This window comes from Hydrogenophaga soli (genome assembly GCF_054777695.1).
In genome coordinates this window covers 169,745-227,415 of sequence record NZ_BAAHAK010000006.1, presented here as the reverse complement: position 1 = coordinate 227,415, position 57,671 = coordinate 169,745, and the positions used below count along the sequence as shown (strand labels likewise).

General features: G+C 63.5%; 46 protein-coding genes and 1 pseudogene (2 of these 47 running past the window's edge). 14 read left to right on the top strand and 33 right to left on the bottom strand.

Features of this window, described 5'->3' with window-relative positions:
- The 3 genes from ACYVB7_RS12890 to ACYVB7_RS12880 form a co-directional block, all read left to right on the top strand.
- Positions 1-1,370, top strand: partial view of a bifunctional diguanylate cyclase/phosphodiesterase gene (locus ACYVB7_RS12890; RefSeq protein WP_460508235.1) — the 3' portion only. The gene continues 1,282 nt to the left of window position 1, outside the view; only the last 1,370 of its 2,652 coding nucleotides appear in the window; its start codon lies beyond the left edge, outside the window; the stop codon is at positions 1,368-1,370.
- A gap of 113 nt (positions 1,371-1,483) precedes the next feature.
- Positions 1,484-3,382 (top strand): YopJ family acetyltransferase, encoded by a 1,899-nt coding sequence (locus tag ACYVB7_RS12885; RefSeq protein ID WP_460508232.1) that lies wholly within the window; start codon positions 1,484-1,486, stop codon positions 3,380-3,382.
- A gap of 235 nt (positions 3,383-3,617) precedes the next feature.
- Positions 3,618-5,636 carry an autotransporter outer membrane beta-barrel domain-containing protein gene (locus tag ACYVB7_RS12880; protein WP_460508230.1) on the top strand — a complete coding sequence of 673 codons (2,019 nt, stop codon included), beginning with the start codon at positions 3,618-3,620 and terminating at the stop codon, positions 5,634-5,636.
- A 54-nt stretch (positions 5,637-5,690) separates the two neighbouring features.
- Here ACYVB7_RS12880 and ACYVB7_RS12875 read toward each other — a convergent pair whose 3' ends face one another.
- On the bottom strand, positions 5,691-5,834 hold the full coding sequence (locus tag ACYVB7_RS12875; protein WP_460508228.1) for a hypothetical protein: 144 nt from the start codon (positions 5,832-5,834) through the stop codon (positions 5,691-5,693).
- Positions 5,835-5,947: 113 nt separating this feature from the next.
- Here ACYVB7_RS12875 and ACYVB7_RS12870 point away from each other — a divergent pair, with 113 nt between their 5' ends.
- Together ACYVB7_RS12870 and ACYVB7_RS12865 are read left to right on the top strand one after the other, a co-directional pair.
- The gene (locus ACYVB7_RS12870; RefSeq protein ID WP_460508226.1) at positions 5,948-7,603 is read left to right on the top strand and encodes a hypothetical protein; all 1,656 of its coding nucleotides are present in this window, start codon (positions 5,948-5,950) and stop codon (positions 7,601-7,603) included.
- Positions 7,604-7,689: 86 nt separating this feature from the next.
- On the top strand, positions 7,690-8,484 hold the full coding sequence (locus tag ACYVB7_RS12865) for a tRNA-uridine aminocarboxypropyltransferase (protein WP_460508223.1): 795 nt from the start codon (positions 7,690-7,692) through the stop codon (positions 8,482-8,484).
- On the opposite strand, the gene ACYVB7_RS12860 is transcribed toward ACYVB7_RS12865, so the two are convergent.
- The 6 genes from ACYVB7_RS12860 to ACYVB7_RS12835 all read right to left on the bottom strand — a co-directional run bounded on the left by ACYVB7_RS12860 (position 8,456) and on the right by ACYVB7_RS12835 (position 14,098).
- Positions 8,456-9,505: a DctP family TRAP transporter solute-binding subunit gene (locus ACYVB7_RS12860; protein ID WP_460508220.1), complete on the bottom strand. Its 1,050-nt coding sequence runs from the start codon at positions 9,503-9,505 to the stop codon at positions 8,456-8,458. The genes ACYVB7_RS12865 and ACYVB7_RS12860 overlap by 29 nt on opposite strands.
- Positions 9,506-9,617: 112 nt before the next feature.
- On the bottom strand, positions 9,618-9,725 hold the full coding sequence (locus ACYVB7_RS12855) for an EAL domain-containing protein (RefSeq protein WP_460508218.1): 108 nt from the start codon (positions 9,723-9,725) through the stop codon (positions 9,618-9,620).
- Positions 9,726-9,739: 14 nt separating this feature from the next.
- The gene (locus ACYVB7_RS12850) at positions 9,740-9,928 is read right to left on the bottom strand and encodes a hypothetical protein (RefSeq protein ID WP_460508372.1); all 189 of its coding nucleotides are present in this window, start codon (positions 9,926-9,928) and stop codon (positions 9,740-9,742) included.
- A 523-nt stretch (positions 9,929-10,451) separates the two neighbouring features.
- Positions 10,452-11,828: a hypothetical protein gene (locus ACYVB7_RS12845; protein WP_460508216.1), complete on the bottom strand. Its 1,377-nt coding sequence runs from the start codon at positions 11,826-11,828 to the stop codon at positions 10,452-10,454.
- A gap of 86 nt (positions 11,829-11,914) precedes the next feature.
- Complete coding sequence (locus ACYVB7_RS12840) at positions 11,915-13,132, bottom strand: ComEC/Rec2 family competence protein (RefSeq protein ID WP_460508214.1); 1,218 nt, start codon at positions 13,130-13,132, stop codon at positions 11,915-11,917.
- 288 nt (positions 13,133-13,420) lie between these two features.
- Positions 13,421-14,098, bottom strand: a complete 678-nt coding sequence (locus tag ACYVB7_RS12835) for a hypothetical protein (RefSeq protein WP_460508212.1) — start codon at positions 14,096-14,098, stop codon at positions 13,421-13,423.
- Between the two features lie 272 nt (positions 14,099-14,370).
- Here ACYVB7_RS12835 and ACYVB7_RS12830 point away from each other — a divergent pair.
- Together ACYVB7_RS12830 and ACYVB7_RS12825 are read left to right on the top strand one after the other, a co-directional pair.
- A pseudogene (locus tag ACYVB7_RS12830) lies at positions 14,371-14,544 on the top strand (AAA family ATPase); the annotation flags it as partial.
- A 101-nt stretch (positions 14,545-14,645) separates the two neighbouring features.
- Complete coding sequence (locus ACYVB7_RS12825) at positions 14,646-15,383, top strand: ATP-binding protein (RefSeq protein ID WP_460508210.1); 738 nt, start codon at positions 14,646-14,648, stop codon at positions 15,381-15,383.
- Positions 15,384-15,503: 120 nt separating this feature from the next.
- Here the strand turns inward: ACYVB7_RS12825 and ACYVB7_RS12820 are convergent, their stop codons facing one another.
- Together ACYVB7_RS12820 and ACYVB7_RS12815 are read right to left on the bottom strand one after the other, a co-directional pair.
- The gene (locus tag ACYVB7_RS12820) at positions 15,504-16,700 is read right to left on the bottom strand and encodes an alpha/beta hydrolase family protein (RefSeq protein ID WP_460508208.1); all 1,197 of its coding nucleotides are present in this window, start codon (positions 16,698-16,700) and stop codon (positions 15,504-15,506) included.
- Positions 16,701-17,024: 324 nt separating this feature from the next.
- Positions 17,025-17,387, bottom strand: a complete 363-nt coding sequence (locus tag ACYVB7_RS12815) for an FAD-dependent oxidoreductase (RefSeq protein WP_460508360.1) — start codon at positions 17,385-17,387, stop codon at positions 17,025-17,027.
- 94 nt (positions 17,388-17,481) lie between these two features.
- Between ACYVB7_RS12815 and ACYVB7_RS12810 the strand changes: the two genes are divergently transcribed.
- Both ACYVB7_RS12810 and ACYVB7_RS12805 read left to right on the top strand, forming a co-directional pair.
- Positions 17,482-18,831 (top strand): hypothetical protein, encoded by a 1,350-nt coding sequence (locus ACYVB7_RS12810; RefSeq protein WP_460508206.1) that lies wholly within the window; start codon positions 17,482-17,484, stop codon positions 18,829-18,831.
- Positions 18,832-18,890: 59 nt separating this feature from the next.
- A complete protein-coding gene (locus ACYVB7_RS12805; RefSeq protein WP_460508204.1) occupies positions 18,891-20,606 on the top strand; it encodes a tetratricopeptide repeat protein in 1,716 nt (571 codons plus the stop codon).
- 234 nt (positions 20,607-20,840) lie between these two features.
- On the opposite strand, the gene lpdA is transcribed toward ACYVB7_RS12805, so the two are convergent.
- The 3 genes from lpdA to aceE are packed head-to-tail and all read right to left on the bottom strand — an operon-like array spanning position 20,841 to position 27,132.
- Positions 20,841-22,703: a dihydrolipoyl dehydrogenase family protein gene (gene lpdA, locus ACYVB7_RS12800; RefSeq protein ID WP_460508202.1), complete on the bottom strand. Its 1,863-nt coding sequence runs from the start codon at positions 22,701-22,703 to the stop codon at positions 20,841-20,843.
- A 17-nt stretch (positions 22,704-22,720) separates the two neighbouring features.
- Positions 22,721-24,400, bottom strand: a complete 1,680-nt coding sequence (gene aceF / locus ACYVB7_RS12795; RefSeq protein ID WP_460508200.1) for a dihydrolipoyllysine-residue acetyltransferase — start codon at positions 24,398-24,400, stop codon at positions 22,721-22,723.
- A 20-nt stretch (positions 24,401-24,420) separates the two neighbouring features.
- On the bottom strand, positions 24,421-27,132 hold the full coding sequence (gene aceE, locus ACYVB7_RS12790; RefSeq protein WP_460508197.1) for a pyruvate dehydrogenase (acetyl-transferring), homodimeric type: 2,712 nt from the start codon (positions 27,130-27,132) through the stop codon (positions 24,421-24,423).
- A 219-nt stretch (positions 27,133-27,351) separates the two neighbouring features.
- Between aceE and ACYVB7_RS12785 the strand changes: the two genes are divergently transcribed.
- From ACYVB7_RS12785 to folD, 3 genes are all read left to right on the top strand, one after another.
- On the top strand, positions 27,352-29,835 hold the full coding sequence (locus ACYVB7_RS12785; RefSeq protein ID WP_460508195.1) for a PAS domain-containing sensor histidine kinase: 2,484 nt from the start codon (positions 27,352-27,354) through the stop codon (positions 29,833-29,835).
- A 50-nt stretch (positions 29,836-29,885) separates the two neighbouring features.
- On the top strand, positions 29,886-30,515 hold the full coding sequence (locus ACYVB7_RS12780) for a response regulator transcription factor (protein ID WP_460508193.1): 630 nt from the start codon (positions 29,886-29,888) through the stop codon (positions 30,513-30,515).
- Between the two features lie 63 nt (positions 30,516-30,578).
- On the top strand, positions 30,579-31,439 hold the full coding sequence (folD, locus tag ACYVB7_RS12775; RefSeq protein ID WP_460508191.1) for a bifunctional methylenetetrahydrofolate dehydrogenase/methenyltetrahydrofolate cyclohydrolase: 861 nt from the start codon (positions 30,579-30,581) through the stop codon (positions 31,437-31,439).
- Here folD and ACYVB7_RS12770 read toward each other — a convergent pair.
- The 7 genes from ACYVB7_RS12770 to ACYVB7_RS12740 all read right to left on the bottom strand — a co-directional run bounded on the left by ACYVB7_RS12770 (position 31,423) and on the right by ACYVB7_RS12740 (position 41,838).
- Complete coding sequence (locus tag ACYVB7_RS12770; protein WP_460508188.1) at positions 31,423-34,245, bottom strand: sensor domain-containing protein; 2,823 nt, start codon at positions 34,243-34,245, stop codon at positions 31,423-31,425. The two genes, folD and ACYVB7_RS12770, sit on opposite strands and share 17 nt — an antisense overlap.
- A 181-nt stretch (positions 34,246-34,426) precedes the next feature.
- The gene (greA, locus tag ACYVB7_RS12765) at positions 34,427-34,903 is read right to left on the bottom strand and encodes a transcription elongation factor GreA (RefSeq protein WP_460508185.1); all 477 of its coding nucleotides are present in this window, start codon (positions 34,901-34,903) and stop codon (positions 34,427-34,429) included.
- Between the two features lie 150 nt (positions 34,904-35,053).
- Positions 35,054-38,323 (bottom strand): carbamoyl phosphate synthase large subunit, encoded by a 3,270-nt coding sequence (carB, locus tag ACYVB7_RS12760; RefSeq protein WP_460508183.1) that lies wholly within the window; start codon positions 38,321-38,323, stop codon positions 35,054-35,056.
- Positions 38,324-38,374: 51 nt separating this feature from the next.
- The gene (gene leuE / locus ACYVB7_RS12755) at positions 38,375-39,022 is read right to left on the bottom strand and encodes a leucine efflux protein (protein ID WP_460508181.1); all 648 of its coding nucleotides are present in this window, start codon (positions 39,020-39,022) and stop codon (positions 38,375-38,377) included.
- A gap of 19 nt (positions 39,023-39,041) precedes the next feature.
- Complete coding sequence (gene carA, locus ACYVB7_RS12750) at positions 39,042-40,196, bottom strand: carbamoyl-phosphate synthase small subunit (RefSeq protein ID WP_460508179.1); 1,155 nt, start codon at positions 40,194-40,196, stop codon at positions 39,042-39,044.
- A 182-nt stretch (positions 40,197-40,378) separates the two neighbouring features.
- Complete coding sequence (locus ACYVB7_RS12745) at positions 40,379-41,062, bottom strand: Lcl C-terminal domain-containing protein (protein ID WP_460508176.1); 684 nt, start codon at positions 41,060-41,062, stop codon at positions 40,379-40,381.
- The gene (locus ACYVB7_RS12740) at positions 41,059-41,838 is read right to left on the bottom strand and encodes a TrmH family RNA methyltransferase (RefSeq protein WP_460508175.1); all 780 of its coding nucleotides are present in this window, start codon (positions 41,836-41,838) and stop codon (positions 41,059-41,061) included. The genes ACYVB7_RS12745 and ACYVB7_RS12740 overlap by 4 nt, the downstream gene beginning before the upstream one ends.
- A gap of 248 nt (positions 41,839-42,086) precedes the next feature.
- On the opposite strand from ACYVB7_RS12740, the gene ACYVB7_RS12735 reads away from it, so the two are divergent.
- Both ACYVB7_RS12735 and ACYVB7_RS12730 read left to right on the top strand, forming a co-directional pair.
- Entirely contained in the window at positions 42,087-43,022 is a 936-nt protein-coding gene (locus tag ACYVB7_RS12735; protein ID WP_460508172.1) for a cytochrome-c peroxidase, read from the top strand.
- A gap of 2 nt (positions 43,023-43,024) precedes the next feature.
- Complete coding sequence (locus tag ACYVB7_RS12730) at positions 43,025-44,587, top strand: methyl-accepting chemotaxis protein (protein WP_460508170.1); 1,563 nt, start codon at positions 43,025-43,027, stop codon at positions 44,585-44,587.
- A gap of 22 nt (positions 44,588-44,609) precedes the next feature.
- Here the strand turns inward: ACYVB7_RS12730 and rnhB are convergent, their stop codons facing one another.
- From rnhB to tsf, 14 genes are all read right to left on the bottom strand, one after another.
- A complete protein-coding gene (gene rnhB, locus ACYVB7_RS12725) occupies positions 44,610-45,200 on the bottom strand; it encodes a ribonuclease HII (protein WP_460508358.1) in 591 nt (196 codons plus the stop codon).
- 101 nt (positions 45,201-45,301) lie between these two features.
- Positions 45,302-46,525 (bottom strand): lipid-A-disaccharide synthase, encoded by a 1,224-nt coding sequence (gene lpxB, locus ACYVB7_RS12720; RefSeq protein ID WP_460508168.1) that lies wholly within the window; start codon positions 46,523-46,525, stop codon positions 45,302-45,304.
- Positions 46,526-46,591: 66 nt separating this feature from the next.
- Positions 46,592-47,386 (bottom strand): acyl-ACP--UDP-N-acetylglucosamine O-acyltransferase, encoded by a 795-nt coding sequence (gene lpxA, locus ACYVB7_RS12715; RefSeq protein ID WP_460508166.1) that lies wholly within the window; start codon positions 47,384-47,386, stop codon positions 46,592-46,594.
- A gap of 2 nt (positions 47,387-47,388) precedes the next feature.
- Positions 47,389-47,829 (bottom strand): 3-hydroxyacyl-ACP dehydratase FabZ, encoded by a 441-nt coding sequence (gene fabZ / locus ACYVB7_RS12710; protein ID WP_460508164.1) that lies wholly within the window; start codon positions 47,827-47,829, stop codon positions 47,389-47,391.
- Positions 47,826-48,854, bottom strand: a complete 1,029-nt coding sequence (lpxD, locus tag ACYVB7_RS12705) for a UDP-3-O-(3-hydroxymyristoyl)glucosamine N-acyltransferase (protein ID WP_460508356.1) — start codon at positions 48,852-48,854, stop codon at positions 47,826-47,828. Before lpxD ends, fabZ begins: the two co-directional genes overlap by 4 nt.
- Before the next feature lie 16 nt (positions 48,855-48,870).
- Positions 48,871-49,377: an OmpH/Skp family outer membrane protein gene (locus ACYVB7_RS12700; RefSeq protein WP_460508162.1), complete on the bottom strand. Its 507-nt coding sequence runs from the start codon at positions 49,375-49,377 to the stop codon at positions 48,871-48,873.
- Positions 49,377-51,668 (bottom strand): outer membrane protein assembly factor BamA, encoded by a 2,292-nt coding sequence (bamA, locus tag ACYVB7_RS12695; RefSeq protein WP_460508159.1) that lies wholly within the window; start codon positions 51,666-51,668, stop codon positions 49,377-49,379. Before bamA ends, ACYVB7_RS12700 begins: the two co-directional genes overlap by 1 nt.
- A gap of 13 nt (positions 51,669-51,681) precedes the next feature.
- A complete protein-coding gene (rseP, locus tag ACYVB7_RS12690; RefSeq protein WP_460508354.1) occupies positions 51,682-53,046 on the bottom strand; it encodes an RIP metalloprotease RseP in 1,365 nt (454 codons plus the stop codon).
- A gap of 15 nt (positions 53,047-53,061) precedes the next feature.
- Entirely contained in the window at positions 53,062-54,243 is a 1,182-nt protein-coding gene (gene ispC, locus ACYVB7_RS12685; protein WP_460508157.1) for a 1-deoxy-D-xylulose-5-phosphate reductoisomerase, read from the bottom strand.
- Positions 54,244-54,247: 4 nt separating this feature from the next.
- Entirely contained in the window at positions 54,248-55,075 is an 828-nt protein-coding gene (locus tag ACYVB7_RS12680; RefSeq protein WP_460508155.1) for a phosphatidate cytidylyltransferase, read from the bottom strand.
- A complete protein-coding gene (gene uppS / locus ACYVB7_RS12675; RefSeq protein ID WP_460508153.1) occupies positions 55,069-55,812 on the bottom strand; it encodes an undecaprenyl diphosphate synthase family protein in 744 nt (247 codons plus the stop codon). The genes ACYVB7_RS12680 and uppS overlap by 7 nt, the downstream gene beginning before the upstream one ends.
- Positions 55,813-55,829: 17 nt before the next feature.
- Positions 55,830-56,390, bottom strand: coding sequence for a ribosome-recycling factor (frr, locus tag ACYVB7_RS12670; protein WP_460508151.1), 561 nt, complete (start codon positions 56,388-56,390; stop codon positions 55,830-55,832).
- 32 nt (positions 56,391-56,422) lie between these two features.
- Positions 56,423-57,133: a uridine monophosphate kinase gene (gene pyrH / locus ACYVB7_RS12665; protein WP_460508149.1), complete on the bottom strand. Its 711-nt coding sequence runs from the start codon at positions 57,131-57,133 to the stop codon at positions 56,423-56,425.
- Between the two features lie 86 nt (positions 57,134-57,219).
- Positions 57,220-57,671: the 3' portion of a translation elongation factor Ts gene (gene tsf, locus ACYVB7_RS12660; RefSeq protein WP_460508147.1), read on the bottom strand. The gene runs 445 nt beyond the window's last position; only the last 452 of its 897 coding nucleotides appear in the window; its start codon lies off the right edge, out of view; it ends in the stop codon at positions 57,220-57,222.

Below are 57,671 nucleotides of genomic sequence, written 5' to 3'. Positions count from 1 at the left end.
CGGGGGGCCAGTTGGTGGGCGTGGCCGGTGTGGCGCGCGACATCACCCAAATCCGGGAGGACGAAGAACGCATACGCCACTTGGCCGCCCACGACGCCCTCACCGACCTCCCCAACCGCACCCAGCTGCACGAAAGCATGGCCATGGCACTGGCGGAAGCCGTGGGCGAACAGGCGGGCATTGCCCTGATGTTCCTGGACCTGGACCATTTCAAGAACATCAACGACACCCTGGGGCATGACGTCGGCGACCAACTGCTGCAACAAGTCGCCCATCGCCTCCAAAACAACCTGGACGCGCGCGACACGGTCAGCCGCCAAGGCGGGGACGAGTTCACCGTGCTGCTGAAACAAGCCGCCAACCCCGCCCGGGTGGCCATGATCGCGCAGCGCCTGATTGACGTGGTGTCCCAGCCCTTCACGGTGGGCGAACACGAGTTGCAGGTGGGCGTGAGCATCGGCATCAGCACCTACCCCCACGACGGGGCCGACATCGGCACGCTGCTGAAAAACGCCGACACGGCCATGTACCAGGCCAAGGCCGCGGGTGGCGGGGCCTACCAGTTCTTCACCCCGGAAATGAACGCCCACATCCTGGAGCGGGTGGCCATGGAGAACAGCCTGCGCCAGGCCATCCGCAACCACGAGTTCCACCTGCACTACCAACCGCAGGTGGATGGCCGCACCGGCAAGCTGCTGGGCCTGGAAGCCCTCATCCGCTGGCAACACCCGCAGCAGGGCAACATCCCCCCTGCCCGCTTCATCCCCATTGCGGAAGAAAGCAACCTCATCAACGCCATTGGCGAATGGGTGCTGCGCGAAACCTGCCGCCAAAGCCGCGCCTGGGTGGACCAGGGCCTGCCGCCCGTGGTGGTGGCCGTCAACCTGTCGGCGGTCCAGTTCCGGCAACGCAACCTGGTGGACCAAGTCTCCAGCGCCCTGGCGGCCACGGGGCTGGACCCGTGCTGGCTGGAGCTGGAGATCACCGAGAGTGCCTTCATCCACGACACCGATCGCATTGTTGAACTGCTGACCGAGCTGCGCCAACTGGGCGTGAAGTTGTCGGTGGACGACTTTGGCACCGGTTACTCCAGCCTGGGCTACCTGAAGCGCCTGCCGTTTGACAAGATCAAGATCGACCAGTCCTTTGTGCGCGACCTGCCGGGCAGCGAGGACGATGCCGCCATCACCCGCGCCATCATCGGCATTGCCGAAAGCCTGAACAAGGAAGTGATTGCCGAAGGCGTGGAAACCGCCCGCCAACGCGCCCACCTGCTGCAGCAAGGCTGCGTGCAAATGCAGGGTTACCACTTCAGCCGCCCGGTGCCCGCCGACCAAATCGAACCCATGCTGCGCAACGGCTTGGCCTGACGGCCCGCCCTTTCACTCCATCCTTTCGCCCCCGCCGCCGCCTGTTCGCATCCGCCCCCGCGCACCTGCGCCCGTGTCGCCAGCATGTGAAGTGCTCTACAGGGAAGTCCTTCATGCTCAACACACGCACCACCACACTGCCTTCTTCCACGCTGCCGCCGCTGCAACCGTCCGCAACGCCGCCCGAGGCCGGGCCAAGCCGCCTTGCCGCCGCACTGCCCTCCGGACTGGTCGGAGGCCCGCAGGCACGGCAGTCTTCGGCCGCGGGTGCGGGTTCGGCACCCCGTGTGGCCTTGCCCAGTGCTGCGAAACCCGGGCCATCGGCGGCCCCCACCGCCAGTGCCGACAACCTGTGGACGCGCCTGGACGCCATGAAAAGCGACCTGACCACGCTGCGCACCCTGCAAGCCAACGGGCGAGAGCCGTCCCCAACCGCTTTTGACGGCAAGCACCTGGACCTGCTGGTGGCCGCGGAAAACGCCCGCAACCCGTCGCTGCACCTCAGCCACCAGTCCATCGACATCGCTGCCGTGCGCAGCAGCCCGGCAGAAGCCCGCAACGCCGTGGCCGGGCTGGGCGACGCCCTGGTCAAGGGCATGCAGAGCGGCCAAGACTGGCGCGCTGTGCTCAAGATTGATGACCACCACGTGGCCGTGGAAGGCCGACACCACCCCAAGCACCCCTCCCGCGTGTCGCTGGCCGTGGTGGACAGCCTGGGCTCGGACATCAAGAACACCGAATGGCTGCAGATCGCCCAGGCCCTGTGTGACCACGCCAACCGGGCACGGCTGGCCGCGGGCCAGGCCCCCAACACCCAGGTGTGGATCAACACCGTGAACACCGCCATGCTGCGCACGGCCTCTGCGTCGGGCAGCGACATCTTCGCGCTGGCTGCTGCCCGCAAGATGCCCGCCGACGGCAGCCTGGTGGCCCTGCACAAACGCGTGCTGGATGCGCAGGCCAACAAGCCCGCACCCACGGCGGTGCGGGAGACCCACAACCACAGCGTGGGCGACGCACGCCTCTTCAAACTCACCACCAGCCCGCTGGTGATGGACGACCTGCTGGCCGCCAGACCCGCACTGCAACACGCCCCGGTCAACCAAAAGGGGCAGACGCTGGCCGATTACCAGGCCGCCCACGTGGGCACGCGCACGCCGGGCTTTGGCATGAACCAGACCTACAACACCGCCTACGAGGACAAGCGGCTGCGCATGTACGAGCGCACCATCGCCCACATCGAGTCCAAGCTGGCGCCGCAGCTCGACGCCATGAAGGCCCACCTCCAGGACCTGCAGCGCACGGCCATCGGTGAAGCCACCCGACCGGCTGCGCGCGACGGCCAGTTCATCGGCATGTTGATGGACGCCGAAAACGCCCAGAACCCCGCGCTGCGCCTCAGCACACACCGCCTGGACGCCAGCCACCTCCAGGCGGGCAACCCCGCGGCCACGGAAAGCCTGTGGCGCACCCTGACGGAGGGCATGCGCACCGGCCAGGACTGGCACGCAACGCTGGACGTCCAAGGCCACCACCTTGCACTGGCAGCACGCCACGATGCCGACAACCCGGCGCATGTGTCGCTGGTGGCGATGGCCGACGGGGGCTCACCCCTCAAGCCCGAGGACTGGAAGCAGCTGGTCGGCCAGTTGAGCCAGCGCATGCAAGCCCAAGCCACCAACGGGGCCGATGCGGGCAAGGTGTGGATGACGGTGCTGAACCTCTCGCCTCGCCAGCCTGACCACGACAGCGCCTTGTTTGCGCTGATGGGCGCCCGGGGCATGGCGGACGACCCGGAGGTGGCCAAAGTCCACACCGAAGCGCTGGCCCAGGCCCGCAGCGTGGGCGCCCCAGCCGCCCTGCGTGGCCGCTCCGGCGACCACCTGCTGGACCCCGAGCACGCCGCCCACCAGGGCAACCTGCTGGCCACGCCCGACCTCTTGGCCCTGCAAATCGAGATGTACGAACAGGCCGTGGGACACCACGCGCTCATCTTGGCGGAACACGCCTGACCCTTGCCCCGCGCACGCCAGCCGAGGCTTGCGGCCCGCAGGGGTTTCTCCAAAAGGTCCGAACCATCGCCCGTTCGGACTTCTTCATTTTTGATAGCTGCTTGCGCTTGATGTGAAAGCGCTAGAGGCCATTTTTGCTTTGAATGGATGTCGGCGCTGTCAATCCACACGGGTGCGTATATTTTTCTTTCATCTTGGTACAGTGCACTTTTGCACTCATCGACCAGGAGCCCCCTTGACCTCTACCGCATTCCACGCCAGTCGGCGTCATTTCTTGGTGGCGGGTTGCGCCGTCCTCACCACCGCTTGTGGCGGCGGCTCTGAGGACCCGGTGACGGAGAGCGCCAACGCCATCGGCAAAGACATCACGGCAGACCTGCTGGCCAACCGAGACGTGACGCTGGTGGGGGACTCGTTTGCCAACCTTCCCGCCGGTACCACCACCTACACGGGGGTCATCAGCGGCATGGGCACGTTGCGCCTGCAAGCCACAGGCACGGCCAGCACGCTGGCGATCACCCGCACCTGGACGTTCACGCTGCCCGTGGAGCGTCAAGTGGCGGTGGTGAGCAAAACCGTGTTCCCGGGCGCTGGATATGCCTTGACGCTCAACGGCACCAATCCACCCGTGCTGACCATCGACCCTGCCGTGACGTTCCAGATCGGCACCAACACCAGCGCAGACAACAACCCCAACCTGATGGCCACGGCAGACAGCAAAAACGCCGCAAGCCTTCTCAACGGTGAGATCAACCTCAACAACATCCAGAACAACGGCACGCTGGTGATCAACAGCAGGCAGTTTGTGCTGCTGGGGCAAGTGAGTGGCAGCGGCCACATCGTGCAGGCCCCGGGGGCCTGGGGCGGGATGTCGTCGGGCGGTGTCAGCGGCCTCCAGGGCGTGCTTTCGCTGACCACGGGCATGGACTTTGGCAGCAACCACCGGTCCATGTCGCTGTCCAACGCCAAAGCAATCCTGAATGAGGGCTCGCTGCTGATGTGGAGCGCGCCGGGCACCGTGGTGAACGTCCCGCAGACCATTTATGAGGCCGCGTATGGCAACGACATCAACTTCCACGCCATCGGGCCTTCCACCATCGTGATGTCGGGCATCTACAGCCACACGGACAACAGCCCGCACAACCAACCCAACCTCGTCAACCCCGGCCTCAGCGACCCCAGCCTGAACCGCGCCAAGGTCATCTACCGGGGCGGCGCCAACGACGTCAACGGCAACGACGGCAGCTACCGCGGCATCAACATCGAGCGCGGCGCGGGCACCGTGCAGTGGGGTGACGGCACCCACGCCAACTTCTTCCTGCCTGCGGCACCGTCACCCGCCGAACCCTACCCGCCTCTGGGCAAGAAGAACGCCTACATCAACCTGCGCGGTGGCAACCTGGCCTTCAATTACAACGGCCCGGTGACGCTGCATGTGGGCATCACCGGCGGTGGCGGCGGCCCGCACCGCGACGGCTCGGTGGGCAACGGCAACGTGACCCTCGTGGGCACGCCGGGCAATGACGTGACCTTTGCCCAGCCGCAAAACTACAACGGCACCACCACCATCGGGGCCAACGCCATCCTGCGCCTGGGCACGGGCACACCGGTGCCGCTGAACTACATCACCGTCCGGCCCACTGGAAAGTCCACCTTCCTGCAGGCCACCTACAGCGGTGATGCCAGCCTGCTGACCGCCGAGTCGCCCAACGGTGCGGCAAGCAATGCCATTGTGAACAACGGCCAGCTGGTGGTTCAGAACACCACCACCGCGATCACGCTGTCCAACATCAGCGGCAGTGGCAGCCTCACGCATGCGGGTCTGGCGGCGCTCACGCTGCAAAACAACCGCCACAGCGGCAACACCCTGCTCAACAACGGCAGCACCGTGGCGGGCAGCGCCAACGCTTTCGGGACGGGCAGTGTGGTCAACCAGGCCACCTTGTCATTGGCCAATGGCCAACGCGAACTGGCCGTTGGTGGCAACTTCACTCAAGGCGCCAATGGTCGGCTGATGCTGTCCATTGCGGGCACCACGCCGGGTGTGAACCACGATCACCTCAGCGTGGCGGGGGCCGCTGTGCTGGGCGGACGCCTGGAACTGAGCCTTGGCGCAGGCCTGGTCAGCGGCCAGAAAGTGGTGCTGATCCAAGCCGCAGGTGGCGTCACGGGGGCGTTCAGCGCCATCAGCAGCGTGGGGGCCAGCGTGGTTCCCGGGCAAGACGCCACAAGCTTTTTCGTCACCGTGCAGTAACGCGGTCAGCACGCCCCACGGGTGGGGGTGGGCTGCGTGGAGCCCACCTCGGTCTCAACGGGCCAGGTCGGCGATGCGGGTGGCAGACCGCGCACCGCTGTAGATGCGGTTGTTCCACGTGCCCGAAGCGGGCGCATCGGTGTAGGCGCATGGCCTGGAACCGGCTGACCTGAGGGGCACGAAGACCCTGTGGTGCATGTCTTTCAACTCAAGCAGGAAGGCGTCCTGCCGATACTCAGATGGCAATGCCTGTGATTTCCCTCAACACCGTTCCGCTTCCTGCCAACTGGATCAACCAGAGGCCCCCCAACGTGTTGGCCACCCCCGCGGAAGTCTCGGATGTCAGCGCATTGACATTGCCTGTGCCTGAGTCTGAGCGGGAGACCTCCATCCATCTGCCCGCACAGGTTTCGCTGGAGGGTGAACTTTTCCTGCAAGTGACCCAGCTGCCCAGCACGCTGCTCGCCCCGGAAAAGACCTATGGACCCAATGGCCGCATTCATGTGAAGGCGGGGCAAATGCAAGTCTGGGAGCAGGCGTCAGACAACCCCCTCGGTCAACTGATGGGACGCAATGCCGCCAAGGGCTCGATGCAAAACCGCCTGAAAGGACTGGGGGAAGCGCTGCTGGACCAAGTGAGCAACCGCCCGGTGGCCTACCGGCAATCCGTCGTCAATGTGAAGGCACCCGATGCCGCCTCCAAGATTCAGAGCGTGGCCATCCATTCACTTCAAGAGTTCCAGAGTTCACCCAGCTCACGGGTGGAACTGAGTGTTCAGACCCGATCGGGCGCACACGTGCGCCTGACCCTTGTCGACAAAAACCCCGATGAGAACGATCCCCGTGGTTCAGGGCTTTCGGTCGAGATTGAGGTAGACGGCGAACTCACCCAGGCCGACAAGGCTGCACTGAAATCATTGGCCAGCGGTTTTGAAAAAGCCATTCAGGGACTTGCAGATGACACCACGCAAATCGACCTGCAAGGGCTGACCAACTTTGACCACCAGGTGATTTCGACGCTTGAGCTGAAAACCCAGGTCCATGGTCGGGATGCTCGTGGCATTCGTTACGAAAAACTGGCAGCTGATTTCAAGGTCGATGCGAACTCACGGGAGATTCAGCTCAAACGTCCTGACGGCACCGTCAAAATGAAAACCGACCTGCGTCAACCCGTGTTGTGGGGCAACCAAGAGCAAAAGGCTTACTCGCTCAATCAATACCTGCGGCGCATGGACCAGGCGGCACAACGGGGCCATGCCAATCGTGAGTTGGTCGACTTGTTCAAATCCACGTTCATGGCCGTGAATGCCAGCTACGGGTCACCAGCGGCAGCACCGCTGGTCAATCCAAGCAAGGCCGACAGCGCCGCCAACCTCGCCAGCGATGCCGCAGCCTGGCGCGAGGAGGACACCAGTGTGCTGACTGGGCTGGCCGACTTCGACGCCTCCGTGACGGCCACGCCGAAAGCCTCCAATCCAAGAAATGTCCTGGAAAAAGACAAGTTTCAGTATTCGATCAACCAGTCCACGGTGATTTCGGGCCCATCCAAAAGCAATCGCGCCATCACCCAAACCCAAGACGCGCAACTGAGCGCCTCTTACCACCAGTCGCTGTTTTCGTCGCGGCCGCCCCTGCTGGATGACAAGAAAACGTCCCAAAACTACTTTTTCCACCAAATTGAGGACCACAGCAGCACCCTGGTGCATCTTGCCTACGACAAGGACGAGCTGCGGCGCGCCACGTTGACGCAGTCCTCATCGCAATCGCATCGGGTGCAGAAATACGAAGACGCCAAGCTGACGCAAGACATTCGCACGCCGCCACGCCTTCAGGTCAAGCACACAGACCTGCTGCCGTTGTTCAAGCAACTCCATGACCCCTCGCAGCCCCGCCAGATCAACGAGGAAAGGAAGAAGCAACTCCTGGACGGCTTGCATGCGCAGGTGTTTGACACTGGGGCCGAGTGACTCGGCGGGTGTTCCGCCGATTTCATGCCTCCGGGCATGAAATACATTGTCGGTCCCCACGTTCTTCGAGCCTGCGTTCCGCCCCCATGACCCCAACGAACCCCGTGCCTCCCCCCGCCCATGCGGTGGCGCGTTTGCGTGCCGAACGTTTGGCCCGCAGCACCAAACCGTTTTTGGCACGCGGCGGCATGAAGGCCGAGCGCTGCCCGGTGTGCCGCGTGGCCCCCACGCATTGCCTGTGCGCGCTGCGCCCTGCCCTTCACACCCAAGTCGGCGTTTGCCTGCTGATGGCCGACATTGAGCCGCTCAAACCCACCAACACCGGCTGGCTGATTGCCGACGTGGTGGCCGACACCTTTGCCTTTGGCTGGAGCCGGACCGAGGTGGCCCCGGACTTGCTGACCCTGCTGGCCGATCCGCAGTGGTTGCCCCTGGTGGTGTTTCCCGGTGAATTTGTGGCCCCGGAACGGGTGGTGCATGACGTGCCGCCACACCCACCCCACCAAAAGCCCTTGTTCGTGATGCTGGACGCCACCTGGCCCGAGGCCCGCAAGATGTTCCGCAAAAGCCCGTACCTGGCGCATCTGCCGGTGCTGAGTCTGCAACCGGACCAGGTGTCACGCTACCAGCTGCGCCGATCCCGCCGCAACGACCACTTCTGCACCAGCGAAGTGGCCGCCATGTGCCTGGAGCTGGCGGGCGAGCCCCATGCCGGCGAGGTGTTGAGCACCTACCTGGACGTGTTTTCGCACCACTACCTGCAGGCCAAGCAACAGCGCCCCGCGGACTGGAGCAGCGCCGATCACCAGCGTTTGCAGGCCTTGTGCCCGCCGTCAGTCACCGGCCCTCAGCCTACTTTTTGGCAGCACGAATCTGGCTAAGCTCATCGGCCAAGCGAATCCAGAGCGTCATTCCCGCCTGTTGAACGATGGGCGCAATCACCCGTTCAAGTCGGCGTTCAATCTGCGACCGTTCTCCCACCTCCAGCTCGGCGACTTTCATGCCAGCGTCCTTCATCACCTTGAGGGCTTCGTCGGTCGCCCGCTGCGATTCAGCCCGTTGGAACACACGGGCGTCTGCCAGCGCTTTGCTGACAAGGGTTTTGTCCGCCTCGCTCAAGGTATCCCACCACTTTTTGGAGGCAATGACCCCGTACACACCATACAGGTGCTTGGTGATCGTGAGGTACTTCTGCACCTCGTGCAGCTTCGCGGAAACGATGGTTGGCAGCGGGTTCTCTTGGCCATCAAACGTCCCCGCCTCAATGGCCGGGCGAAGCTCTGGAAATGGCAAGGGCTTGGCATCGGCACCCAGTCGCTTGAACGTGCTGATGGCCAGCTCTGTGGGCATGGTGCGGAGCTTGAGTCCTTGCAGGTCCGCCAAACGCGTCACGGGTCGGGCGTTGTTGGTCAAGTGCCGAAACCCCAGCTCCCAGAATGACAGCCCCACCATGCCGTGGCCTTGCATCCCCGCCAACAGCTCCTGACCCACCTTGCCATCGAGAAGTGCGTGCGCCTCTTCCCGATTGGCGAACAAAAATGGGGCATCCAGAATCGCCAGCGGCTTGTAAATCGGCACGACCGTCGATGTGGAGCTGATGAACATCTCCAACTTTCCATCGATCACGTCTTGCATGGCCTTCTGGTCGTTACCCAAAGCCCCCTTGCCAACCGGCTTGAGCACCAGCCGTCCTGCCGATTCCTTGGACACCTGCTCTGCGGCTTTGGCCAAAGCCCGCCCAACGTGGGAATCATCGGACAGGGCATGAGCAACACGAATTTCCACGGCGTTGCCCGTCTGTGCTGCAAAAACAAAGAAACCACACAAAAACAAGCGCGACACCCAGGTGCGTAAGGCCTTCGGTTGGGAATCACGGGTAGACAACGTTGTCCAATGGTTCATAGCACCTCTCTGCGTTTCAGTGTTCATCCACGTTGTGGGCTGCCTCCACCCCACAGATGCATTATGTGCTCAACAATGAAAACAACATGAATGCCACAGGGCATGAGCCCGATCAGGGTTTGGCAAACAGGTAACCCTGGCACTCGTCGCAGCCCTGGGCCTGGAGGTACTGCAACTGCTGCACGGTTTCCACACCTTCGGCCACGGTGCGCATGCCCATCTTGTGTGCCAGGGTCAGGATGGCGTCGACAGGTTGAGCACACGCCCGGTCTGGAGGGAATCGCAATGCAACTGACCGTTGGGCAGGATGGTCAGCAACCCGGTGTACTGCGGGTGTTCTTGCTGCACGTCGGCCAAAAACGCCGAGCAGGCCACCTTGTCCGCCTGCCCCACCAAGGGCACCCGCCCCAGGCCAAACAGCAACTGCGCGGTGCCGCTGACCCGGTCATCCCAGCGTGGCCGCCAAGACCAGGGACAGCACACGCAGGCGCAGACTCACCGCTCAGCCCCGCCGTGCGCACGGCCTGCGAGCGCTGCGCGGCCAGCTCGCCGAAAAACGTCGCCAGCCCGGCGTGGTAGACCTTGGCGGCTTCCCGATAACCCTCGACATCCTGGCTGTGGCGCCCCTGGGCATCCCGAGTGTGGAGGCGAAGCATGACTGCACCCGCATTGAGGCAACGCTTGGCGGTATCGGAGACGTCATTCGGCTGCATGAAGGCAAGCATGGCACCGGTGAAATGACTCACCATGCCGATGAAATCGGAACCCGTGGCGGTGCCAGCCCGTTGTCGTCGTTGGGTTGACCAAGAGGCCAAAGCCAGAACCGACACCGGCGCTGGATTCTTCACTTTTGATAGCTGCTTGCGCTTTATATGAAAGCGCTAGAGGCACTTTTTACTTGAAATTTACTTGCACCCAAGTGGCCACGGCGTTTGCCGCGGGGAGATCAGCGCACGCCTTGCTGATCCGCCAGCGCGCGCAGGGGTTCGTCGTTGTAGATCCACACCCCCCATCGGCCCTCGACGGTGCGCACGTCGGCTTCGCTGCCGGCACGGATCCACGCCAGTCGGCTTTGGCGGCCGGGCAGTTCGATGGGCGGCACATGGGCCGCGTCCGCCCCCATGGGTTTGGCCTGACCGTCGGCGATGGCAAAGCGGTGGGTCTGCCACGCGTCCCCACGGCCCAACAGGGCCGCGTGGACCAGCAAGGGCTCGGTGACAAACGCCACCGCAGCCACCCAGAGCAACGCGGCGAAGGCAAGCGCAGGCTTGGACACGGGATCGCGTGCCTTGGGCGGTTCCGTCGGCGTGGCGGGCAAAGGGTCAGTCGAGGGCTGGCCCCGCCACCCCCACGCGGCCAACGCCCACAGGGCCAGGGTGCCCAGAGACCATGCGGCGCGGTCCATCCACGTGGGGGAAGCGTGCAGATGGACATGGGGGGCGCACAGCATCAATACCCAGCCCGTCAAAAACACCACGATGGTCCCCAACAGCAGCGCCAGCGCCTCGGGCTGGCGGTTCAGGTCGGTGCCGACCACGGGGGCGGTGCCGGGCCAGCGCCATGCCCTGCATGCCGGGGGGGCATGCTTCTCCAGGGCGCGAACCAGGCGCAGCTGAGCAAACGCCTCTGCCAGGCGAGTTTCATTGATGAAACCGCCCCACGGGGCCGTCAGCGGTGAGGGGCTGCCACTGGGTTTCAGGCGTGGGCGTGGCGGGTCGTTGAGGCGGAACCAGAAGGCGGGCCGCAGCACGCGCTGGCGGCCATAGCCCACGGCCACCACGATCTCCACCCAGGCCAGTGCGGGCACCGCCCCGCCCACCAGATTGGAGCGGCGGACGGTGATGCGACGCACGTCACCCCAGGCAATTTGCCAGTTCTGCCCGAACAAGTGGTGCAAGCCCAGCGGAAGGCGGTGCTCTTGCCACAGGCCCTGTGGGCCAATGCGGAGTGTGAGGCGGTGGATCGACAGCCATTGCACGCCCGCTGAGACCACGACGGCCAGTGGGTACAGCATCGGCAGCAGCCATCCCCGGAACTTTTCGCTGTCTTTTTGCCAAACAGCAGCCGCCAGAGTGCGCCAACCCTCACCGTCCAAGCGGCCCAGCTCAGGGAAAGTGCGCAAAAGCGTCCAGGCCACATAAGCCAGCACCCCCACCGTCAGCACGCCCCACAGCAGCCGCTGCGTGCGCGGGCTGATGATGGGGACCATGTGGGATTGAAGGGGTCGGTACACCAGCACTTCGTCGCCGGGCGTGTCCTCTTCCCAAAAAGGGGGATGGGCGCGTTCTGAGGGCGGGGGGGCCTGGGTGTTTTGGGGCTGCATGGGGGCGCGATGGTTGAGACGGACTGCATGATGGGGCGGGGCCCATACCGGAAGCCTGTCGAACAGATTGAATGATTTTTTGGGCTTCAGCGCTTCTTCTGCATATCCATGCAGCTATCAAATCTGAATTCAACAACCTCGTGGAAGCCCAACCAGCACTCCTCCGTGACGACGTGCAGGTAAGCACCTTCTGCCAAAACCTCCTTCAGCACACTCGCCTTGGGATGTCCGTAGGAATTGGAAGTACCCACCGACACGACAGCGTTCATTCCGGAAATCCTGATCAGCCCGGGATTGAAGAACTTGGGACCATTGATCGGAGCTGCCCCGTGGTGTGGCACCTGCACAGTCAAAACTCGATCCAGTACGCTCGCGTAGTGCGCACTGAAGTCAGCCCAGATGGATGCTTCCCCGAGTGGCGCATCTCCCGTGCCAATCCATCCGACACGATTCTTATGGGCACACAAATGCCAGAGTCGCATTTCGTCGCACCAGTGTCTGTGTCCATACCGCTGGCTAGCGAAAGATGAACCCAGCAACTCATATCCACAGACGTTGAACTGAGCTGCCGTGGGGCCGGAATACATGCATAGAGAGAGCAAGTTTGCGAGCCATTGGCCGCTCGCTTCTGCCGCCCAGCTGGGTTTGTATGCCGTGATGGCATTCCGGTAGGCCTGAAGAGCTGCCTTTCGGTTCGCGGAAACTTCCAACCAGTCAACGAGTTCTTCCACGGCGCTTGGCTCACACAAGGCAGCCACCGGAAAACCGCACATCACAAGTTCATCGAACAGATGGGCAATCAAGTCGTCGTCAAGCCCACGATTCCAGAACCTCAGTACCCACGGCACTTTGCCTTGCAGCCCGGGCACACCAAGACCAACATCACTTTGGGCAGACAGGACTGCACCGGTAGGCCGTCCACGCTGCCCTTCAACGGCTTGGAGTGAAGTTGGCTCCGCGGCCTCATTGCCGTCCGAACGCGGGCCATCGGGGTTCTGAGGAGATCCGTCATTGTTTCCATCCCCACCAGGCTGAACCATGGTTACTGGCACCCCAAATAGTGTGCCCGCCCCCGCCGCGAGCCCATGCAGTTCGCGAATGTAGGACGCTTCCAGTGCCCCCTCCTGACCAGCCAGTACAAAGGCCAACTCCGGTGGAGCGAGGTATGGAACGTAAACGCGACGAACCATGTACTTGTCCACCAGCAACGCGGCACCAATGATGTGGTCCCGGTCAAAATGCGAGAGGATCAGCGCGTCGATAACACCCCTGTCCCCGCTGTCGGCACGCTTGGACAGGTCCATCCTTTTGATGCATTTCCGCAGGAGAGGTGACGCGGTTCGACCTACCAGTGCCCCACAGTCGTACACGTAGTCAAAGCGATAGCGCGTGCCGCCAACCTCGGTAACCTCTACTGAGGCCGAGTGAAATGAACCCTGCCCCACGCCATGTTGTAGACGTGAATGGATGACTCTCATCTTGTCTCCCTGATTTCTAGATGAATACCCCGCCGCACGCAGCGGGGTATTCCGGCTGGCAAATGCGGAAACCTCACGGCTCGCTTCGCATCGCCTCAAAATGCCACCCCGCTGTCAAAGCGAGAGTTTGCGAAACGCGCCCACCATGTTGGCCTGGAGTCCGTCGAGCTCACCGCCCGCCGCAACGGGCAACACCAGAAGCGTTGCCCCGTTTTGCACCACCCTCGCCTTCCGGGCGCTTTGGTGCATGTAGGTGCCCGCCACGTCACGACAAGCAGGCATGGAATGGCAGCGGAACAAGGTGGCCGACAGCTTGGGGCTGCTTGCTTCGCTCGCTCCGCTCGTCGAGGCCTGCACGTCCACCTGTGCCGCATCCACCACGCCGACAGGCAACTTCACCGTTGCAGGCTTGCGCGTCACGGCATGCGCAATGCCGATGCGCTGCAACTCGGCGGAATACGCATCCACCGAGTCAAGCGCAGCGGTGTTTTGCGGTGCCGGGGTGGGTTCTGGCGCTGGGGCCAATGCCGGTGTTTCGACCCTTGCAGCCATGGGCATGGCCGCGGGCACCGTGGGCACATTGCGCTCATCCGCCTGCGAGACGGCAGGCTCGTCTTCAAGGTCCGCCTGTTCCAGCATCGTCGTTTTGATCACCTGCCAACCGCTGATGACAAGCAACAGGCTGAAAACGAGGTTGGCGATGAAGGGCACGGTGACGTTGGTCTCGGGATCGTCACGTTCCTTGAACAGCGTGTAGGCCGCGGCAATGCCGCCCAGGAAAAATGTCCCCACCGCAAGCGCAACGCTGGATCGCGCAACCCGAAAGCACAACCAAATTTGCGTGATCGCGGCCAACGCGAGCCACAGAAAGACCCAACCCATGCGATTTCCTCCACTGACTAGCCGCCATTGTCCACATGACGCATTTCGGAGGATTGCATGCCCAGGAGCGGATCAAAAGCCTGAACCGTTGCCAGCCCGGAGAACGTCACTTTTGATAGCTACTTGCGCTTTATTTGAAAGCGACAGAGGCTGTTTCCTCACGACTGCAAGCGTCACCCGCAGTGGTTCTGCTGGGGCCGCGCCAGGTGGGCAAGACCACGCTGGCACTGACCTTGGCCAACACGTGGCCAGCAGCTTGCACTTACCTTGACTTGGAACGCCCCGCCGACCGCTTGCGCCTGGACGATGCCGATGCCTACCTGCGTTCGCAAGGCACCAAGCTGGTCATCCTGGACGAGATCCACCGCATGCCGGGCTTGTTCGAGGTGTTGCGCGGCATCATCGACGAGCGCCGCCGGGCTGGGCAGCGCACACACTGGAATGGCCCCATGAGGATTTGGACACGCTGTGGCTGCGCGGTGGCTTTCCCGACAGTGTGCTGGCACCCGGCGATGCGGCCAGCCTGCGCTGGCGCGAGGATTTTGTGCGCAGCTACCTGCAACGCGACGTGCCCATGTTTGCACCCCGCTTACCCGCCGAAACCGTGGGCCGACTGTGGACCATGCTGGCGCACCAGCAAGGCGCACTGCTCCAGCAAACGCGGTTGGCCAGCGGTCTGGGCGTGAGCAGCCCTGCGGTGGACCGCTACATCGACCTGCTGGTGGACTTGCAGCTGGTGCGGCGCCTGCGCCCGTGGAGTGGCCATGTGGGCAAACGCTTGGTGAAGGCACCCAAGGTGTATGTGCGCGACAGCGGACTGGTGCATGCCCTGCTGGGCATCGGGTCGCTGCACGACCTGAGCGGCCACCCCGTGTGCGGCCCCAGCTACGAGGGCTTTTGCATGGAAAACCTGGCGACCGCAGCCGGCCCACAATGCACGCCCTACAGCTACCGCACCCATGCGGGTGCAGAAATTGACCTGGTGCTGGAACGCGCCGGACAGCCTTGGATGGCGATTGAAATCAAACGATCGACCGCGCCAACCGTGAGCAAGGGCTTCGACATCGCCTGCGACGACCTGAAGATTGAGCAACGCTTTGTGGTGTACCCGGGTGCAGAACGCTACCCCATGCGCCACGGCGCACAGGCCATTGGCTTGGTGGAACTGATGCGGACGCTGCAAGCAGTCCAATGATCAGGCCGAGGCTCAATGTCGAACCTGCCGCCGCCTGATGCGCTTGGTGCACCGGCTTGTGCGGCACGTTGGCGCGCATCTGGATGCCGAAATTGACGAACAGCACCCGACGCGCATGCCTCAGCGTTTTTCAACTTCTGCCAGGTATTTGTCTACGGCGTCCGTCCAGAGGAATGGCTCGTTGTGCAGCATGTGTCCATTTCTGCCCGGCGCTGGCTGAAACTCAAGGAACTCACCCAGTCCTCCCGCAGCCCGGAATACGTCGAAGTTGTTGCGGCTGTGCGCGAGTCGGTAGTAGGGGTCATGGTCACCATAGAGCCAAATCATGGGCCGTGCAAATCCAGCTCCTCGCTTCATCAACACCGGATTGACTTTATCCGCCTGCTTACAAACATCACCGACCCAACCACCCACAAAGTTCAGCACACCTTGAAATAGTTCGGGGTGCAGACCTGCATAAGCGACCGAAAGAATCCCCCCCCTGGAAACACCGCCAATCAGCAAGCGTTTGGCATCCACATCGGAGCGAGCCAGGACTTGCGCCATGACAATATCAAGGTCTTCCGTGGCGCGATCAAAACCAGAGAGAGCATATTTGGGTTCACAGGAGTAGCCCATCGCACGGTCTGGAGCAAATCCCTCGTCATAAAGTCCATCGGAAAGTCCCCTCCCGCGACGCTGCGGGAACAGCACCTGCCAACCTTTACGAGCGAAATACTCAGCAACCTCCGGGCTGGTCCAAGTCAACTTGAACCAATCGGGACGATTGCCCCCTCCAGTGGACCCGTGGTTGAACACCAAGGTCGGGAACGGCCCCGTCCCCAAGGGGCGGTACACCACCATTTCCAAAGTCTGAGGCTTGTCTCCGTCCTTCCAAGGCGTTGGCAGGCGCTCGATCGTGCGCGTGTATGGCGACTGAAGTTCTCTTTGCGTCAGCACGCCCACAGACATCAGTTGCGACTCCGGCTTCCAGAACGACATCTCCATGTCTCCGTCGGTTCGCAACCGAAGAACCACACGCTTGCCCGAAAGAGACACGATCAGTTCGTCATTGTCAAAAACCCCTATCGCACGCTCGGCCAACTGACCCTGCAACGCATTGGCCATTGCAAATGCAACCGTGGCTTGGTGAGCTGCCAGGCTCTCGATCGCAATTCGTACATCGCATTGCCTGCCCAGGCACGCCCAGCCGCTCCACTGACCAAACCACCGCTGCATTTCAGCAGGTAACGCTGAAGTCGGTGGTACAGAGACACCGCCGACGGGAAGCACCGCAGCCACAGGACTTTCAGACAGCGCGGGTTTCAGTCGCGGCATGATGGCAGGCCAAGAGGTCTGCGCGCTGGCCGCCATGGAATACAGGCCACACATGACAAGCCCAATCAAGCGACGATTGTTTATCACAGTTCCCCCCCAAAAAATCTGATTGGATGGTCGACTTCCAAAGTCAACACTTGGCTGACCAACCATCGTAGCCGGGAAGCAAAGCACCGCAGCCCCGCAGATGTAAGAGAAGCCAGAAGTGCGTCCATGCCGGGCGCAAAACAAAAAAGCCCGAACCGTACCCGGCCCGGGCTTCTTCATTTTTGATAGCTGCTTGCGCTTTCTCTGAAAGCGCCAGAGCCCATTTTCACTGCAAACTCACTTGCGCGCTGGCGGCACATCCGTGCAACTGCCATGCGCCACTTCCGCCGCCATGCCGATGCTTTCGCCCAGCGTGGGGTGGGGGTGGATGGTCTTACCGATGTCCACGGCGTCCGCGCCCATTTCGATGGCCAGCGCAATCTCGCCAATCATGTCGCCCGCGTGGGTGCCGACCAAGCCGCCGCCCAGAATGAGCATGCGCTTGGGCACTTCCTTCAGCGCCAAAGCCCCGGTGGAATCGGCCACGCGCGGGTCGTTGGGCATGAAGGGCAAATGCACGGCCTGGCTGCCCGCAGCGATGATGGCTTTCTTGAACGCCACCACCTTCTTGGTGCCGGTCTGTTCCTGGCTTGGGTTCAGTGGCTAACTTGCCGACGTGAGCGCGCTATGGGACTTCAGAAACGTTGGAGCTGGAGACAAGCAGATGCCTTGACGCGACTCTAAAATCCAACATATGCAACGTCACCAGATAATCCCCATCCTGCAACGTCTAGAAGATCTGGGGCCGCTGGACCCCGACGATCGGAACCCTGTTGAGGCTCAGAAGTGCAAGGCCTACCATGTTGACGGCCTGCACGACGGGCCCAACGGCAATGCAGTGGACCAATTGGCGCTGGACATAGAGGTGTCTTCTGGCGGACGAAACGCTCATTTGTTCACTGGCACCATCGGATCGGGCAAAAGCACCGAGCTGCGCCACATGGCCAACAATTTGCGACATCGGGGGCATTTTGCCGCCGTTGCCAACGCCCGTGATTTCCTCAACCCGCAGATTGAAATCAGCATTTCCGAACTGCTATTGGCTATGGCGCTGTCAGTCTGGGAACTGACGGCCCAAGCCCAAGGCAAGAGCCCTACCGACGGACAGCGCTGGCAATGGTGGAAGTCTTTGTTTGCCAGCGGTGTCGAACTGAAAGAGATCGAAATACCAACAGATGTAGCAACCGCCAAGTTTGCCCTGGTATCCAACCCCACAGTGCGCGAGCGCATCCGAAAATTTCACGAACAAAGTTTGGACCGACTGGTCACCGAGGTCCACGCCTTTTTCGAGGAGTGTGCTGACACACTGTTGGCGCTGCGAGACCCTGGCGCCAAGTGCGTGCTGATACTTGATTCTCTTGAGCATTTCGGCGGTACGGCTGTACCTGGCGAGCCAGACGTGGTCTTCAACAGCTTGCAACGGCTGTTCAACACCCATGCAAGGCACCTGCAAATCCCGGGCTGGACAGTGGTGTACTCCGTCCCGCCTCTGCTGGGCAAGCTCTCGCCGGGCATTGCCAGCGCCTGGAGCATGAGCCGCAGCTACGCACTGACCAGTGCCCATGTATTCAAAGACCGCAGCAACTCGGTGGACGACACCACTGTCCAAGACAAGTTGCTGCCCTTGTTGAAAAAGCGTCTTGGCGATGATTGGGCTCAACTGTTCAGTGAGCCTCATTTGCGCCTGTTGGTCACAGGAACCGGGGGTGATTTGCGCGACCTGATGCGCTGCACTCGCGCGGCATTGCTCAAGGCCTTGATGAGCGAGAGCTTTCCGGTATCAGACCTGATTCTTGAACAAGCCTTCAATGACCTGCGCCGCCCCTACTTGCCACTGTCCCAGGCCAGCCGAGACCGGCTTTCAGTGGTCGCCCGGACTTTTGAGGTAGACGAACTGCTCAAGGACGACAAACAGTGGTCAGTGGTCATGTCCGATCTGGCGCAAAAGCGCATCTTGATGTACCTGAACGGCCAGGAATGGTACGGCGTGCACCCACTGCTGCGCGACGTGCTGCAACCCACAGCCCCACCAGCGGCACCATGAATGGGCCGGGCGTTGTCCTGAGTGCATCCAGTCGGCAAGCGCTTGCCGAAGCTGCCCTGATGCTGCAGCATGCCCAGGGCTTCATTTTTCTGCCTCTGTTGGTTCAAAGCGAACGCGCTGGCGCACTGGCACTGGACTTGCTGCGGCCAGCGCTGCACACCGAGCCCTACCGGGTGGCATGGCCCTTGTCGCCTGCCCACGAAGACAACGAAGACCTGCGCGAGGCACGCGCCCAGGCCGACGTGACAGCCCTGCTGAACGCTCTGGACACTGCCTCGCTTCGCCTGCCTGCCGGGTCTGGTTTGCTGCTTGATGCGACCAGCAGCACACGCGAAGCGGTGGCGCGACGGCTGCCTGTGTTTCTGAACCAGCGACGCGAAGAATGGCGTCGCCTGGGGCATCGGGTTTTGCTGATGTGGCCTCAACAGGCCAGCGAGGCGCTCATGCAAGGCGCACCCGACCTGTGGTCGATGCGGTCAGCGGCCCCGTGGATTGATGAGTCGCTTCCGGCTCCTGCGGAGCCACAAGCGCCCATGGATGAGCAGACCCATGTTGAGTCCACAGCCCAAACGTTGAGCCCCGCCCAGCAGCGCCAGTGGGTGGCTTTGCAACAGAAACCTAGCTGGGCTGAAGCTGGTGTGTCAGCCGCAGACCTGTTGGCCCTGGTTGCCGGGTTGCGCCAAAAACGCCTGATTGACAGTGGCTTGGAGGTAGCCGAGCGAGCCATGGCCGCCCCCGAGGCACCCGGACAGCCACCACAGTGGCGGGCGGACTTGATGAACGAGCTGGCCCTGTTGCGGCTGGCTGCTGGTGATCGTGCGGGCGCGCTGCCCCCTGCGCAAGAGGCGGCAACCATCTACCGCCGCCTGGCGAAGGCCAACCCGGCGGCCTATGAGCCCGATCTGGCGGGGAGCCTGAACAACCTGGCCAATCGCTTGGCCGAGACAGGCGACCGAGCGGGCGCATTGACCACAGCGCAAGAGGCGGCAACCATCTACCGCCGCCTGGCGAAGGCCAACCCGGCGGCCTATGAGCCCGATCTGGCGAGGAGCCTGAACAACCTGGCCAATCGCTTGGCCGAGACAGGCGACCGAGCGGGCGCATTGACCACAGCGCAAGAGGCGGCAACCATCTACCGCCGCCTGGCGAAGGCCAACCCGGCGGCCTATGAGCCCGATCTGGCGAGGAGCCTGAACAACCTGGCCAATTGCTTGGCCGAGACAGGCGACCGAGCGGGCGCATTGACCACAGCGCAAGAGGCGGCAACCATCTACCGCCGCCTGGCGAAGGCCAACCCGGCGGCCTATGAGCCCGATCTGGCGGGGAGCCTGAACAACCTGGCCAATCGCTTGGCCGAGACAGGCGACCGAGCGGGCGCATTGACCACGGCGCAAGAGGCGGCAACCATCTACCGCCGCCTAGCGAAGGCCAACCCTGCGGCCTACGAGCCCGATCTGGCGGCGAGCCTGAACAACCTGGCCAATTGCATGGCCGAGACAGGCGACCGAGCGGGCGCGTTGACCGCTGCGCAAGAGGCGGCAACCATCTACCGCCGCCTGGCGAAAGCCAACCCTGCGGCCTACGAACCCGATCTGGCGATGAGCTTGTGGACAAATATGCGTGGCCACGCGGCTGCTGAGGAACACGCGCAAGCGCGCGAGTGCGGGGAGCTTGCCTTGGTGCTGTTCACCCGGCTGGCTGCAGCAGAGCCAACCCGTTTTGACCCCTATCTGCAGGCGCTAAAGACTGAACTGCGGGCGCTGGACGCGGATTGATTGCACCCCAACGCTTTACCAGCGGATGTGCTGATCTCTGCCCTCCATTACGCCTTTGGACTCCAAACTGGTGCCGCTCTACGCCCTCGCGGTCTGTGTTCCGCAGCGGGCGCTGTCCTGTATTGATGGAATACAGACAGCAAAAGCCCGAGCCGTCCCCGGCCCGGGCTTCTTCACTTTTAATAGCTGCTCGCGCTTTATCTGAAAGCGCTAGAGCCCATTTTTACATCAAACTCACTTGCGAGCAGGCGGCACATCCGTGCAACTGCCATGCGCCACTTCCGCCGCCATGCCGATGCTTTCGCCCAGCGTGGGGTGGGGGTGAATGGTTTTGCCGATGTCCACGGCATCCGCACCCATCTCGATGGCCAGCGCAATCTCACCAATCATGTCGCCCGCGTGGGTGCCGACCATGCCACCGCCCAGGATCTTGCCGTGACCGTGGGCTTCGGGGCTGTCGTCAAACAGCAGCTTGGTGAAGCCTTCGTCGCGGCCATTGGCAATGGCGCGGCCCGAGGCGGTCCAGGGGAACAGGCCCTTTTTCACCTTGATGCCTTGGGCCTTGGCCTGGTCTTCGGTCAGGCCCACCCAGGCCACTTCGGGGTCGGTGTAGGCCACGCTGGGGATGACGCGGGCGTTGAAGGCGGCAGCGGCCAGCTCCTTGTTGCCTTGCAGTTCACCGGCGATGACTTCTGCCGCCACATGCGCCTCGTGCACCGCCTTGTGCGCCAGCATGGGCTGGCCCACGATGTCGCCAATGGCGAAGATGTGCGGCACGTTGGTGCGCATCTGGATGTCCACGTTGATGAAGCCGCGGTCGGTCACCGCCACACCGGCCTTGTCGGCGGCAATCTTCTTGCCGTTGGGCGTGCGGCCCACGGCTTGCAGCACCAGGTCGTAGGTTTGTGGTTCGGGCACAGTACCGCCCTCTTCCGCAGGTGCGAAGGTGACCTTGATGCCCTCGGGCGTGGCTTCGGCCCCCACGGTCTTGGTCTTCAACATGATGTTGTCGAAGCGGTGGGCGTTCATCTTCTGCCACACCTTCACCAGGTCGCGGTCGGCGCCTTGCATCAGGCCGTCCATCATTTCCACCACGTCAAGCCGTGCGCCCAGCGTGCTGTAGACGGTGCCCATTTCCAGGCCGATGATGCCGCCCCCCAGAATGAGCATGCGCTTGGGCACTTCCTTCAACGCCAAAGCGCCGGTGGAATCGACCACGCGCGGGTCGTTGGGCATGAAGGGCAAATGCACGGCCTGGCTGCCCGCGGCGATGATGGCCTTCTTGAACGCCACCACCTTTTTGGTGCCCGTCTTCTCCTGGCCGGTGCCGGTGGTTTCCTCCACCTCCACGTGGTTGGGGCCCACAAAGAAGCCGAAGCCGCGCACCACGGTGACCTTGCGCATCTTGGCCATGGCGGCCAGGCCACCGGTCAGCTTGCCAATGACCTTTTCCTTGTGGCCGCGCAGTTTGTCGATGTTGACACTGGGTTGGCCGAAGTCCACGCCCAGGTCGCCCAGGTGGGCCACTTCGTCCATGACAGCGGCCACGTGCAGCAGCGCCTTGCTGGGGATGCAGCCCACGTTCAGGCACACGCCGCCCAGGGTGGCGTAGCGCTCCACGATGACGACCTTCAGCCCCAGGTCGGCGGCACGGAAGGCGGCGCTGTAGCCGCCAGGGCCACCGCCCAGCACCAGCACGTCGCACTCCACGTCGGCGCTGCCGTTGTAGCTGGCGGCGCTGGGGGCTGCGGCCACGGGTACCGGGGTGGGGGCAGGCGCAGCACTTGCTACCACAGCTGTAGCTGCTTGCGCTTGATTTGAAAGCGCTGGAGCCGGATTTGATGCTGAAGTTTCAGCGCCCTGCACTTCCAGCACGGCCAGCAGCGAGCCTTCGCTGACCTTGTCGCCCAGCTTGACCTTCAGCTCCTTGACCACACCCGCGTGGCTGGACGGGATTTCCATGGAGGCCTTGTCGCTCTCCACGGTGACCAGGCTTTGCTCGGCCTTGACCGTGTCGCCGGGCTTGACCAGCAGCTCGATCACGGCCACTTCGTCGAAGTCGCCAATGTCGGGAACCTTGATGTCGATGGTTGCCATGTTCAGGTTCCTTCTTCTTACAGCAGCACGCGGCGGAAGTCCGCCAGGATCTGGCCCAGGTAGGCATTGAAGCGGGCCGCGGCGGCACCGTCAATGACGCGGTGGTCCCAGGTCAAGGACAGCGGCAGCATCAGGCGCGGCACGAACTGTTTGCCGTCCCACACCGGCTCCATCTGGCTCTTGCACACGCCCAGAATAGCCACTTCGGGCGCGTTGATGATGGGCGTGAAATACCGCCCACCAATGCCGCCCAGGCTGCTGATGGTGAAGGTGGCACCGCTCATGTCGGCGGGGCCCAGCTTGCCATCGCGGGCCTTCTTGGCCAGCTCGGACATTTCCTGGCTGATTTGCAGCACGCCCTTCTTGTCGGCGTCCTTGATGACGGGCACCACCAGGCCATTGGGCGTGTCCGCCGCGAAGCCAATGTGCCAGTACTGCTTGTAGACCAGGCTGTCGCCGTCCAGGCTGCTGTTGAACTCGGGGAACTTCTTCAGCGCGGCCACGCAGGCCTTGATGAGGAAGGCCAGCATGGTGACCTTGATGCCGCTCTTCTCGTTCTCCTTGTTGGTGGAGACGCGGAAGGCTTCCAGCTCGGTGATGTCGGCGTCGTCGTGGTTGGTGACGGCGGGGATCATCACCGCGTTGCGCAGCAGGTTGGCTCCGCTGATCTTCTTGATGCGGCCCAGCTCCTTGCGCTCGATGGGGCCGAACTTGGCAAAGTCCACCTTGGGCCAGGGGATCAGGCCCAGCTCAGAGCCGCCGCCACCCGTTGCCGGGGCCTTGGCCACCGCCGCCGCCACGGCCGAAGCAATGGCCGTGGTCTGGAGGCTGCCCGCCATCACCCCACGGGTGAAGGCCTGCACGTCTTCGGGCGTGATGCGGCCCTTGGGGCCAGAGCCCTTGACCTCGGCCAGCGGCACTCCCAGCTCGCGGGCGAACTTGCGCACCGAGGGCGACGCATGCGGCACGCCCACGGGGGCCACGGTGGGGTTGTGCGCGGGCACGGCCACGGCAGCAACCGCGGCTGCCGGTGCGGTGACGGCCGCCGCAGCAACGGGGGCGGCTGCGGCTGCGGGAGCCGGTGCAGGTGCAGCGCTGGCGGCAGGAGCCGCCACACCTTCCAGAATGGCCAGCAGGTCGCCGATGTTGACGGTGTCGCCCAGCTTGACCTTCAGTTCCTTGACCACACCCGCGTGGCTGGACGGGATTTCCATGGAGGCCTTGTCGCTTTCCACGGTGATCAGGCTTTGCTCCACCTTCACGGTGTCGCCGGGTTTGACGAACACCTCGATCACGGCCACGTCCTTGAAGTCGCCAATGTCGGGCACGCGCACTTCCACCGGGCCTGCGGCGGCAGGTGCCACGGCAGCCACAGCAGCAGGCGCAGGAGCAGCCGCTACAGAAACAGGAGCTGCTTGCGCTTTTTCCGAAAGCGCTGGGGCCTGATTTTGCTCAGATCCCGCCACCTCCAGCATGGCCACGACCGAGCCTTCGCTGACCTTGTCACCCAGCTTGATGCGCAGCTCTTTGACCACGCCGGCGTGGCTGGACGGGATTTCCATGGAGGCCTTGTCGCTCTCCACGGTGATCAGGCTTTGCTCGGCCTTGACCGTGTCGCCGACTTTGACCAGCAGCTCAATGACGGCCACTTCGTCGAAGTCGCCAATGTCGGGAACCTTGATTTCAATGATGGACATGTTGTGGTCTCCCCCGGGGCTCAGGCGTACAGCGGGTTGATCTTGTCGGCGTTGATGCCGTACTTCGCAATGGCCTCGGCCACCTTGGCCACGGGCAGCTTGCCCTCGTCGGCCAGGCCGCGCAGGGCCGCCACCACGATGTAGTGGCGGTTGATTTCGAAGTGCTCGCGCAGCTTGCTGCGGAAGTCGCTGCGGCCAAAGCCGTCGGTGCCCAGCACCTTGTAGGGGCGACCTGCGGGAATGAACGGACGAATCTGCTCGGCGTAGCTCTTGATGTAGTCGGTCGAAGCCACCACCGGGCCCACGGTGCCGCCCAGTTGCTGGGCCACGAACGAGGTGCGCGGGGCTTCCAGCGGGTGCAGCAGGTTGAAGCGCTCGGTGTCCTGGCCGTCGCGGGCCAGTTCGTTGAAGCTGGGGCAGCTCCACACGTCGGCCTGCACACCCCAGTCGGTGGCCAGCAGGGCTTGGGCGGCAATGCTTTCACGCAGGATGGAGCCGCTGCCCAGCAGTTGCACGCGCACGCTGCCTTCGGCACCGGGCTTGCACAGGTACATGCCCTTGAGGATCTGCTCTTCCGTGCCCGCGGTCAGGCCGGGCATGGCGTAGTTTTCGTTCAGCAGCGTGAGGTAGTAGAAGACGTTTTCCTGCTTCTCCACCATGCGCTTCAAGCCGTGCTGCATGATGACCGCCACTTCGTGGGCAAAGGTCGGGTCGTAGCTGATGCAGTTGGGGATGGTGCCGGCCAGGATGTGGCTGTGGCCGTCTTCGTGCTGCAAACCTTCGCCGTTCAGGGTGGTGCGGCCCGAGGTGCCGCCCAGCAGGAAGCCGCGGGCTTGCATGTCGCCCGCCGCCCAGGCCAGGTCGCCGATGCGCTGGAACCCGAACATCGAGTAGTACACGAAGAACGGAATCATGATCCGGTTGCTGGTGCTGTAGCTGGTGGCTGCGGCAATCCAGCTGGCCATGCCGCCGGCTTCGTTGATGCCCTCTTGCAGGATCTGGCCGGCCTTGTCCTCGCGGTAGTACATGACCTGGTCGCGGTCCACCGGCGTGTACAGCTGGCCCTTGGGGTTGTAGATGCCGATCTGGCGGAACAGGCCTTCCATGCCGAAGGTGCGGGCCTCGTCCACCAGGATGGGCACCACGCGGGGGCCCAGGGCCTGGTCGCGCAGCAACTGGGTGATGAAGCGCACATACGCTTGCGTGGTGGAGATTTCGCGCCCTTCGGCGGTGGGCTCCAGGATGGCCTTGAAGGTGTCGAGCGAGGGCACGGTGAAGTGCTCGTCGGCCTTGGGGCGGCGCTTGGGCAGGTAGCCGCCCAGGGCCTGGCGGCGCTCGTGCAGGTACTTCATTTCCGGCGTGTCGTCGGCCGGCTTGTAGTACGGCAGGTTGGGCAGTTCGCTGTCCGGAATGGGGATGTTGAAGCGGTCGCGGATGTACTTGATGTCTTCGTCCGACAGCTTCTTGGTCTGGTGCACGGTGTTCTTGCCTTCACCGGCCTTGCCCATGCCGTAGCCCTTGACGGTCTTGATGAGCAGCACGGTGGGCTGACCCGTCTTGTTGTTCTGGGCGGCGTGGAAGGCGGCGTACACCTTCTCGGGCTCGTGGCCGCCACGGCGCAGTTCGAAGATTTCCTCGTCGGTCATGTGCTCGACCAGCTTGGCCGTTTCGGGGTACTTGCCGAAGAAGTTCTTGCGCACAAACGCACCGTCGTTGGCCTTCATGGCCTGGTAGTCGCCGTCCAGCGTTTCCATCATCAGCTGGCGCAGCTTGCCGGTCTTGTCACGGGCCAGCAGCTCGTCCCAGCCCTTGCCCCACAGCAGCTTGATGACGTTCCAGCCCGAGCCACGGAATTCACCTTCCAGCTCCTGGATGATCTTGCCGTTGCCGCGCACCGGGCCGTCCAGGCGTTGCAGGTTGCAGTTGATGACGAACACCAGGTTGTCGAGGTTTTCACGGGCGGCCAGGCCGATGGCGCCCAGGGATTCGGGCTCGTCCATTTCGCCGTCGCCGCAGAACACCCACACCTTGCGGTTTTCGGTGTTGGCAATGCCACGGGCATGCAGGTACTTCAGGAAGCGGGCCTGGTAGATGGCCATCAGCGGGCCCAGGCCCATGGACACGGTGGGGAACTGCCAGAACTCGGGCATCAGCTTGGGGTGGGGGTAGCTGGAGAGGCCCTTGCCGTCCACTTCCTGGCGGAAGCTGTCCAGCTGCTCTTCGGTCAGGCGGCCTTCCAGGTAGGCCCGGGCATAGATGCCGGGGGCGCTGTGGCCCTGGATGTAGAGGCAGTCGCCGCCGTGGTTTTCGCTCTCGGCGTGCCAGAAGTGGTTGAAGCCCGCGCCCAGCATGGAGGCCAGCGAGGCAAAGGAACCGATGTGGCCGCCCAGGTCACCGCCATCGGCGGGGTTCAGGCGGTTGGCCCGCACCACCATGGCCATGGCGTTCCAGCGCATGTAGGCGCGCAAGCGCTTTTCAATGGCGATGTTGCCGGGGCAATGCGCCTCCTGGCTGGTTTCAATGGTGTTCACATAGCCGGTGTTGGCGGAAAACGGCATGTCGATGCTGTTCTCGCGCGCGTGTTCCAGCAGTTGTTCCAGCAGGAAGTGGGCACGCTCCCCACCCTCACGCTCGATCACGGCGGACAAGGCGTCCATCCACTCGCGGGTTTCCTGGCTGTCAGCATCCTTGGCTGCGTTGCCGAATTGTTGTGCTTCCTGGGGGTTGGCCATGGCCTTGTCTCCTGGGGGTGAGGTTGAATTGCCCTTGGTGGCTGGTTGAAGTCGCTGCGAGTGTCTCACAAACCCCCAATCGTTTCAACATGCAAACAGATATTTCATAATTTGATATTTATCACCTTCTTTGGCCCCTTCAGGAACATGCCGCATGGCACACTGACGGTCCTTCCCATAGGAGAAAATCCGATTTCTTACGCAAACCTGAAAGAAACCATGTCAGACCGTCGTCGCCCTGCCCCGTCCTGGAGGCGTTGGTGGAAAAGCCAATCCCCTACCCGCCAGGACCGCTACGCCATGCTGGGTCCGTTGGTGGCGGTGGTGATGTTTGTGTTGGTGATGCTGTCGGCCTTCACGTACTTGCGCATCGAAGAAATCGACCGCGAAAACGAGGCCGTCAGCCGCGATGTGGAATACGCGCAACAACGCCTGCGCCTGCGCCTGCTGGAACGTCAGGAGCAGCTGATGCGCATCGCCCGCCAGGTGGCCAACCGGGAGATTGACGACACCGAGTTCACGTTGCAGGCCGAAAACCTGGTCAACCAGTACCCGGAGCTGATCGCCGTCACCTGGGTGGACGACCACCGCCAGGTGGTGGCCAGCCACGCCTCCCCCAGCGCCGCCGACAGCAGCCACCACACCGCGGGCGATTTGCTGGCTCCGGGCGACACCGGCGGTTCGTTCGACCTGGCCCGCGACCTGCGACAGCCCGTGTACTCCAGCCCCCTGCGCCACCCGGACCAAGGGGCCACCCTGCTGGTGCAGATTCCCCTGGCCGACGTGGCCCATTTCAGCGGCGTGGTGATGGGCGAATACACGGTGGAAGGCCTGCTGCGCTTTGGCGTGCCCTCCGAGGTCATGGCGCGTTACGCCGTGACGCTGGTGGACGACGCCGACCATGTGCTGGCCGGCACGCCCCCGGCACCGGTCAACCGCATCCTGCCCATGGCCCCATGGTTGCACACGGTCATTGAACAGGAAGTGCCCATTTCCCCCGTGGGCAACAGCCTGTTGCTGCGCGCCCAGGGCTACCGCACCTCGCAAGACACGGTGGGTGCCGGTCTGCTGTGGCTGATCGGCAGCCTGAGCGCCCTCACCGTGTGGATGCTGGTGGGCACCTGGCGGCACACGCGCCGCCGCGTTCAGGCCCAGCAGGCCCTGTTGGCCGAAACCAACTTCCGCCGAGCCATGGAAAACTCCATGCTCACCGGCATGCGGGCCTTGGACATGCAGGGGCGCATTTCCTACGTCAACCCGGCGTTTTGCAGCATGACCGGCTGGACCGAGGCCGAGCTGCTGGGCCAGACCGCCCCCTTCCCCTACTGGCCCGAAGAAGACCGCGATCTGCTGATGATGCGGCTGGAAGACGAGCTGGGCGGACGCTCCAACCCCGGTGGCTTTGAAGTGCGGGTGCGCCGACGCAATGGCGAGCTGTTCGACGCCCGCATGTACGTGTCGCCGCTGATCGACCCCTACGGCGTGCAGACCGGCTGGATGACGTCCATGACGGACATCACCGAGCCCCGGCGCATTCGCCAGGAGTTGACGGCGTCCTACGAACGCTTCACCACGGTGCTGGAAAGCCTGGACTCGGCGGTGTCCGTGGTGCCGCTGGGGGGGGATGAACTGCTGTTTGCCAACAAGCTGTACCGGCTGTGGTTTGGCATGGACGGCAAGGGCCACCAGCAACTGGTGGACCTGTGCGGCCCGGCCTCCCCCCACGACCTGGACGATGGCGATGCCGTGGACGCCTTTGCTGGCCTGCCCACCACCCCCTTGACCAACGCCCAGGTGGACAGCGCCGAGATGTATGTGGAGTCGCTGGGCAAGTGGCTGGAAGTGCGCTCGCGCTACGTCACCTGGGTGGACGGGCGCCTGGCGCAAATCGCCATCGCCACCGACATCACCTCGCGCCGTCGCGCCGAAGAGCAGGCCGCGGAACAGGCCCAGCGCGCCCAGACCGCCAGCCGCCTCATCACCATGGGGGAAATGGCGTCCAGCGTGGCGCACGAAATCAACCAACCCCTCACCGCCATCAGCAACTACTGCAGCGGCATGATCACACGGCTGCAAAAAGGCGCCATGTCGCCCGAAGACCTGCTGGATGCCCTGGAAAAGACCGCCCGCCAGGCGCAGCGGGCCGGTCAGGTGGTGCAACGCATCAAGGCCTTCGTCAAGCGCAGCGAGCCCAACCCCACGCTGTCCGACGTGGCCACCATGGTGAGCAACGCCATCGAGCTGGCCGACATCGAACTGCGCCGCCAGCAAGTGCGTCTGACGCACTACGTGGCGGCGCGGCTGCCGCAACTGATGGTGGACCCCATCCTGATCGAACAGGTGCTCATCAACCTGATGAAAAACGGCGCCGAGTCCATGCTGCAGGCGCAGCGGCCCGTGGCACAGCGGCAGATCGAACTCAAGGTCATCCCGCGCAAGGTGGAGGGCGTGGACGTGGTGGAGTTCAGCGTGCGCGACGCAGGCACCGGCGTACCCGCCGAGCTGCTGGAGCGCATCTACGACGCCTTCTACAGCACCAAGAGCGAAGGCATGGGCATCGGCCTCAAGCTGTGCCGCAGCATCATCGAGTCGCACCAGGGACGGATCAAAGTGGAGAACCTCTACAATGGCTCGGAAACAACCGGGTGTGTTTTCAGTTTCTGGATCCCGGTGGCGCCCCCGCTGAAAGCCTCGGCTTCCTGAAGTCCGCTCACCGTCCTGAGACCCGCGCACCGCTCCAGCAGGAAGACAACATGAGCTTGATCCCCAAACGCGGTACCGTTTATGTGGTGGACGATGACGAGGCCGTCCGCGACTCCCTCCAATGGTTGCTGGAAGGCAATGACTACCGGGTCCGCTGCTACGAATCGGCCGAGGCCTTTCTGGCCCGTTACGACCCCCGCGAAGTGGCCTGCCTGATCGCCGACATCCGCATGGTGGGCATGTCGGGCCTGGAGTTGCAAGACAAACTGATGGAGCGCCGCTCTCCCCTGCCCATCGTCTTCATCACCGGCCACGGTGACGTGCCCATGGCCGTGGAGTCCATGAAAAAGGGTGCGCTGGACTTCATCCAGAAGCCCTTCCAGGAGGCCGCCTTGCTGCCGCTGGTCGAACGCATGCTGGACAAGGCCCGCGACAGCTTTGCCGAACACCAGAAAGCCGCCAGCCGCGACGCGCTGCTGTCCAAGCTCACCAGCCGCGAGGCCCAGGTGCTGGAGCGCATCGTGGCCGGGCGCCTGAACAAGCAGATTGCCGACGACCTGGGCATCAGCATCAAGACGGTGGAGGCGCACCGCGCCAACATCATGGAAAAGCTCAACGCCAACACCGTGGCCGACCTGCTCAAGATCGCCCTGAACCAGAACGCCCCGGCAGCCGCTTAAATTTAAACAGCAAACAATGCCCGCCCATCAAGCGATGGCGGGCATTTTCATTGGAGATTTGACATGACCGCACAACTCATCGACGGCAACGCCCTTTCCCGCCAACTGCGCGAATCGGTCTCGCAACGCGTGGCCGCCCTCAAGGCCCAGGGCGTCACGCCCGGCCTGGCCGTGATCCTGGTGGGGGACAACCCTGCAAGCCAGGTCTACGTTCGCAACAAGGTCAAGGCCTGCGAAGACACTGGCATGCACTCGGTGCTGGAGAAGTACGACGCCACCTTGACCGAGGCCGAACTGCTGGCCCGGGTGGACGCGCTGAACAACGATCCCAGCATCCACGGCATCCTGGTCCAGCTGCCCCTGCCCGCCCACATGGACGCCCACAAGGTCATCGAGGCCATCTCCCCCGCCAAGGATGTGGATGGCTTCCACGTGGCCAGCGCCGGTGCGCTGATGGTGGGTCAGCCCGGCTTCTGGCCCTGCACCCCCTACGGCTGCATGAAGATGCTGGAAAGCATCGGCTACAACCTGCGCGGCAAGCACGCGGTGGTGATCGGGCGCAGCAACATCGTGGGCAAACCCATGGCGCTGATGCTGCTGCAGCAGAACGCCACCGTCACCGTCTGCCACAGCGCCACCCCCGACCTGAAGGCCATGACCCTGCAAGCCGATGTGATCGTGGCAGCCGTGGGCAAGCGCAACGTGCTCACCGCCGACATGGTCAAACCCGGCGCGGTGGTGATCGACGTGGGCATGAACCGCAATGACGAAGGCAAGCTCTGCGGCGACGTGGACTTTGCGGGCGTGAAGGAAGTGGCCAGCCACATCACGCCCGTGCCCGGCGGCGTGGGCCCCATGACCATCACCATGTTGATGGTGAACACGCTGGAGTCGGCCGAACGCAGCCTCAGCCCGGCGGCGTGAGCACGGCCCCCACCCGGGGGGCCATGTCCGCCTGGGGCAACGGGCGGCTGTACAGGTAGCCCTGCGCCAGTTCACACCCGTGGGCCAGCAGGAACTCGGCCTGCTCCAGGGTTTCGACCCCTTCGGCCACCACCTGCTGATTGAGGCAGCGGGCAATGGACAAGATGGCCCGCACCAGCTCCGCCCGGTAGCGGTCGGTGGTGACGGACTGAATGAAAGACCGGTCGATCTTGAGCGTGTCGATGGGAAAACGGGCCAGGTAACTCAGGGCCGAGTACCCGGTGCCAAAGTCGTCAATGGCAATGGTGAAGCCCATGCTGCGCAGGGCCTCCAGCGTTTGCAGCACCCGGCCATCTTCATCAAGCAACAGGCTCTCGGTGATCTCAAGCTCGATCCAGGCGGCCTGGCAACCTGTGTCCACCAAGGTCTGGGCCAAATGGGGCAGCAAGCCCGGCGTTTGCAGCTGGCGTGCCGACAGGTTGACGGCCACCTTGTGCACCGGCTGGTGGGGGGCGTTCCACTCGGCGGCGGCACGGCAGGCCTGCTGCAGCACCCACGCGCCAATGTCCACGATCAAACCCGCGTCCTCGGCCACCGGAATGAACTGGTTGGGCGGCACATTCCCCAACACGGGGTTGCACCAGCGCAGCAAGGCCTCCGAGCCCTGCACCACACCGGAGTGCAACGCCACCTTGGGCTGGTAATGCAAGGTCAACTCGTTGCGCTCCAGGGCGCGGCGCAAACCCTGTTCCAGCGTCAGGCGTTCCTGGGCGGTGGCCGTCAGGTCCTTGGAATAGAAACGGAACCCGTTGCGCCCCAGGCGTTTGGCCGAATACATGGCCGAGTCGGCATGCCGAACCAACTCGTCGCTGTCGGTCCCATCCTGGGGGAAAACCGAAATGCCAATGCTGCACGACACGATCACGTCACGCCCGGTGAGCGCAAAACTGCGGTCAAAAGCCGCCTGCACCTTTTGAACCACCCGGCCCAGGCTCTCGGTGTCGCGCACTTGGGGCAGCAGCACCCCGAACTCGTCCCCCCCCAGGCGGGCCACGGTGTCATACCCTCTGACCGAGTCGCGCAGCCGGTGGGCGGCCTCCCTCAGCAGCTCGTCCCCCGCCGCGTGGCCCAGGGTGTCGTTGATCTGCTTGAAGCGATCCATGTCCACGATCATCACCCCCGCCACGTGCTGGTGCCACGAGGCTTCGGCAATCATTTGCGTCAGTCGATCGTTGAACAACACGCGGTTAGCCAACCCGGTCAACGGGTCGTAGAAGGCCATTTGGTGGATCTTGTCCTGGTAGGCACGCAATTCGCTGATGTCGCGCCCGACCGCCAGCACACTCACCACGGTGTTGGCGGCGTCAAACTCGGGGGACAAGGTCACCATGCTGCACACGGTTTGGCCCCGGGCGTTGTGCCAATGCAGTTCAAGGGTTGATCGCTCGGCAGACGCAAACACCGAGGCCAACGCAGACTCCAGCACCTCCCCGGCCTGTGTCCCGATGAACTCTGATGGTCTCAATCCCACCAGGGCATCGGGCAAGCGGTCCATTTGGTCGGCCATGGCCGGGTTGGCGTACAGGCATTTCAGCTGCGGATCGAAGCGGGCCGTGGCATCGGGCGAGTGCTCCACCAGTGAGCGGTATTTGTGCTCCTCGCGCGCCAATGCGGCCTGCAATTCCATGCGAGCGGTCACGTCGCGGGAGACGGTGATCAGGTGCGGGTCGTGGTTGTCCGGCGACGCCATCCTGGACACCGACAACTCGAACCAGCGGGTGCCGCTGGGCGTGTCGATGCGAATGACCTTGCCGAACGACTGACCAGTCAATGCGGCTTCCTCAAGCGCGGACCGTCCAATGGCAGCGCTTTCGGGTGACAGGACGTCATCCAGGCACCGCCCCAGCAGCTGCTCGCGCGAGGCCGCCAGCAACTCCGGGTTTTTGGTCCACACGTTGAGGTAACGCCCTTCGCGGCTGACCTCAAACAGCACGTCAGGAAACGCGTCGATCACCCCTTGCAACAAGGCCAGGATCTGTTGCAGGTCGTGCTCGGTCTGCTTGCGGTCTGTGATGTCTCGCGAAAAACCCACGGTGCCCAACAAATCGCCATCCAGATGCAACGGCGAGCGCCAGGTCTCCGTCCACTTGGCGCCGCCGGGAAAGTCAGGGTGAAACTCTTCTTCGCACAACACCTGCCCGGACGATATCACCCGCTGGTCGCCCTCGGCGTAACTCGCAGCCCAACCCTCGGGAACCAGGTCGAAGTCCGTCTTGCCAATGAGGGCAGAGGCCTCTTCGAGGTTGGCCCAGCGGGCTGATTCCCGGTTGGCCACCTGAATGACGCCCTGAGGGTCTTTCCACCACACCAGAAACGGAAACACATCAAGGATCGCCTGCAACTGCCGATCCCTGCGCTTGAGCTCGGTTTGGTGCGCCTCCCGTTCGGACACGTTGCGGGCCATGGACACAAAGTACAACCGACCGGCCACGGACAGGCAGGTGCCATTCACGTCAACGGGAATCAACTGCCCGGATCGGGTGCGGTGGTGGGTGTGGAAGCCCCGGCGATCACCAGCCGCCCAGGTGCCTGCCAACAACTGCGGCCAAGTCACGTGGGGGTCGATGTCGGGCGGCCCCATGGCCAGCAACTCGTCCTCAGAATATCCCAGCAAACGGCAGGCGGCTCCGTTCACGTAGACAAATCGGCGTTGATCATCTTCCAGAAAAATCGCGTCCTGGCACTGGGCCAGCGCGGCTTCCAGCAGCGTCAACCTGGGCAATGCGGTGTTCAGCGGTGGAGACATGAAGTGGATGACTCTGGGGCACAACAACCGCGCAAACGCGGCTCCAAACAAGCCGCGCGGGGTGTTGGGCGCCTGGAACAGGTGCCAGATGACCAGCCGCAGTGACCAGCCGCCCGTGGGGGTTGAACGCTCAGCCGCCGATCATGCCACGAGGCCGAGCCACCCCAAAATCAGAAAACAATCACTCGTAGCGAACCGACACAATTTCGTAGCGGCGGGTGCCGCCCGGGGCCTGCACTTCCACGCTGTCGCCTTCGTCCTTGCCAATCAGGGCGCGGGCAATGGGGCTGCTGATGTTGACGCGGCCCAGCTTCAGGTCGGCCTCGTCTTCACCCACGATTTGGTACGTGACCTTGGCGCCGGAGTCTTCGTCTTCCAGGTCCACCGTGGAGCCGAACACCACCTTGCCGCCTGCGTCCAGTGCCGCCGGGTCGATGACCTGGGCCACAGACAGCTTGCCCTCGATCTCGGCAATGCGCCCCTCGATGAAGCCTTGGCGTTCCTTGGCGGCATCGTAGTCGGCGTTTTCGCTCAGGTCGCCCTGGGCGCGTGCTTCCGCAATGGCGTTGATCACCCAGGGGCGGTCAACCGTCTTCAGTTTGTGCAGCTCGGCTTTCAGCGCTTCGGCACCGCGCTTGGTCACGGGAAAGGTGGCCATGAGGGAGTCTCCAAAACAAAGGGGCCAGAAAACAGCCCCGGTAAAAAGCAAACCGCCGATCGTTTCCGGTCGGCGGCGTTGCGAAAGATTATGCACCGAAACCCCGGCAAGGCGCTCCTTGCTCGAGGTTGGAACGGTCAGGCGGTCAAATCACGCGGTCAATTGGGCGTGCATTTCCTGCACGGAAATCACGTCCAGTTGGTCCATGACCTTCATGCCTTCCACCGCGGCCTCAGCGCCGGCAATGGTGGTGAAGGTGGTCACGCGGGCCAGCAGTGCCGACGTGCGGATGTGGCGCGAGTCGGCGATGGCGTTGCGACGCTCTTCCACGGTGTTGATGACCATGGCGATTTCGTCGTTCTTGATCATGTCCACGATGTGCGGACGGCCTTCGGTCACCTTGTTGACCGTGGTCACGGCCACCCCAGCAGCGGCAATGGCGGCCGCCGTGCCCTTGGTGGCCACCAGGTCAAAGCCCAGTGCGGCCAAGCCACGGGCGACTTCCACGGCGCGGGGCTTGTCGCTGTTCTTGACCGACAGGAACACCTTGCCCGCTGAGCTGCCATCGGCCTTGACAGGCCGGGGCAGCTTGGTGCCCGCGCCCATCTGGCTCTTGACGAAGGCTTCGCCAAAGGTCTTGCCCACGCCCATCACCTCGCCGGTGGACTTCATCTCGGGGCCCAGGATGGTGTCCACACCCGGGAACTTGACGAAGGGGAACACCGCTTCCTTCACGCTGTAGTACGGCGGCGTGACTTCCTTCGTCATGCCCTGGCTGGCCAGTGTCTGACCGGCCATGCAACGCGCCGCCACCTTGGCCAGCTGGATACCGGTGGCCTTGGACACATAGGGCACGGTGCGGCTGGCGCGGGGGTTGACCTCCAGCACGTAGATGATGTCCTGGCCGTCGATCTGCTGAATGGCGAACTGCACGTTCATCAGACCCACCACATTCAGCGCACCCGCCATGGCGGCGGACTGGCGCTTGAGCTCGACCACGGTGGCCGCGCTCAGGCTGTAGGGGGGCAGCGAGCAGGCGGAGTCGCCCGAGTGGACGCCCGCTTGTTCGATGTGCTCCATGACCCCACCGATCAGCGTCTGCCCGGCGTTGTCGCGCAGGCAGTCCACGTCACATTCGATGGCGTCGTTCAGGAAACGGTCCAGCAGCACCGGGCTGTCGTTGCTGACCTTGACGGCCTCGCGCATGTAGCGTTCCAGGTCGCGCTGTTCGTGCACGATTTCCATGGCCCGGCCACCCAGCACGTAGCTGGGGCGCACCACCAAGGGGTAACCCAGCGAAGCGGCCTTTTCCAGGGCCTCGGCCTCGGTGCGGGCGGTGGCGTTGGGGGGCTGCTTCAGATTCAACTCGCGCAGCAGAGCGGAGAAACGCTCACGGTCTTCAGCCGCGTCGATCATGTCGGGGCTGGTGCCGATGATGGGCACGCCATTGGCTTCCAGGCCCAGCGCCAGTTTCAGCGGGGTCTGGCCACCGTACTGCACGATGACGCCGGTGGGCTTTTCCTTGTCCACGATTTCCAGCACGTCTTCCAGCGTCAGCGGCTCGAAGTACAGGCGGTCGGAGGTGTCGTAGTCGGTGGACACGGTTTCCGGGTTGCAGTTGACCATGATGGTCTCGTACCCGTCTTCGCGCATGGCCAGCGCGGCGTGCACACAGCAGTAGTCGAACTCAATGCCCTGGCCGATGCGGTTGGGGCCACCGCCCAGCACCATGATCTTTTTCTTGTCCGACGGGTCGGCCTCGCACTCTTCCTCGTAGGTGGAGTACATGTAGGCGGTGTTGGTGGCGAACTCGGCGGCACAGGTGTCCACCCGCTTGTAGACCGGACGCACATTCAGCGCACGGCGGGCTTCGCGCACGGCGGTGTCGGTGGTGCCCAGCAGCTTGGCCAGGCGGCGGTCGGAAAAACCTTTCTTCTTGAGCGCACGCAACTCGTCAGCACTCAGGCTGGCCAGGGCACCGGTGCCCTTTTCGGCGGTGAGCTTGTCCAGCGCCAGTTCGTTCTTGACGATGTCTTCGATCTGCACCAGAAACCACTTGTCGATCTTGGTGATGTCGTGCACTTCGTCCAGCGACCAGCCGGCGGCAAAGGCATCGCCCACGTACCAGATGCGCTCGGGGCCGGGCTCGCCCAGCTCGCGCTCCAGGATTTCGCGGTCCTGGGTTTTTTCGTTCATGCCGTCCACGCCCACTTCCAGGCCGCGCAAGGCCTTCTGGAAGCTTTCCTGGAAGGTGCGGCCCATGGCCATGACCTCGCCCACGCTCTTCATCTGCGTGGTCAGGCGGCTGTCGGCGGCGGGGAATTTTTCAAACGCAAAACGCGGGATCTTGGTGACCACGTAGTCGATGCTGGGTTCGAAACTGGCGGGTGTGGCACCGCCGGTGATTTCGTTGCGCAGCTCGTCCAGTGTGTAACCCACGGCCAGCTTGGCCGCCACCTTGGCGATGGGGAAGCCCGTGGCCTTGGAGGCCAGTGCCGACGAACGCGACACGCGGGGGTTCATCTCGATGACGATCATGCGACCGTCCTTGGGGTTGACCGAGAACTGCACGTTGGAGCCGCCCGTGTCCACCCCGATCTCGCGCAGCACCGCCAAACTGGCGTTGCGCATGATCTGGTATTCCTTGTCGGTCAGCGTCTGGGCCGGGGCCACGGTGATCGAGTCACCGGTGTGCACCCCCATGGGGTCCAGGTTCTCGATCGAGCAGATGATGATGCAGTTGTCCGCCTTGTCGCGCACCACCTCCATCTCGTACTCTTTCCAGCCCAGCAGCGACTCTTCGATGAGCAGCTCGTTGGTCGGCGAGGCTTCCAGGCCGCGCTTGCAGATGGTCTCGAATTCTTCGGGGTTGTAGGCAATGCCGCCGCCCGTGCCCCCCAGCGTGAAGCTGGGGCGGATCACGGTGGGGAAACCCACGGCCTTTTGCACCGCCCAGGCTTCGTCCATGCTGTGGGCAATGCCGGAACGGGCGGAACCCAGACCGATCTTGGTCATGGCGTCCTTGAACTTCAGGCGGTCCTCGGCCTTGTCGATGGCTTCGGGCGTGGCACCGATCAGCTCCACCTTGTACTTGTCCAGCACGCCGTGGTGCCACAGGTCCAGGGCGCAGTTCAGCGCGGTCTGGCCACCCATGGTGGGCAGGATGGCGTCGGGGCGCTCCTTGGCGATGATCTTCTCGACCGTCTGCCAGGTGATGGGCTCGATGTAGGTCACGTCCGCCGTGGCGGGGTCGGTCATGATCGTGGCCGGATTGCTGTTGATCAGGATGACCTTGTAGCCCTCCTCGCGCAGCGCCTTGCAGGCCTGAACGCCGGAGTAATCGAACTCACAGGCCTGGCCGATGATGATGGGGCCGGCCCCGATGATGAGGATGCTTTTCAGGTCTAGACGCTTGGGCATGGTGACGATGTGTGAAAGAGGTTCTCGTGCAGCGTGGGGGCAAACCGTGGGTCAGGGCGTGGTGGCACGGGCCAGACGCAGCCCGAAACCCACGAACAGGCAGCCCACCGAGGCGTTCAGCAGGGCCGACAGGCGTCGGCGGGTGCGAAACACCGCGGCCAGCTGGTTCCCGGCAAAAATCAAGGCGCTGAGGTACAGCAGACTGAAGAACTGCGCAATGACACCGAGCACCAGAAAGCTCAGGGCCGGATGCTCATAAGCTGCATCAACAAACTGCACAAAAAACGAGATGAAGAAAAAGATGGCCTTGGGGTTGAGCAGGCTGATGGACATGGCCCGTTGGAACGGGCGCGTGGCCACCGGATGCGCCACAGCGGCGGTTACCGCAGGAGCCTTGCCACGCCACGAGAGCCATGCACTGCGCAGCATGGACAGGCCCAACCACCCCAGGTAGATGGCACCGGCGTACTTGACCAGCATGAACAGCCAGGGCGTGGCCGCCAGCACCGAGGCCAGGCCGGCCGCGGACAGCACCATCAGGATGGTGTCACCCACAAACACCCCACTGGCCGCCCGGTACCCCTGCGCCACGCCGTGGCGTGACGCCACGGACAGCACGTACATGGAGTTGGGCCCCGGCAGCAGCACGATGAAGATCGTGCCCAGCACATAGGTGGTGAGGTCGGTGATGCCAAACATGGTGCTGCGATCCTGGGGCTCAGCGGGCCTTTTCCATCAGACCGATGAAACGGTCGAACAGGTAGGCGATGTCGTGCGGCCCCGGCGAGGCTTCCGGGTGGCCCTGGAAGCAGAACGCAGGCTTGTCGGTGCGGGCCAGGCCTTGCAGCGTGCCATCGAACAGGCTCACGTGCGTGGGGCGCAGGTTGGCGGGCAAGGTCTTTTCGTCCACCGCAAACCCGTGGTTCTGGCTGGTGATGCTGACGCGGCCCGTGTCCAGGTCCTTGACCGGGTGGTTGGCCCCGTGGTGGCCGAACTTCATCTTGAAGGTCTTGGCCCCGCTGGCCAGCGCCATGATCTGGTGCCCCAGGCAGATGCCAAAGGTGGGAATGCCGGTTTCGATGAGCTCGGCCGCCGCGGCAATGGCGTAGTCGCAAGGCTCCGGGTCCCCAGGGCCGTTGGACAGGAACACCCCGTCGGGCTGGTGCTTGAGCACCTCAGCGGCGGGGGTCTGAGCGGGCACCACGGTCACCTTGCAGCCACGTTCGGCCAGCATGCGCAGGATGTTGTACTTCACACCGAAGTCATAGGCCACCACGTGGAAACGGGGGGCGGATTGCTTACCATAACCCGTGCCCAGTTTCCATTCGGTCTGGGTCCAGTCGTAGCCTTGGGCGCCTGACACCACCTTGGCCAGGTCCAGACCGGCCATGCTGGGCGCAGCCTGGGCAGCGGCCACGGCGCGGGCCTTGGCTTCGTCGGTCACGGCTTCACCCTCGGCCAGCGCCAGGATGCAGCCGTTCTGTGCGCCATGGGTGCGCAAACGGCGGGTGAGTGCACGGGTGTCCAGCCCGGCGATGGCCACGGTGTTCTCGCGCTGGAGGTAGTCGGACAGCGTGAGGGTCTTGCGGAAATTGGAGGACAGCAGGGGCAGGTCTTTGATGATCAGGCCGGCGGCAAACACCTTGCGCGCCTCGACATCTTCTTCATTGACCCCGTAGTTGCCGATGTGCGGATACGTCAGGGTGACGATCTGCTGGCAGTAGCTGGGGTCGGTGAGGATTTCCTGGTAGCCGGTGATGGCGGTGTTGAACACCACCTCGCCCACGGTCTGGCCGGGGGCACCGATGGACTGACCAGTAAAGACCGTGCCGTCTGCCAGAGCGAGAATGGCTTTTGGAAGGACGGGATGCACGGGATTCTCCTGTTGGCTGCACCCCTGAAGCCCCTCTTCCTGGTGCGTTCAAGCCGCCCCCGGCTCTGACAGCGCGGGCAGCGAACAAGTGCGAAAAGGACAAGGGAGTGACGGCTGAACCGACCGCAGCAGGGGCGCTTAGCGGGTTGCGGGTAAACCTGCTGATTATAGCTTCCGCCCCATCATGGAGCAGGCCTGACCAGCCTCACCACGAGTTCGTTCTGCTTGTTGACATCTCCGGCCGGCTCGCCGGTGGCGAAGCTCAAGGCCCAGCCCGACCGGGGCGACACCCGGTTGACGTTGGTCGGCGTGGTGCCCGACATGATGTTGCCGTAGTTGTACATGTTCACATTGCCGCCAAGGATGGAGGACGATGCCGTCCAATGCCATTCGGCGGGCGTGCCCGGGAACCACTGCGCATCCACCCAGGGGGCACGTTTGCCCCGATCGGGCCCGCTTTTGACTTCGGTGCTCTCGGGTTTGAGCATGATGAGCCGCAACTCAGGGATGTGCGGTAAACGCCATTTCAGCCCGGATGCCTTGGCCTCCCGTGCCGCACGGGCCTGGGCTGACTGGAAGTCCAGCCGATCCGGAAAACCCCAGCAGGTGGCACCGGTCCAGCGCATGCCCTCCACACAGCGTCGCCACACCAGCTTGGCACGGCGGTCCAGCAACTCCTGACCGTCACCCAACACCTCAAACCGGGCCGGTGCCGGGGCATTGGCGACCTTCTCCGCCACAGCCGCCCCACCCGGATCGGCTGCCCAGGCCTGCAACCCCACGCTGCCCCCCCACACCAGCACACAAACCAGGCCAAGGTCCCGACGGTGAAACCGAACAACCGGGGTGAGCAGCAAGGGGTTCATGGTTTGGGGGCACTGGCGTGCAGGCAGATGGCCGCGGCGGCGGCCACGTTGAGGGATTCTTCACCCCCGGGCTGGGCAATGCGGATGTGGTGCTGGGCCCTGGCCATCAGCTCGGGGCCCACGCCCTGCCCTTCGTGCCCCATGACCCACGCGCAGGGCCACGGCAGGCGGGCGTGGTGCACCCAATCCCCCTGATGGGAACTGGTCACCACCAAGGGCACTTGGAGTGCGGACAGGGCATCGGCTTCCAGCCCTTCCAGCAGGTGGAGCCCGAAATGCGCCCCCATGCCCGCCCGGACCACCTTGGTGGACCACAGCGCCGCCGTGCCTTTGAGCGCCACCACCTGCTTGAACCCGAAGGCCCCCGCACTGCGCAAGATGGAGCCGACGTTGCCCGCGTCCTGCACGCGGTCCAGCACCACGGTGGGGGCATTCACGTCCAAGGAGGGCATGACAGGCAGATCGACCACAAAACCCAAGGACGTGGCGGATTCCAGCGCCGTCAGCTCGCCCATCAAGGCATCGGGGATCAGCACTGTTTTGGTAGCACGATCACCAATAACATCAAGCGGCAGAGGCCATTTTGACTCACAAACCACCACCACCGCGGGCTGCACGCCCCGCTGCAACAGAGCACGCCCCAGGTGATCGCCTTCCAACCACACCTGGCCCAGCTTGCGGTAGGCCGTGCTGTCGCGCGAAAGCTGGCGCAGGCGCTTGATCAGCGGGTTGTCGCGGGAGGTGATGAATTGGGGTTCCGAAGCATGGGAAGACATATGGAAAGGGATTGTCGTTCCTATTCAAAGCCACACATCACATCCCCGCACAGAAAGCGGCTCAGTCGGAACGTGCGCGTTCGGGGCGGGGTAACACCCAATGGCTGGCGGTTGGATCATGTTTAGACTTCCGTCATTTTTTTGCTCAACCATTCAGCATGCATTTCTCATTCAGGGCCTTTCATGTCATTTTGTCGGGTTGGATTGCGCTGCAAGGTGGGTTGGCCACCTCTGCTTGGGCGCAAGACATGACCGACGCCCAACGTCAGGCGTACCGCCGACCCGACTCCATCCCGTTCCCCAAAGACAACCCCTACACCCCGGAAAAGGCCGCGTTGGGCAAGATGCTGTTTTTTGACCCTCGGCTGTCTCGGGACAAGAACCTCAGCTGCGCCAGTTGCCACAATCCCAGTTTTGGCTGGGAAGTCCCCTTTGCCACGGCCATTGGAGCCGGAGGCAAGCCGCTCGGTCGCCATGCCCCGACCGTGCTGAACTTGGCGTGGGGCAAGCAATTCTTCTGGGATGGCCGCGCCCCTTCACTCGAAGCTCAGGCCCGCGGCCCCATTGAAGCGCCGGTTGAAATGGACTTGCCACTGCCCACCGCCGTCGCCCGCCTGAAGCAGGTGAATGGCTACGTATCCGCATTTTCAAAAGCGTTCCCACAAGACGGGTTGTCTGAAACCACCCTGCTCAAGGCCCTGGCCACGTACGAACGGACCATCGTCACAGGGGACACCCCGTTTGACCGTTGGGCTCGGGGAGACGCCAAGGCGGTCAGCGCGGAGGTCAAGCGTGGTTTTGCCTTGTTCACCGGAAAGGCCCAATGTGCCAGCTGCCACACAGGCTGGAACTTCACCGATCACCAGTTTCACGACATTGGTTTGGACACCGAAGACAAAGGCCGCATGAACGTCAGCCAAGATGCAAAGGACTTGCACGCGTTCAAAACACCTGGACTGAGGGAAATTGCTGCACGTGCACCCTACATGCATCACGGTCAAGTGGGCTCTTTGGAGGCCGTCGTTGCGCACTACGTCACGGGTGGTCAAGCACGCCCATCTCGTTCGCCGCTGATGAAGCCCATTGAACTGACTGCACAGGAGACTGGGGATTTGGTGGCGTTCTTGCGCAGCCTCTCCAGCCCACAGGCCACCCTGACCATGCCCAACTTGCCCTCGCACTGAACATGAACTTTGTCCAACGAATCTACCTGAGCATTGGCATTCTGCTCGCTCTGCTGGCGGTACAGGGTGCCCAATCGCTGTACCAAGTCTCCAGACTGTCGTCCGCCACCGACGACGTGGTGGCCAGCGGCCACCTGTCCAACGACAGCCATCGGCTCTGGGCAGCCTTCCTGAGCACCGAACAAGCCCTGAAGAACGCCATGGCCTTTGATGATGCCGACAGCGCCGCCACACAGCGCACGCACTTCAACCGCCAAGCGCAGCTGCTGCGTGAGTCCATGCAGGCCTTGCAGACCACAGCACCCGCCGACCTTCAGCGTGACACCCAGAGTGTTTCCGACAAGGTCAACACTTGGCTGGCGTTGGCGTCCCGCCATGTGGCCGCGGACAGCGCCACCGACATCCCGTCCTACCACCTGATCAACGCTTCGCGAGACGAACTGGATGCCGAAGTCTCCGCTCTGGTCAGCCGCAGTGCCGAATGGACCGCCTCAACCGTGGCCGCCAGCCATGCCATGGCCGACAGCGCCACACGGTGGACCCTGGGTGATCTGGTTCTGGCCATTGCGCTGGGTGTCTCTCTGGGCTGGCACACCCTCAAAAGCCTGCACCGCCAGTTGGGCGCCGATGTCCGGGAGGTGGTGAGGGTGGCCAATGCCGTGGCCGATGGCGACTTGACCTTGCACATTGCGGCCAAAGAACAGTCTCCTGGCAGCGTGATTGCCGCCATGGCTCGAATGCAGTCGTCGCTGGAAAACACCGTGCTGCGGGTCATTGATGTCAGCCAACGGATCGCCCTGGGGTCCACCGAAATTGCGACAGACAACACCCAGCAAAGTCAGCGCGCCGAACAGCAAGCCGCGTCATTGGAGCAAACGGCGGCCACCGTGAAAGAGCTGGGCACCACCGTCAAACGCAATGCCGACAGTGCCGCCCAGGCCAGCGAATTGGCCCATCAGGCCAGCACCGTGGCAACCCGAGGGGGAGCCGTGGTGGGGCAAGCAGTGGTCATGATGCAGGAGATCAATGGCAGTGCGCGGAAGATTGCCGACATCATCGGTGTGATTGACGGCATTGCCTTTCAGACCAACATCCTGGCCCTCAACGCCGCTGTTGAAGCGGCTCGTGCGGGCGAACAAGGCCGGGGGTTTGCGGTGGTGGCCTCAGAGGTGCGCAACTTGGCGCAACGTTCCGCTGCAGCCGCCCGAGAGATCAGTGCACTCATCAACTCCAGCGTCGAGCGGGTGGATGCAGGAAGCACCCTGATCGACCAGGCTGGACGCACCATGGAGGATGTGGTCCAGGCCATCGAGCGGGTGAACCATGTCATGGCCGAGATTCGCAATGCCAGCATCGAACAAAGCACCGAAGTGGAACAGGTCAGTCGGTCGATGTTCGACCTGGATCGAGCCACCCAACAAAACGCCGAATTGGCGGTGCAAAGTGCCGCAGCAGCCACGACCCTGAAGGCGCACGGGCAACAACTGGCCCAAGCCATGACATTCTTCAAAGTGGCGCGCACCCCTTCGCGAACCGAAGCCCCCGCGGATCAGCACGCCGTGTGACGACGCCCCACGCCCCGGATGCTCACTGCGGGGGGCGGTCAATGACCCAGGCCACCGGCGCAAACGAGCGCCGGTGGTGGGGCGTGGCCCCCAGCTGGGCAAGGGCTTCCAGGTGCTCGGCCGTTCCATACCCCTTGTGGCGGGCAAAGCCGTAGCCCGGATGGGCTTGGTCCAGCTCCAGCAGCATGCGGTCGCGGGTGACCTTGGCCAGGATGGAGGCGGCGGAAATGGCAGGCACCTTGTCGTCGCCTTTGACGATGGCTTCGGCCAGCACGTCCAGGCGCGGCAGGCGGTTGCCATCCACCAGCACCTTGTGCGGCTTGAGGCGCAAGCCCTCCACCGCGCGTTGCATGGCCAGCAGGGTGGCTTGCAGGATGTTGAGGCGGTCGATTTCATCCACCGACGCCTGGGCCACCGAGCAGCACAGGGCCTTGGCTCGAATCTCGTCGAACAAGGCATCCCGGCGCGCCGCCGTCAGCTTCTTGGAATCGGCCAAGCCAGCAATGGGGTTGTGGTCGTCCAGGATGACGGCGGCGGCCACCACCGGTCCGGCCAGCGGTCCACGTCCGGCTTCGTCCACCCCGGCCAACAGACCCGGGACATCCCAGCACAAGGGGGTTTGAACAGGTTCAGCCTGGGCGCGGGGCTTGCGCTTGGGGCGAGATTTGCCTGCAGCAGCGCGCCCTTTCTGCGCCGCCGTGGGTCGGGCGGCGCTCACGCCATCCCTCCCACCGCGGGGGACGCGGGGCGCATGCAGCGCTCGATGGCGTCCGCCGCCAGGGCTTCGGTGTCGCGCATCAGCGTGTGGTGCAAGGCGGTAAAACGTTGTTGCACCGCGGCCACCCGCTCGGGCTGGCGGAACCACGCCAGCACCTGATCGGCCAGGGCCTGGGGCGTGGCCTGGTCTTGCAACAGCTCGGGCACCACAAAGTCACGGCACAGGATGTTGGGCAGCCCCACCCAGGGTTGGAGTTTCTTGCGGCGCATGATTTGCCAGCTCAACCAGTTCATGTTGTAGGCAATGACCATGGGGCGCTTGAACAGCGCCGCCTCCAGCGTGGCGGTGCCGCTGGCAATCAGCGTCACGTCGCAAGCGGCCAAGGCCGCGTGCGACTGGCCATTGCACACCGTGACCCGCCCCTGCAACGCACGGCCCACGGCGCTTTGGCGGCCCAGGGCGTGCAGCTTGGCTTCGACGGTGGTCCGCAAGGCGGGCAAGGTGGGCAATACAAAATGTGTAGCAGGCTGCGCTTTCAGAACAAGCGCTGCAGCGTCAAAAAACCTTGAAGCCAGGTAGTCCACCTCAGAGCGTCGGCTGCCTGGCAGCAGCGCCACCACGGGTGCGTCGGCAGGCAAACCCAAGGCCGTGCGGGCGGCGGCCCGGTCGGGGGCCATGGGAATCAATGGGGCCAGCGGGTGACCGATGTAGGTGGACGCAATGCCATGCTGGGCCAGCAGTTCCGGCTCAAACGGGAAGATGCACAACACGTGGTCCACACTGGCCTTGAGCTTGCTCACCCGCTCGGGCCGCCACGCCCAGATGGACGGACACACCAGGTGCACGGTGGGAATGCCCTGCGCCCGCAGCGCGGCTTCCAGGTCCAGATTGAAGTCGGGGGCATCCACCCCCACAAACACGCGGGGCGGGGCGGCCAGCAGGCGTTGTTTGAGCTGTTCGCGAATGCCCACAATCTCGCGGTAGTGCCGCAGCACCTCCACGTAACCCCGCACCGCCAGCTTGTCGCTGGGCCACCAGGCGTCGAACCCCTGGGCCAGCAGTTGGGGGCCGCCAATGCCCGCCGAGGTCCATTCAGGATGGCGTGTTCGCAGCCCCCGCAACACCACGGCGCCCAGCAGGTCGCCCGAGGCTTCGCCCGCCACCCACACCAAGTCAGGCGCCGACGTTGAAGCCGCAGAAGAAAGAGACAGAGAACTCATGACAACAGCGTATGCCGGGAACAGTCAGACGCAACACCGGCGTGGATCAGCTCAGGCGGCCCACCGTCAGCGCACGATGCCGCGCTGGGCCGACACCCCATCCAGGAACGTGCACATGCTCTGCACGTCAGGCGCGGCTTCGGGGAAGCGCTCGGGCAGGGCTGCAATGGCATCCCGCGCCTGGGCCAGGGTCAGCTCGTCGCGGTACAACGCCTTGTGCATGGCCTTCACCGCGCCAATGCGCTCGGCCGAAAACCCGCGGCGGCGCAAGCCTTCAAAGTTCATGGAACGGCCTGCCGCCGGTTGCCCCTGGCACATGACAAACGGGGGCACGTCGGCAAACAGCAGCGAACACATGGCCGTCATGGCGTGGGCACCAATGCGCACAAACTGGTGCACCACGGTGAAGCCGCCAAAAATGACCCAGTCGCCCACCTCCACATGCCCGGCCAGCTGTGTGTTGTTGGCAAAAATGGTGTGGTTGCCCACCAGGCAGTCGTGCGCCAGGTGGGTGTAGGCCATCATCCAGTTGTCGTTGCCCAAGCGGGTGACACCACCGCCCTGCACCGTGCCGATGTGGTAGGTGCTGAACTCGCGGATGGTGTTGCGGTCGCCAATGAGCAACTCGCAGGGTTCCCCCGCGTACTTCTTGTCCTGGTTGATCGCTCCGAGCGACACGAACTGGAAAATCCGGTTGTCGCAGCCGATGGTGGTGTGCCCCTCAATGACGCTGTGCGGACCCACGGTGGTGCCCGCCCCGATCTTGACGTGGGGGCCGATGACCGTGTACGGGCCGACGCTGACGGACGAGTCCAGCTCGGCCTTGGGGTCAATGACGGCGGTGGGGTGGATGAGGTTCACGATCAAGCGATGGTGCGCATGGTGCACATCAGCTCGGCTTCGGTGGCCACTTCGCCATCGACCGACGCCTGCGCCTTGAACTTGAAGATGCCCGCTTTCACCCGCAGGATCTCCACCTCCAGCACCAGCTGGTCACCCGGTTCCACCGGGCGCTTGAAGCGGGCCCCGTCGATGCCGGCAAAGTAGTACACGGTTTTGTCGTCGGGCGTGATGCCCTGGGTGTCAAAGGCCAGCAGGGCTGCAGCCTGGGCCAGGGCTTCCAGCATCAACACGCCGGGCATGACCGGGCGGTGGGGGAAGTGCCCCATGAAAAACGGCTCGTTGATGGACACGTTTTTCAGCGCCTTGATGCGCTTGCCTTTTTCAACCTCCAGCACCCGGTCCACCAGCAAAATGGGGTAACGGTGGGGCAGTTGCTTGAGGATTTGGTGGATGTCCATCATGGTTGTTGGTTTCTTTTTTCGAGTTGCTTGATGCGCTCACGCAAGGCATGCAATTGCCTCAGCGTGGCTGCGTTTTTTTCCCAGGCGGCATTGTCGTCGATGGGGAACACGCCGCTGTATTGACCGGCCTTGCGCAGCGAACGCATCACCACGCTGGCGGCAGACACATGCACATGGTCGGCCAGCTCCAGGTGGCCCAACACCACCGCACCACCGCCCACCGTGCAGTGCGCACCAATGCGGGCGCTGCCCGCCACCCCGGCACACCCGGCCATGGCGGTGTGGGCACCCACGTGCACGTTGTGACCGATCTGCACCAGGTTGTCGAGCTTGACACCGTCTTCAATGACGGTGTCGTCCAGCGCCCCGCGGTCCACGCAGGTGTTCGCGCCCAGTTCCACATCGTCGCCAATGCGCACCGCGCCCAGTTGCTCGATCTTGACCCAGGTGCCCTGGTGCGGCGCAAAGCCAAAACCATCGGCCCCGATCACCACGCCACTGTGCAAGATGCAGCGCTGGCCCACGCGACAACGTTCGCCCAGCACCACCCGTGCATGAAGGTGTGACTGTGCGCCCACCTGAGCGCCGTCTTCCAGCACCACATGGGCGTCCAGGCGAACACCATCCCCCACCACGGCATGGGCACCCACCACCACAAACGGCCCGATGCGAACGCCCTGCCCCAGCTGGGCCGAAGGGTCTATGCAGGCCGATGGGTGGACAGATGCTCCAATCTCAGGAGCACTGCCCCTTTTCCACCATTGCGTGAGCAAGGCGAAATAGTGGTAAACATCATCGGTGACAATGCAGGAGCCGCGGGCCAAGGCTTGGGCGGCCAACGCGGGGGGCACGATCAACGCCCCTGCCCGCGTGGTCTCCAGCAGTTTGGCGTACCGGGCGTGGCTGACAAATGCCAAATCCGTCTCGGTGGCCGTCTCCAAGGGGGCCAAGCGCTGCACCATGCCGTCAGCACCGTGCAACTGCCCCCCCAGCGCGGATGTGATCGCGCTCAGCCGATGCGACACCCCGGGCATCACCCGGTCACTTGGCGGTGTTGATGACCTTCAGCACCTTGTCGGTGATGTCGTGCTTGGGGCTGATGTACACAGCCTCTTGCAGGATCAGGTCGTACTTTTCGTTTTCGGCCACCTGTTTGATGACCTTGTTGGCGCGCTCGATGACCTGTTGCAGCTCTTCGTTCTTGCGCTGAGCCAGGTCTTCCTGGAACTCGGTGCGACGGCGGCGGTAGTCACGGTCCTGCTCCATCAGCTGGCGCTGGCGGGTGGTGCGCTGGGTTTCCGACAGCGTGGGGCCTTCGCGCTCGAACTTGTCGCCAGCGGTCTTGAGCTGGGCGCCTTGGTCGTCCAGCTCTTTTTCACGCTTGGAGAACTCGCGCTCCAACTTGGCCTGGGCATCCTTGGCGGGGTTGGACTCGCGGAAGATCCGGTCGGTGTTCACAAAACCGATCTTGAAGTCTTGGGCCCACGATGTGGCCAGGCTCAGACCGAGGGCGATTGCAACAGCAGTTTGACGCAGAGTGGATTTCATCAGAACGAGGTACCGATTTGAAACTGGACTTTTTGGATTTTATCGCCCGCAAATTTGCGGATCGGGTTGGCAAAGGCAATTCGCAGCGGACCGACCGGAGACAACCAGCTCAAGCCAAAGCCCACAGATGAGCGCATCAGCTTGAAATCCACCTTTTCGGTCTCGCCATAGACGTTACCGACATCGAAGAAACCGAACAGACGCAGTGTGCGGTCATTGCCCGCCCCGGGGAATGGGGCCAGCAGTTCGGCATTGAACCCAATTTTCTTGGGGCCACCGATGAACGCCCCGGTGATGTCACGCGAACCCAGCGTGCCCTGTTCGAAACCCCGGACCGAGCCCAAGCCACCACCAAAAAAGTTCTTGAACACCGGGAACGGGCGCCCGCCCAAACCCTTGCCCCACCCCAACTCGGTGTTGAAGGCCAGCGTGAACTGCTTGTTCAACGGAATGTACTGCTGGAATTGGTAGTTGGCCCGCAGGTAGCGGGTGTCGGCAGCAATGCCCCATTCGGTTTGCACCTTTTGCATGCGGCCCGACGTGGGCACCAGGGCGCTGTCGCGGTCGTCTCGGGTCCAACCCACGGTCAAGGGCACCGAGGTGCTGCGCACCCCGTACTGGCGTGCAAATTCCAGGTAGGCCGCGGGCATGCTGGTGCCGGACACGATCTTGGTGGATTCCACCCCGGCACCGAAAAACACCGTGTCGGTTTCGGTGAACGGAATGCCGAAACGGATGTTCACCCCAGGGGTGATCAGTTGGTAGTCACCCCCCTGCTGGGTGTAGGGCCGGGTGGTCTTGTAGAACACGTCCACCGTGCGGGAAATGCCATCTTGCGTGAAGTAGGGGTCGGTGGTGGTCACCGACACCTGGCGGTTGAACTTGCTGGTGTTCAGGTCCAGGCCCAGGTAGTTGCCGGTGCCAAAGACGTTTTCCTGCTTGATGCCGCCAATGAACGACAGCTTTTCAGACTGGGAGTAGCCCAGCCCCAACGACAGGTTGCCTGTGGGCTTTTCGGCCACCGTGACCAGCAAGTCCACCTGATCGGGGGCGCCTGCCACGTCTTGCGTGTCAATGCCCACCTGGGTGAAAAAGCCCAAGCGGTCCACACGGTCGCGGGACAGTTTGATGCGGTCGCTGTCATACCACGCGGCCTCGAACTGGCGGAACTCGCGGCGGATCACTTCGTCGCGGGTGCGGTTGTTGCCGGCCACATTGATGCGACGCACATAGGCACGGCGGGAAGGCTGGGCCTGGATCACCAAGTCCACACGGTTGTTGACCCGGTCGATCTGCGGCACCGCTTCCACGCGGGCGAAGGCAAAGCCGAACTTGCCGAAGTAGTCGGAAAACGCCTTGGTGGTTTCGGTCACGCGATCGGCGTTGTAGGCTTCCCCGGCCTTGACGGTGATCATGGACTTGAAGTCGTCTTCCTTGTCGAGGTAGTCCCCCTCCAACTTCACCGACGACACCACATAGCGGTTGCCCTCGGACACGTTGATGGTGATGGACATCTCTTCCTTGTCGGGAGACAAGGCCACCTGGGTGGATTCGATGTTGAACTCCAGGTAACCCCGACTCAGGTAGTAGGAGCGCAGGGTTTCCAGATCGGCGGCCAGCTTGGCACGGGAATACCGATCGGACTTGGTGTACCACGACAGCCAGCCGCCCGTGTCCAAGTCGAACAGATCCCGCAGGGTGGACTCGCTGAAGGCTGAATTGCCCACGATGCGCAGCTCGCGAATCTTGGCCACATCGCCTTCGGTCACCGTGAAATTGAGGTTGACCCGGTTGCGCTCGATGGGGGTCACGGTGGTCACCACCTGGGCCCCGTACATGCTGCGGTTCAGGTACTGGCGCTTGAGCTCCTGCTCGGCCCGGTCGGCCAGGGCTTTGTCAAAGGGGCGGGCCTCGGTCAGGCCCACATCGCGCAGGGCCTTGACCAGCACCTCTTTGTCAAATTCCTTGACGCCCGAAAACCCGATGTCGGCAATGGTGGGCCGTTCTTCCACCACCACCACCACCACATCGCCATTCACTTCAACCCGAACGTCCTTGAACAGGCCCAGGCCAAACAAGGCCCGAATGGCGGCGGCACCCCGGTCGTCGCTGTAGGTGTCCCCCACGCGAAAAGGCAAGGAGGCAAAGACCGTGCCCGGCTCGACGCGCTGAAGACCTTCGATGCGAATGTCACGCAAGGCGAAAGGCTCCACCGCCCATGCGGGCAGTGTCACCACCAAAGCAGCCAGTGCGGTTGCCAGGCCACGGTTGGATAGAGGTTTTTGTTTCATGTGCGGGGAAGCATCAGCCCAGCAGACGGGCCAGATCGTTGTACAGGGCAATGGACATCAAGCCCACCAGAACCGCCACACCACCCCGCTGCAGTCTTTCCTGCCAGCGGTCGGACACGGGGCGGCCCACCATGCCTTCGTAAATGTAATACATCAAATGCCCGCCATCGAGCATGGGCAGGGGCAACAGGTTGAGCACCCCCAGGCTGACGCTGATCAGGGCCAGAAACAACAGGTAAGGCACGCCGCCGGCATCGGCAGAGCGACCGGCATAGTCGGCAATGGTGAGGGGGCCGCTGAGGTTTTGCAGCGAGGCCTGGCCAATCAGCATCTTGCCCATGACCGACAGGCTCATGCCCGAAACCTCCCAGGTTTTCTCCAGCGCAATGCCCAAGGCCCCCAGCACCGACCGATCGACCACCACTTGCAGCGGCGGAGAGCCGATGTAGGCCCCCACCCGCCCCACGGGTTGGCCCTGCCGCTGCTCCAGTGCAGGCTGAACCTGCAACTGGATGACGTGTGCACCACGCTGCACCGACCAGAGTTGCACAGCGGGTGCGCCATGCCGGGCACTGGCGGCGATGAACGACCGCAGTTGCTGCCCGTCGGCCATGGCATGGCCATCGACGCTGAGCACGCGGTCCCCGGCCCTCAGGCCGCCCCGCTCCGCCGGGTCACCCGGCTGGACCTTGGTGATGACGGGATCGGTCATCGGGCCGGTGAATCCCCACAGGCGCAGGGCATGGTTGGCGTCATCGACCCCCAGGCTGCTGACACGCAGCAGGCGTTCTTCCTCGCGCCCGCCAGGGCGCTCAACCTCCAGCACCACGGTGTGGTCTCCGCCCTCCAGGGCGATGCGGGTGAGCTGCCAGCCCAGGTCTTCATACGTCTGCACCGCCACGCCGGGCTGATCGTCCCAGCGCAGGGCCTTCACCCGGTCGCCACCCAGCACGCCCGCCCGATCGGCAGCGGACTCCGCAGCCGGAGTGGCCAACACAGGCTGGGTCTGCGACAAGCCCCACCAGTGCACCCCCGTGTACAGCAGGATGGCCAGGCCGAAGTTGGCCATTGGCCCAGCGGCCACAATGAACGCGCGCTTGACCAGCGGCTGGGTGTTGAATGCCTGGTGGCGTTGGGCGGCATCCACCGGGGCTTCGCGCTCGTCGAGCATGCGCACGTAACCGCCCAGCGGCAATGCCGACAAGGCGTATTCGATGCCGGTGCGAGGTGAGCGCCACAACCACAACACCGGCCCCATGCCAATGGCAAAGCGCAGCACCTTGACCTTGCACGCCAGCGCAGCCCGGAAATGGCCGTACTCGTGCACACCGATCAGCAGGCCGAGGCCAACCACAAACGCCATCAGGGTGGACAACAATCCCATGGGCAACCGTCAACGAGTCGCGTGGACCACCCACGCCTGGGCCCAGACCCGGGTGGTGCGGTCCAGTTCCAGCACATCGTCCAGTTGGCTGGGCGTGCCCACCGTGATGTGAGCCAAGGCCTCGGCGTTGAGGACCGCAATCTGATCAAACCGGATGCGCCCGTTCAAGAACGCATCCACCGCCACTTCATTGGCGGCATTCAGCACCGCCGTGTGGCCCTCGCCCGCGTTCAAGGCCTGCCAAGCGAGCGGCAGCCCCGGAAAGCGGGAGGCATCAGGCGCTTCAAAAGTAAGAGCATTCAGCGCTTTGAAATCAAGCGCAGAAGCCCCGGAATGCATGCGATCCGGCCACGACAATCCGTAGGCGATGGGCACCCGCATGTCGGGCGTGCCCAGCTGGGCCACCACCGAGGCATCGTGGTACTCCACCATGGAGTGAATCACGCTCTGCGGGTGGATCACCACCTCGATCTGGGATGGAGCCACGCCAAACAGGTAACGCGCCTCGATGACCTCCAGCGCCTTGTTCATCATGGTGGCGGAGTCCACCGAGATCTTTCGCCCCATCACCCAATTGGGGTGGGCGCAGGCCTGCTCTGGCGTCACGCTGTGCAGGGTGGCCGGGTCGCGCTGGCGAAACGGCCCCCCTGACGCGGTGAGGATGATCTTGCGGATACGGCCAGGCCAGGTGTTGCGGTCTTCGGGCAAGGACTGGAACACCGCGGAGTGCTCGCTGTCGATGGGCAGCAGCGTCGCCCCGCCCGCCTGTACAGCGGCCATGAAAAAGCTGCCACCCACCACCAGGGCTTCCTTGTTGGCCAGCAGCAGGCGCTTGCCCGCACGGGCCGCGGCCATGCAGGGCGGCAAACCGGCGGCGCCCACGATGGCGGCCATCACCGCGTCCACACGCTCGTCAGCGGCCACCTCGCACAAGGCCTGGGCACCGGCCAGCACCCGTGTGGGCAAGCCCAGGTCGGCCACACGTCGGGCCAGTTCGGCGGCATGCGGCTCGCTGGCCATCACGGCGTACACCGGACGAAACGCCTGAATCTGCCCCAGCAACACATCCACCTGGGTGGATGCGGTCAACGCAAACACCGCAAAACGGTCGGGGTGACGGGACAACACATCGAGCGTGTTCTGCCCGATGGAGCCTGTGGCCCCCAATACACACACTTGAAGACGGTTCAAAGCCTCACCCCAGGAAACACATGGTCAAGGGCAGAACGGGCAACAGCGCGTCCACCCGGTCCAACACGCCGCCGTGCCCGGGCAGCAACTGGCTGGAGTCTTTCATGTCGGCACTGCGCTTGACCAGGGACTCGACCAGGTCACCCACCACGCTCATGGCGCTCAGCCCCAGCAAAGGCAGCGCGGCCCACAGGTCATAACGCTGGTACAGCACGGTGTACAGGCTGGGGGCCTCGGGTTGGATGCGGGCATCCACCGCCACCCACACCGCCGCCACCAACAACACACCCAAGGCACCGGTGAAGGCCCCTTCCCAGCTCTTGCCGGGACTGATGGACGGCGCCAACTTGCGCCGCCCAAAGGTCTTGCCCCCGAAATAGGCAAACACGTCAGCCGCCCACACCAGGAAAAAAATCGAGAGCAAAGAGTTGTTTCCAATAGAGCGCTGGAGCCCCAAAACAACCCAAACCAAGGCCAGCATCACACAGCCCAGCACCAGGCGCAGGGCTTGAGGCAAACGCCCCCAACCGGCCACACCTTGACGCAACAACCACGCACCGCCCAGCACCCACACGACCGAGGCCAGCCACCAGACCCATCCGGGCAGCGCGGTCAGCTGCAAGCCCCAGGCCAACATCAACACCATGCCCACGACGGCGGCCATGAACAACGCCGCAGCTTGGCCGAGGCCGTTCAAACGCCCCCACTCCCACACGCCTGCGGTGACAAACACCCCGGCCAGCAGCGTGAATGGCAAGGCGGACGGCGCAAACAGGGCTGGCAGCACAATGGCCAGCAGCACCAGCGCGGTGATGATGCGTGTCTTCAGCATGTGCCGCGCCCTCCGTCGCCGGGTTTGCAAGGGGCCACTTGCTCGGAGGTCTTGCCAAAGCGGCGCTCGCGCTGCTGAAAGGTGGCAATGGCCTGATCCAGATGATCCCCGTTGAAGTCAGGCCACAGCACGTCGGAGAACACCAGCTCGGTGTAGGCCATCTGCCAGATCAGGAAATTGCTGATGCGCAACTCCCCCCCGGTGCGGATGAACAGATCGGGGTCGGCCACATGGGCCAAGGACAGGGCCGAGGCCAGGGATGCGTCGGTGATGGGCGTACCCGCCTGCCGCAAGCGCTCGGCCGCCTGGCAAATGTCCCACCGCCCACCGTAGTTGAAACAGACGTTGAGCACCAGGCGCTGGTTGCCCGCGGTCAGACGTTCGGCATCCAACAGCCCTTGGGCCACCTTGGCCGACAAACAGGAACGGTCACCGGGAAAATGGATTTGGACGCCCCGCTCATGCAGACTGGGGACTTCGCGCGTGAGGGCCAGCGCCATCAGGTCCATGAGGCCCGACACCTCGTCTGCAGGGCGGGACCAGTTCTCGGACGAAAACGCAAACACCGTCAACACACGGATGTTGCGGTCCAGGCACGCCTGCACCGTGCGGCGCAGGGCTTCAACCCCTTGTTTGTGCCCGGCCACCCGGGGCAGGAAACGCTTCTTGGCCCAACGGCCATTGCCATCCATGACGATGGCAATGTGCCCCGGCTGGGGCGCAGTGGAATCGGCCACCCGAACTGTCGCCCGGGTCAGACGGCCATGATGTCGGCTTCCTTGCCGGACACCAGTTTGTCAACGTCCGCGATGTAGCGGTCGGTCATCTTTTGAATGTCGGTTTCGGCACGACGCTCGTCGTCTTCCGATGCCAGCTTGTCCTTGACCAGTTTCTTGACCGATTCGTTGGCGTCGCGGCGCAGGTTGCGGATGGCCACCTTGGCGCCCTCGCCTTCGCCACGGACCACCTTGGTCAGTTCCTTGCGGCGCTCTTCCGTCATGGGGGGCAGCGGCACGCGGATCAGGTCGCCCTGGCTGGCGGGGTTCAGGCCCAGATCGGACTCGCGGATGGCCTTTTCGATCTTGGCCCCCATGCCTTTTTCCCAGGGCGCCACACCGATGGTGCGGGCGTCCAGCAGCGACAGGTTCGCCACTTGCGACAGGGGCAGCATGGAGCCGTAGTAATCGACGTGCACGGTGTCCAGGATGGCCGGGTTGGCTCGTCCGGTGCGGATCTTGGTCAGGCTGTTCTTGAACGCCTCCACCGACTGTTGCATCTTGTGCTCGATGGTGGACTTGATGTCTGCGATGCTCATGCGGTCACCTTGAGGTACAAAAACAAAACGGTTCAGACGTGAACCAGGGTGCCTTCATCGGCCCCCAACACCACACGGCGCAAGGCACCGTGCTTGAAAATGCTGAACACCTTGATGGGCAGCTTCTGGTCACGGCACAGCGCGAACGCCGTGGCGTCCATGACCTGCAAATTCTTGGCCATGGCCTCGTCGAAGGTGATGGTGGCGTACCGCGTGGCCGAGGGATCCTTCTTGGGATCGGCGGTGTACACCCCATCCACCTTGGTGGCCTTGAGGACGATTTCAGCGCCGATCTCGGCCCCGCGCAATGCGGCGGCGGTGTCGGTCGTGAAGAACGGGTTGCCGGTGCCTGCGGCAAAAATCACCACCTTGCCCTCTTCGAGGTACTGCAAGGCTTTGGGGCGGACATAGGGCTCCACCACCTGCTCAATGGCAATGGCCGACATCACCCGGGCCACCAGGCCCGCTTTTTCCATGGTGTCGCCCAGCGCCAGAGAGTTCATGACCGTGGCGAGCATGCCCATGTAATCGGCCGTGGCACGGTCCATGCCCACGGAACCACCCGCCACCCCGCGGAAGATGTTGCCACCGCCGATGACCACCGCCACTTCAACGCCCAGACGGGTCACATCCGCAATCTCTTCCACCATGCGGACGATGGTGGCCCGGTTGATGCCAAAGGCATCGTCACCCATCAGGGCTTCACCAGAAAGTTTGAGGAGGATGCGTTTGTAGGCGGGCATGTGTCGGCGGGTTTGGGTGCGGAGAAATCTGAATTTACACGATCCCGCCGGGCCTTCAGGCACCGGCGGAACAGGGAAAGGGCCGATCAGGCGCCCTTGGCAGCAGCCACTTGGGCGGCGACTTCAGCGGCGAAGTCGTCCACCTTCTTCTCGATGCCTTCGCCCACCACGTACAGGGCGAAGCCCTTGACGGTGGTGTTGGCGGCTTTGAGGTACTGGCCCACGGTCTGCTTGCCGTCGGCGGCCTTCACGAACACCTGGTCCAGCAGAGAGACTTCCTTCAGGTACTTCTGAACGGAGCCTTCGACCATCTTGGCCACGATGTCGGCGGGCTTGCCGGATTCGGCAGCCTTTTGCTCGGCCACGGAACGCTCCTTGGCGATCAGGTCAGCAGGCACGTCGGCGCTGGACAGCGACACGGGCTTCATGGCAGCGATGTGCATGGCGGTGTCCTTGGCGGCGGTTTCGTCACCGTCGAACTCCACAACCACGCCGATGCGGGTGCCGTGCAGGTAGGACACCAGCTTGGAAGCACCGC

Bases quoted from the DNA above. Each gene is read 5' to 3' on its own strand.
- greA (WP_460508185.1), bottom strand. From the start codon at position 34,903: ATGGCCACCTTTCCCGTGACCAAGCGCGGTGCCGAAGCGCTGAAAGCC.
- ACYVB7_RS12745 (WP_460508176.1), bottom strand. From the start codon at position 41,062: ATGAACCCCTTGCTGCTCACCCCGGTTGTTCGGTTTCACCGTCGGGAC.
- ACYVB7_RS12680 (WP_460508155.1), bottom strand. From the start codon at position 55,075: ATGCTGAAGACACGCATCATCACCGCGCTGGTGCTGCTGGCCATTGTG.
- frr (WP_460508151.1), bottom strand. From the start codon at position 56,390: ATGAGCATCGCAGACATCAAGTCCACCATCGAGCACAAGATGCAACAG.
- ACYVB7_RS12740 (WP_460508175.1), bottom strand. From the start codon at position 41,838: ATGTCTTCCCATGCTTCGGAACCCCAATTCATCACCTCCCGCGACAAC.
- lpxB (WP_460508168.1), bottom strand. From the start codon at position 46,525: ATGAGTTCTCTGTCTCTTTCTTCTGCGGCTTCAACGTCGGCGCCTGAC.
- ACYVB7_RS12865 (WP_460508223.1), top strand. From the start codon at position 7,690: ATGACCCCAACGAACCCCGTGCCTCCCCCCGCCCATGCGGTGGCGCGT.
- lpdA (WP_460508202.1), bottom strand. From the start codon at position 22,703: ATGGCAACCATCGACATCAAGGTTCCCGACATTGGCGACTTCGACGAA.
- ACYVB7_RS12860 (WP_460508220.1), bottom strand. From the start codon at position 9,505: ATGAACCATTGGACAACGTTGTCTACCCGTGATTCCCAACCGAAGGCC.
- aceF (WP_460508200.1), bottom strand. From the start codon at position 24,400: ATGTCCATCATTGAAATCAAGGTTCCCGACATTGGCGACTTCGACGAA.
- aceE (WP_460508197.1), bottom strand. From the start codon at position 27,132: ATGGCCAACCCCCAGGAAGCACAACAATTCGGCAACGCAGCCAAGGAT.
- ACYVB7_RS12885 (WP_460508232.1), top strand. From the start codon at position 1,484: ATGCTCAACACACGCACCACCACACTGCCTTCTTCCACGCTGCCGCCG.
- carB (WP_460508183.1), bottom strand. From the start codon at position 38,323: ATGCCCAAGCGTCTAGACCTGAAAAGCATCCTCATCATCGGGGCCGGC.
- pyrH (WP_460508149.1), bottom strand. From the start codon at position 57,133: ATGCCCGCCTACAAACGCATCCTCCTCAAACTTTCTGGTGAAGCCCTG.
- fabZ (WP_460508164.1), bottom strand. From the start codon at position 47,829: ATGATGGACATCCACCAAATCCTCAAGCAACTGCCCCACCGTTACCCC.
- ACYVB7_RS12840 (WP_460508214.1), bottom strand. From the start codon at position 13,132: ATGGACCTGTCCAAGCGTGCCGACAGCGGGGACAGGGGTGTTATCGAC.
- ACYVB7_RS12810 (WP_460508206.1), top strand. From the start codon at position 17,482: ATGCAACGTCACCAGATAATCCCCATCCTGCAACGTCTAGAAGATCTG.
- ACYVB7_RS12730 (WP_460508170.1), top strand. From the start codon at position 43,025: ATGAACTTTGTCCAACGAATCTACCTGAGCATTGGCATTCTGCTCGCT.
- folD (WP_460508191.1), top strand. From the start codon at position 30,579: ATGACCGCACAACTCATCGACGGCAACGCCCTTTCCCGCCAACTGCGC.
- ACYVB7_RS12735 (WP_460508172.1), top strand. From the start codon at position 42,087: ATGACCGACGCCCAACGTCAGGCGTACCGCCGACCCGACTCCATCCCG.
- ACYVB7_RS12875 (WP_460508228.1), bottom strand. From the start codon at position 5,834: ATGCACCACAGGGTCTTCGTGCCCCTCAGGTCAGCCGGTTCCAGGCCA.
- ACYVB7_RS12785 (WP_460508195.1), top strand. From the start codon at position 27,352: ATGTCAGACCGTCGTCGCCCTGCCCCGTCCTGGAGGCGTTGGTGGAAA.
- ACYVB7_RS12845 (WP_460508216.1), bottom strand. From the start codon at position 11,828: ATGCAGCCCCAAAACACCCAGGCCCCCCCGCCCTCAGAACGCGCCCAT.
- leuE (WP_460508181.1), bottom strand. From the start codon at position 39,022: ATGTTTGGCATCACCGACCTCACCACCTATGTGCTGGGCACGATCTTC.
- ACYVB7_RS12780 (WP_460508193.1), top strand. From the start codon at position 29,886: ATGAGCTTGATCCCCAAACGCGGTACCGTTTATGTGGTGGACGATGAC.
- ACYVB7_RS12820 (WP_460508208.1), bottom strand. From the start codon at position 16,700: ATGCCGCGACTGAAACCCGCGCTGTCTGAAAGTCCTGTGGCTGCGGTG.
- ACYVB7_RS12855 (WP_460508218.1), bottom strand. From the start codon at position 9,725: ATGGGCATGCGCACCGTGGCCGAAGGTGTGGAAACCGTGCAGCAGTTG.
- ACYVB7_RS12770 (WP_460508188.1), bottom strand. From the start codon at position 34,245: ATGTCTCCACCGCTGAACACCGCATTGCCCAGGTTGACGCTGCTGGAA.
- ACYVB7_RS12805 (WP_460508204.1), top strand. From the start codon at position 18,891: ATGCTGCAGCATGCCCAGGGCTTCATTTTTCTGCCTCTGTTGGTTCAA.
- bamA (WP_460508159.1), bottom strand. From the start codon at position 51,668: ATGAAACAAAAACCTCTATCCAACCGTGGCCTGGCAACCGCACTGGCT.
- ACYVB7_RS12700 (WP_460508162.1), bottom strand. From the start codon at position 49,377: ATGAAATCCACTCTGCGTCAAACTGCTGTTGCAATCGCCCTCGGTCTG.